This is a genomic window from Mucilaginibacter sp. (genome assembly GCF_035492695.1).
Lineage (GTDB): Bacteria > Bacteroidota > Bacteroidia > Sphingobacteriales > Sphingobacteriaceae > Mucilaginibacter.
The window spans coordinates 57,672-115,342 of the sequence record NZ_DATJJC010000033.1 but is presented as its reverse complement, the minus strand read 5'-3'; the positions used below and the strand labels follow the sequence as shown (position 1 = coordinate 115,342).

Sequence of the window (57,671 nt, the reverse complement as noted above, 5' to 3'; positions counted from 1 at the left end):
TTAAAATTAACCACTTCGCCGCCAGCCTGCCTTACAATAACAACTCCGGCTGCTATATCCCAGGCATTCAGGTTATACTCGTAGAAAGCTTCAAAACGACCGCAGGCAGTATAAACCAGGTCGACGGCAGCTGATCCCAACCGGCGTAAGCCATGGCAGCTTTTCATCAGTTCGGTAAATAATTCCATATAAGCTTGTTGCTTTTCGAAATCGTAATAAGGGAAGCCGGTTGCTATTAAACTACCGCCAACAGCAGGAATGTTGCTTACCCTGATCTGTTGCCCGTTCAAATATGCCGGCGAACCTTTGCAGGCGTAAAAACATTCGTCCAGGTTTATTTCATACACTACACCTATCACCAATTCATCATATTCCTGTAGCGCTATGCTGACAGAAAAAGTTGGCACTCCATGTATAAAATTGGTTGTTCCATCCAACGGATCGATGATCCAATTATAACGGTCCCCTGTTTTGGTGGTGGTTTTTTCTTCAGTAATAAAGCCGCTTTCCGGCAATAGCTGCTCCAGCCCGGCAACAATGATCTTCTCGGCCCCTTTATCCACGTAGGATACCAGGTCATTCAATCCTTTATATTCGATCTTATCCGGGCTGAAATTTTTCCTTTCCTGCCTGATAAAATCTCCTGCCTGTTTAGCAATATCGACTACCCGTTTGGTTAAATTTTCAAGATGCATGGTGCCTCAATGATAAACTGAACGAAAATGCCTTATGTATAAAATAGCTCGCAAAAAACAAACTTAATGCGGCTAAGGGTCTTGCAATAGGAGGATACATACCAACTATCTCCACCAGCAGTTTAACAACACCCCAATTGGCAAAAAAACCAACCACAGCAACCAAAACAAAACGAAAAAACTGTTTGGATGGTTTCGAAGTCGACTCGTTAAATACCATATAACGCGTTATAAGGAAGTTGACAACAACACCCAAAAAAAATGATATTGCGAGTGAAACAGTGAAATTGCGAAACGTAAAAGAAAATATTTTATACGTAGGCTGTGTAAGTAAATTATGGAACAACAAGTAAAAGGCGGAAATATCAACCAGAAACCCTAAACCTGCTGAAAAAACAAACCGAAGTACCTGGTTACGGGCCAGTTTTTTAGCAAGTTTACTATTTACCATGGGCAACAGGTTTCAGTTTATAAGCTCGCGACGATGTATATATCAGTGCGGCACCGCCGATTACGAGAATGACAGATATCAGTTCGGCCTGGGTAAACTCGATGCCGGCAACATGATATTTGGTATTTACCCTTATCAATTCAATAAAAAACCGCTCTATTCCCGCCAGTATCATATATATACCGAACATAACGCCAGGCGCTTTTATCTTATCCCTTATCTGCCATAAAAACAGGAATAAGAGAAGGCACACCACCGTTTCGTAAAAAGGCGTAGGAAATACCGGTATAGCCAGTTCGTGGCAAAATTTACCGCCGCACATGGGTATTTGTATGCCTTCGTCATTTACGTTGTGTGGGTATTTAAACGCCCACATCCAATCGGGCGCCCAGCTAAGCCAATGTGGCTTTGGGGCTATATTATTTATACCCCAATCACCATCGCCTGCCATCTGGCAGCCAATGCGGCCTACAGCATAAGCCAGCATCATGCCGGGTGCACCAATGTCAAGCATCGTCCGTGGCTTAATACCATGCTTATTTGCGATGTATAATACTGTTGCGCCACCGCATATAAGGCCGCCGTAAAACGTAAGGCCCTTCAGGCCTATCAGCATGCCAACGGGGTCGTTCAGGAAATCACCCCAGTTTTCAAGCGCGTTAAATACTTTGGCGCCGGCAAACCCCGTAATTGCCGCCCACAGCAATATGTTCCCCATCAACTCGTACGGATGAACCGTGACCACCTTTTCTTCGGGCTTGGGCAATTGCTGTTTCTTCTTTTCGGCGTACGCCCAATAGGCAAATAAGGCAGCGCCTATGATACCGCCCGCCCAACTGCCGCGCAGCGAAAGGATAAAGCCTTCGGTATCAGCCAGCAATTGGTGATAATTCATCACCATATCTACCAGCTTAAATCCCAATATAAAGCCGAACAACCCATTCAGCACCAGCTCTTCTGTCGAAGCGGGTTTGCCGACCACAATGTTTTTTTGAAAAGGGTGAATATATCCCAGCTTCTCTTTACGTTTAAATTCGTTGCTGAACGCCCAATACGCGGCAAGAAATGCAAAAGCTACAAAAAAACCGAAGGTTTGTATGGGTAGAGGAATATTCCAGCCGGTTAAATATTGTATGAGCGAACTTAAGGTAGGAAACATTTAGTGGTATTTTGAGACGAATATAAAATTAATGAACCAGTATTTCTGCGGCTTCGGTTATTTCCACGTCACCATCGGGTGAAATATTTGTTAAGTGTACCCTCTTCAACTCATTCACCAATACAGGGTCATACTTAGTTTTAACTTTCACATAATTTCGGGTAAAGCCATGCATATAACCGTCCTTTATGTCTGCTTCAAACAACACCTCGTCGGTTTTGTTCAATTGCCTTTCATAAAATGCACGGCGCTTTTTATCAGATAAAATGTGCAGCATCTTACTTCGCTCGGCGCGGGTCGAACCCGGAACGACGCCGATCATTTCGGCAGCCAATGTATTTTCTCTTTCTGAGTAAGTGAATACGTGCAGGTATGAAATATCAAGCCCGTTCAGGAAATTATAGGTATCGATAAAATCCTCCCGCGTTTCGCCCGGAAAACCTACGATCACATCCACACCGATACAGCAATCTGGCATAACCTCTTTGATTTTAGCGACACGTTCTGTATACAATTCGCGCTTATAACGGCGGCGCATCAATCCCAGTATTTTATTGTTCCCCGACTGCAGGGGGATATGAAAATGCGGCACAAAGTGCTTTGACCGTGATACGAATTCAATAATCTCGTCCGACAGTAAATTAGGCTCGATAGATGAAATACGTATCCTGTCGATACCCTCAACTTCATCCAAAGCTTTTACCAGGTCGAAGAACTTATCTTCGCGCTTGCCTTCCCTAATACCAAAATCGCCCAGGTTAACGCCGGTAAGTACGATTTCCTTTACACCAGACTCAACAATCCGCCTTGCCTGCTCCAGCACATGCTCAATGGTATCGCTACGACTAGCGCCACGGGCCAATGGTATGGTGCAAAAAGAACAGGAATAATCGCAGCCGTCCTGTACTTTTAAAAATGTCCGGGTACGGTCGCCAAAAGAATATGATGAAACGAACTGATTTGCTTCGCTCACGGGCTGGTTATAAACCAGAGTTTTTGGATTTTTGGTCAGGTCCTGTATATAATCGACGATCTGGAATTTCTCTGCAGCGCCCAGGACCATATCCACCCCGGGTATTTCGGCTATTTCCTTTGGTTTTAATTGTGCATAGCAGCCTACAATGGTGACATAGGCATTGGGCGATATTTTGAGCGCTTCCTTTACTACCTTTTTACACTTTTTATCCGCATTTTCGGTAACCGAACAGGTATTGATAACGAAAACATCCGGGGTATCGGTAAAATCAACCGTATCGAAACCGGCCTTATTAAAAAGCCGGCCAATGGTTGACGTTTCCGAATAGTTGAGCTTGCACCCCAGCGTATAAAATGCGACCTTCTTATTCATTTTGGCGCAAAGGTACGAATTATTGTTTTATTGCCCGATGGTTGATGGCAGTGGCAGTAAAGAGATATCAATCAATTATTCCTCGTTCCATCGATAGCTTTCATTGTCCAGCCCTATCAGATCTATGACCCGGTTTACCACCGTCATGGCGACATCTTCGATGGTTTGGGGCTTACTATAATATGATGGCACCGCCGGGCAAATAATTCCGCCGGCTTCGGTAACGGTTTGCATATTGCGGATATGGATCAGGTTAAATGGCATATCCCTTGCTACAAGGATCAATCTGCGTCGCTCCTTCAAAATAACATCTGCCGCACGGGTCACTAAATCGTCGGAGACACCACTGGCTATCCGCCCTAATGTGCCCATGGAGCATGGTATGATCACCATGGTATCAAACCGGGCCGAACCAGATGCGAAGGGTGCCATGAAATCCGTTTTTGCATAAAATTTGAAAGGTATCTTTTGGTAGTCATCATTATCCAGTTCGAACTGCCAAACCTGCTTCGCATTGTCTGACATCACGATGGCCACCTGGTCTGTCTGCGAACTCAATTGTTGTAGTTTCTCCAGTAACAGCTTTGCGTAAATGGCGCCGCTGGCGCCGGTAATAGCAACTACTATTCTCTTTTTCATCGTGGTGAGCAAAGGTAGGCATTAAAGTTAAGGGCACAAAAAAGGGCCGAATACAAGTACTCGACCCTACATCTACCTATGAAAAACATGCCCTATGAGAGGGCACTACAAATGTAACAACTGTTTTTTAATTTTTAAACAAATTTTTAATATTTTTTTAATCCCTGTGAAGCAGGTTTTTTTCAATCAAAGTCTGGATGATCCCGTCCACTAAACCCACACTCGGGACATAGATATTTTTGATGTTCGCCCACTTCATCACCGAAAGGAATATCTCGCTTGCCGGAATGATCACATCGGCACGGTCCTGGTTGATTCCCAGCACGTTAATCCGATCCTTCAACGAAAAAGAATTCAAATAACTGTAAAGCGACTTAAGTTTCAGGAAGGTTAAAGGGGCGCCGTTCTTCTCTTCCGACAGCCTGTAGAGTTTATTAATATTCCCCCCCGTCCCTATGCCGCTTACTGTTTTGAACATCCGGGTGTGTTCGCGCACAAACTCGCGCATTTCCTGCCAGGTCTCTTCCTTGTCCTGGTTATCCAGGATACGGATGGTACCGACGTTAAATGAGCGCGACGCCAGCAATTTTCCATCCGAAAAAAGGGAAAGTTCGGTACTGCCGCCGCCCACATCAATGTACAGATAGTTCTTGCTTTTATCAATGTTCTCCTCCGAATGGTTGGAGTAAATTATCTTTGCTTCTTTTTGCCCGTTGATGATCTCCAGATCTATCTCAGCTTCGGTCTTGATGGTGTGCACGATCTCCTGTCCGTTCCTGGCCTCGCGCATGGCCGAGGTGGCGTACGCCGTATAGTCGGTCACCTTGTAAACATCCATCAGGTTGCGGAACGCCCGCATCGTTTTTACCAGGTCGGTGGCTTTCCGGTCGGATATATATTGGTCCAGGAAGGCGTCATCGCCTAAACGGAGCGGCACACGTATCAAGGTATTTTTTTTGAACGAAACAGACTCGTTGTTCTCAATAATATCAGCTATAAGCAACCTTATCGCGTTCGAGCCTATGTCAATAGCGGCGTATTTCAATTTTTGTTAGTTTTTATGTTTCAGGTAATTGTAAATGTCTATCTGCGCCCTGCAAGGCATATCACTTTTGGTTTTGTGATATTTGTTATTGTTCTGGCTGTTGATCTCGCGGGCCTTCGTATTATCCTCTAACTGGATATCGATAATATCCCGTATCTCTTTTTTTATTTCTTCATCGTATATCGGGAAGCCAACCTCTACCCTGTTATCAATGTTCCGGGTCATAAAATCGGCCGAGGTAAGGTACATCAGCTCTTTGCCGCCATTGCAATAAATGTGTATGCGCGCGTGTTCCAAATATTTATCGACAATACTGATCACTTCAATATTCTCGCTCCAACCTTTAACTCCGGGCACAAGGCAACACATACCCCGCACAATCATTTTTATTTTTACGCCTGCGTTACTTGCCTGGTATAATTTATTTATAACCTGCTCATCCGCCAGGCTATTCATTTTGAATATCATATAAGCCTCTTTGCCGGCTTTGGCGTTCTTTATCTCGTTATCTATCAGCTTGTATATAGCCGGCCTTGAGTCTATCGGCGAAACGATCAAATGCTTTAGGCCTTTTGCCAGGCTGTTTTGCTTTAGCGCCTTAAACACTTCAACGAGGTCGTCAGTCAGTTTCTTGTTAGCTGTGAATAATGTGTGATCGGCGTAAATTTTCGCTGTTTTTTCATTAAAGTTACCGGTCGAAAAGCAAGCGTAATGCACCTGTTTGCCTTTTTCAACACGGGTAACCAAACATATCTTTGAATGTACCTTATAATTGGGCACACCATATAATACCGATACCCCCTCTTCTTCCAACCGGCTGCTGTAAGTAATATTGTTCTGTTCGTCAAAACGGGCGCGCAGCTCCACCAGGCAGGTAACTTTTTTACCGTTCTTGGCCGCGTTTATCAGCGCGTGTATGACATGCGAATGATCGGCCATGCGGTATAACGTTATGTTAATCTCCTTTACTTTCGGGTCGATGGCCGCTTCGCGCAGGAAGTGTATCACATAGTCGTACGATTGGTATGGCGTACTTACCAGGTAATCTTTTTTAGCTATCAATTCCATCAAGCTCTTCCCGAACGATAACCCTTCCACCGGCAGCGGCGGATACCAGGCATATTCCAATTCGGGCCTGCCCACATTGGGAAATGAGATAAAGTTTTTAAAATTGAGATAGCGGTTGCCTGGTATCAGGTTTTCGGCGTGCAGGCCAATGTTTTTCACGATGTAATTAACCATTTCCAAAGGCATTTCGCTATCATACAGCAGGCGCATCGGTTTGCCTTTTTTGCGCTTTTGCAGGCTTTTGGATAAGGCGTCGATGAATTTTTCGCTCACCTCTTTGTCCAGGTCCAATTCTGCATCACGGGTTAGCTGTATGGAGTACGCCTCGATGTTATCATGGTCGAAAATGAAGAAAATATCTTCCAGCGAATACCGGATAATATCATCCAGCAGGATAATAAATTTAAGGTTGTTGGTCTCTGGAAGCACAAGGAACCTCGATAAGCTATCCCGGATCTCGATAAGTGCATACCGCGACTTTTGCTTCTTGGTCAGCTTAACAAAAAAGTAAACACCCCTGTCGCGAAGCTCAGGGAACGGCTGCCCCTCGTCCAGCATAATGGGTACCAGCGTTGCCAACAAACGTTCGCGAAAGTAGCTTTTCACAAAAGCGCCGCGGGTTACGTTCAACTGTTTGTCATTCAGGATAAATATTTTTTCCTCGGCAAGCTGTTTGATAATAATGTTCTCGTACAGGTTGTAAAATTTCCGCTCCTGTTTTACAACGATGTTCTTGATCTGGTTGAGCACCTTTTTGGGATTATAGCCCAGCAGCTCCTTGGCCTTCTCGTTCAGGTTGGCAAGGCGGCTCATCGTTGCTACCCGCACCCGGTAAAACTCATCAAGGTTGGACGAAAAGATGGCCAGGAACCTTATGCGGTCGATCAGTGGTACCGTCGGGTCGGACGCTTCCTGCAAAACCCTGTCATTAAAATATAACCAGCTTATTTCCCTGTTGATTAAAGGTATCTTTTTAACATCCATAAATTAGGGCCAAAGCCATTAACTACAAAACTGCCTATTTATTTGTTAAGATAATATTAAGCAAACATTAAATAGTAACTATTATGCGTAATAAATTCATCTGACAGCCGCAGCGATTAATTTGTATGTTTACATCATAAAACCTCTGAAATATGCCAACATTTGATATCGTAAGCAAAATTGACGGCCAAACGCTCGACAACGCCATCAACACAGCAAAAAAGGAAATACTGAACCGGTACGATTTCCACGACTCCAAAAGCACCATCGAACTGGACAAAAAAACCAACCAGCTCACCATCGTTACCGAGAATGATATGCGCCTGAAAGCCATTAAGGATTCTATCATCAGCCGCATGATAAAGCAGGGGCTTGATCCGTCATCGCTCGATGACGGCAAGGAGCAGTACGCATCCGGTAACATGATACGCAAGGAAATTAAGATCAGGGAGGGCATCGACAAGCCAACCGCATCAAAGATCGTTAAGAAAATAAAGGACAGCGGCCTTAAGGTGCAGGCCTCCATTATGGACGACCAGCTGCGTGTACAGGGCAAAAAGATCGACGACCTGCAGGCGGTTATCGCCCTTTGCCGTAAAGAGGATTTCGGCCAGCCGCTGCAATATATTAACATGAGAAACTAAATACACTAAGTGTTCACGCCACCGCCGCCTGCGGAGCAAAACAAATTGCAACTATCTAATTATCAACGCATTAAACACAAGCAACCGTCAAAAAGTGCCCTATTTTTGCAATTTTCGTGAACACCATTCTTATATTTTCTTGTTTATCAAGCCATTAGCTATTCGCTAAATCGGTCGTTTTTATGGCACTTTTTACCCGAAAAATCACAAACAGGCAAAAAAAGTCAACTTAAGGCTAAATTGAGACGTTTTTTGTCCACGGGTGTCCCGGCTTTTCAGCGTGCCTTTTGCCCGGCACCCGAAAAACAGGTTGATTTTAAATGTAAGTTTTGAATTTTAGATACACTAAGTATCGGAGACTGGTGATTGGCGACCAGGTTCCCCTATCCAGGTATCGTGAAGATTGACGAGCGCAGCCATGCACGGGTGAATACCCCCCGTTGGAATACCGAAAGTTGCCTGTGTCCCCACAGGCAACTTTCGGATCACTGACAAAACGCAGTCACCAATGTTATAGCGACTATTTCATATATTTATAGTTAAGGATAAATAGTACGTTAGATTTATCCACGAAGAGCCTTTCCGTTGCCGCCGGGTCTCCCGACGGGGACCCGGCGGTAGCACAAAAATAAAATCTCACACCCCAAACACTCCCCTCTCAATTATTCCCTATCTTAGCACCACCACATAAAATCTGAAAAGTGAAAAGACTGTTTATTATTGAAGACGACGCCGATGTACGCGATATGCTGGTTTTCCTGTTCGAAAACAACGGGCACGAAGTTATAAAGGGCGACCAAGCGGTAACAGTTGAAGAACTGGATAGCATAAAGCCGCATGTTATTATCGTTGATTATAAACTGAACGGTGCTTCGGGCAACGATGTTTGTTCACGGCTGAAGGCAAACGAGATCACCAAAACGATACCCGTAATCCTGTATTCATCTACCGAGGATATCCCAGTTAAAGGTACCACCGCCGACGCCGTTGCAGGAAAATCACTCGGGCTGGAAGACCTCTCCTACCTGGTTCACAGGCTGGCATTCCTGAATTAGTACTAAGGCTGCATCAGCTTGAATGGTCGTGCAAAATTTTCCAGCCTTGTTTGGTCAACACCATTACCAGCGAATACCGCCCCGAACGCTCGGGCAGGCTATTGCCCGCAAGGGTAAATTTCCCGGTAAGCAGGGCGTACTTTTTCCCCAGCATGGTTACTTTAAACTCACTGTAAGACAGTTTCTGTTTGGGCATTTTACCGTTAAAATACTTTGTGGCATACAATTTTCTTATGGCGGCTAACCCAACCGGGCCGGTAGGGTACATCATAGTCGATGAATCGGTGTACATCGTCATAAAACTATTCAGGTCACCCTTGTTCCAGTCGCCGGCCGAATTGTTCATGGCAGTAATAATTGCTGATTTGTCGTCAGTCTGCGCCCGTGCGACATGCGCAGTGAAAAATACAATAATGGCCAGCACGGGCATGGTTTTGATGAAAGGGATATTTCGTTTCATGTTTTAGTCGATTTCTAATTCAATATTAGAAATTAAAAGCGGCATTTCGATGTGTGATTATCCTCTTTATGAAAAGACATTTACCTCTCGTCGAGCCCTCAAACGAAAAAAAGACGTCATGGCGAGGAACGAAGCCATCTCTACACTTGCAAATCATGAAGCAAAGTCTTTTTTGCGGAGCCTAAGCACAAGGCTATTCATTTGTCAGCCCATCGTATAAGTCCACCCATTCCGGATTTATGGAGTTGATCAGCTTTATCTTGTTTTTTCTGTTACCGGCCTGAGCTGCTTTTTCAGCTGCAATGGCTTCCTCAATGTGTGGATAAAAATAATAATAGACCAATTTATCGCAATTGTACCTTGCCGTAAAACTTTTAGGGTATACTTTGTTTTTATGCTTCCAAACCCTGGCTACTATATCAGAAGTGACCTCGGTATATAAAACAGTACGCATTTTATTAGTCATGATGTAAACACAACCACCTCGTTTCATAAATTATTCCGAAATAGCTTCTAAAAATAATAAAGCTCCATTGACTGGCAAAGTGCAGAGATGGCTTCGTTCCTCGCCATGACGACCTGGTTTTTTACCATTTAATTTAAAGCCGCTGGAACCCTTAGGGAACAACTATTTCAGGTTCTTCATAAAAAATTCCGAAGCCAGGCCGGCCACCTGCTGATGTATGGCATGCCGATCCACCGATGGGTCATCTGTAAAATAAACGGGCGCCTGCTTTTTAACTGGTTCGGCAGCTTCGCCCAGGAAAACGTAGTGGCCTGCTTTGCCCTTAACCAGCGTATACTGTGATGCCGGCATCAGTTTATGATATTGGGCCGCGTTTGTTTTATAGGGCGCAATGCTGTCACTTTCGGCCCCCACAATATAAACGGGACCTGTTACATTTTTAAATTGCGAGGCGCTTAAAAAGCCCTGTCCTATAGCCGGGCATATAGCGAAGAATGCTCTGATCCGTTTGTCTTTTAGCGATTTTGGGCTTTTTTCGTATGATTTCCTGACATCGTCCATCTTGATCGTACTAAACAGGTTGGGAAACTCAGGCAGTTCAACTTCTTTAGTTTGTTCCAGGGCATTGAAATCCAGCTGCCCGCCAGCCAGCGCGATAACAGTATAGCCGCCGATGGAAAACCCTGCGGCCCCTATTTTGTCCTTATCAACATGAGGGCCGAACGTCTTATCGTTGAGCAAGCCGGTCAATACAAAGCTAATATCCCGCGCTCTTTCCCAGGGTGTCACAAAGTCTATCGCGATCTTATTGTCATAGGTATTGCCCCAATGATCCACCGCCGCTACCATAAAGCCATGATGTACCAGGTTATCAGCCAGCCACTCGAGCGTGAGCCTTCCACCGCCGGTCCCATGCGAGATCAATATCAGCGGATATTTCTTATCGCCTATAGTGCCATTTTTAACCGTTGCTTCGTTCAAAAAAGGCTCAAAATCTTTACCGGGTTTAACAGCGTCAGCCGTAGGGTACCACACCTCTGTTACCAATGGTCTTTCTCGTGTCGTGTCGTTAAAGCGGATCGTCCTTTCGCCAATGTTCTGTGCCGAAGCAAAAACCGGCAACAGGAAGCTGATTATTATAAAAATTGATCGTTTCATAAATGCAAAGCACGCAATAAGGCATCGTCTCAAAATTGACAAATGTCAATAAATCAAATTTTCGATTTTAACCTGCTCAGGGTTTCCTGCGAGATGCCTAAATAATCGGCAATGATCTTTGACGGCAGCCGTTGTATCAAACCCGGCTCGCTTTCCATCAGTTGGGTATAGCGCTCTTTCGCACTCATCGTTATCAGGCTTTCTATACGTTTGATAGAGGCAATGTAATCCCTTTCCAAATTTACCCGGTATATCTTTTCCCAGGCCGGTAATACATCAGGCAGCGCCCTGAAATCCTGGTAACTTAAAAGCAGTATTTCCGATGTTTCAATAGCCTGGATGTAAGCCAGCGATGGTTCCTGCAAAATAAAGCTCGGGAATGCGGTACCAAACCGGCCTTCGGGTATAAGGAAACGGGTTGATTCCCTGCCCTCCCTATCCATTAAATAAACGCGCAGGCACCCTTTGTTTACAAAATAAATGCAGCGCGAAACGCTCCCTGCCTCCAGCAATATCTCGCCCCGCTTAGTACGCCGCCATTTAAACCGGCTGCAAAAAACATCGAATTCGTCATCGCTTAGTTCGGTATTTTTTTCCAGGTAGCTTTTCAGTTGCTCGTACATGCCTTTGATCTGTAACAAGCCTTTAAGGTAATTATTCTTCAACCGAATAAAGAATCACGGGCGTTATCAGGCATCGGGGAAGGTGACCCTGAATGTTGTGCCCTTACCTAGTTCGCTCTCTACATCTATTGTTCCGCCTATACTTTCCACCTGCATTTTTACCATGAACAGCCCCATGCCCTTGCCTTCCACGCTGGTATCAAAGCGTTTATATAAACCAAAAAGGTCCTTCATGTTACGGGCATCTATCCCCTTGCCGTTATCTTTAAAGAATATCTCCATGTTATCCGCATTTTTTCGCGTAAAGATGCTTATGACCGGGTCGGTATCGGGGCGGCTGTACTTTATAGCATTCAATATCAGGTTATAAAATATGCTGTGCATATAGCTTTTTACCTTTACTATCTTATTTACGGCAGCAAAATCACACTTGATCACAACATGCTGTTTGGTTATAAAATTATGCAGGCTCATCTTAATATCGTCGACGAGGACGCTAAAATAGATATCCTCGCGGCGCTCCCTTACATCGTGCCGCACCTGTAAAATATGGTTCAGGTCCATGATCATTCCGTCCAGCACGTCGATAGACGTTGCCAATGAAGTTTTGATCTCCTGGCTCTCGTTAATATTAAAATCAAAGCTGTTCAGCATATTTGAAAGCCCTTTAATATTGGCTACTGGCGCCCGCAGGTTATGTGAAACGATATAGGTAAATTGTTCAAGATCTTTATTACGTTGTACAAGGTCGGCAGTAATACGGTCGCGTTCCAGTTCCGATATTTTTCGGCCGGTAATATCTTTAAAAGCCACCATAAAGCCAGTGTGCTCGTTCAGCGCATTACCGATGCCCACCCATCTTACCTCGTACCATTTCACCCCTCCATCCCTAAGATCATAACTGGTTTCGTAGCTCACCATTTCATTATTTGATATTTTTTGAATGGCCTCTTTAAGGTTCGGTATCTTGTTTTTGGGAAAATAGCTGAAGGCGTTGGCTCCTGTCTTAAGTTTTTTGTTAAATTGCTCAAGGCACAACTCATTAGCTTTGGTGTTGAATGAAACTACCTTTTGTTCGGCATTGCACAATACGTAGGCGATATCCGTGTTCTCGAATATGGTTTGCAAGTTTGCTTTAGACTGCAGCATCAACTCCTCGGCCTCCTTCCTGTCGGTAATATCAATATGTAACACCACTGCACCTTTCTTGGTTTTATCTGTTAAAGGTGCAACCAGCAACTGGAACCACACCTTTTTGTGGTCCGAATAATAGGAGTACTCCATTGAAAATTCATCCCGCTCCCCCTCAATTATTTCTTTTATTCCCCTGGCTATTTGCTTTTCCGACACCGGATCGACGCCGGTAGCTTTTTCGGAGATGGCTAAGTAACTAAAGCCGATGCCATGCCGGGGCACACCCAGGTTGTTTGCAAGCGTAAACCTTATCCACGCGTCGTTTACCGCTACTATCTTTCCTGCTTCGTTCAGCAACACCATATTCGGCGGCATCGCATTTAAAATATCCGATTGCCGGTCGCTGGCGGCTTTCAGTTCTGCTATATTTTCCTGTATCTCTATCTGTGCAAGCGTACGGCGGGTTACATCCTGGCTAAAACCGATAATGTGGGCTGGTTCATTCCTATCATTCAGTTCAAACTCAAATTGCATATGAAGGAAACGTACGCTGCCATCTTTATTTATTACACTGACATCCGCCTCTGCGGGTTCGGTGTTGAAGCCCATATCTTTAAACAAGTCTTTTATCTTGCCCGTATCTTCGGGGTGTATGTTTCTCAGGAAATTCTCCATAGACGGGTCCACCTCGCCGTTTTCATAACCAAGCAAACGGTAGGTACCTGCAGACCATGTGGTGAACGTGTTGTTCATATCCATTCGCCAGGTACCAAACTCGGCCAACGATTCGGCCTTTGTAAACAAGGCCTCACTGGCAAAAATCCTGTCCAGGTAAATTTGCCGTTCATTGTCCGACTGGTATTTACCTATGGCATTCAAAATTGCATTGGGTAAGCGCTGTAAACGGTCTTTCAGCACATAATCAGAGGCTCCCTCTTTCATTACGTTAACTGCAAACTCTTCGGATACTGTCGCAGTTATCAGGATAAATGGTATGTTCTTCTCCCGCTGCTTCAATAGCTTCAGTGCCTCAAGCGAATTAAATGCCGGAAGGGAATGATCGGAAAGTATAACGTCAGGGTCGAATTTTTCAAGAGCTTCAAGATATTCAGCCTTCGTATCTACCACAAGTTTTTCAAAAGCGATACCGGACCGCCGGAGCGTCCTGTCAATCAGTTCTGCATCACTTTCAATATCTTCAATATGCAATATTCTTAAACTTTGGGTCATAGTATAAATTTATTGCACAGTATTAATCGGGAGACTGATTAGTGATCAGCCAGTAAAAACCGAGTTCGGACACTGCTTTGGCAAAGCCTTCAAAATCAACCGGCTTTACCACGTAACTGTTTACACCAAGGTTATAGCTGGTAATAATATCCTGCTCTTCTTTGGATGATGTCATGATCACTACAGGAATAGTCCTGGTATTTTCGTCGGCCTTTATCTGCCGCAATACCTCAATCCCGTCAACTTTAGGCATCTTAATATCCAGCAGTATCACTTTGGGCTTATCGTGCACACTGCGTTCCGAAAATACCCCTCTCGAAAAAACAAAGTCCAGCGCCTCGGCGCCATCCTTTACGTGTGTGAGCCTGTTGGCCAGGTTCGCTTTGCGCAATGCGCGTATGGTCATTTCCGCATCGTGCGGGTTGTCTTCCACTAATAAAATCTCAACTCGGTTGTCATTCATATAATTGTTATTTAGGTAAACTGAAATAAAATGTTGCCCCATTGTTTTCCTCCGCTTCGGCCCATATTTCTCCACCATGTTTGTCGATCACCCTTTTTACCAGCGCTAGCCCAACACCTGTACCTTCAAATTCTTCCTGCGAATGCAATCGCTGAAAAACACCGAATAACTTGCCCGCATAAGCCATGTCGAAACCAACGCCATTGTCTTTTACAAAGTAAACTACCCTGTCACCCTCCTCGCGCGCTCCGATTTCAATCACAGGATTGTCCCGCTTGGATGAATATTTTATAGCATTGCCAACCAGGTTCATTAACACTTGTTTTATCAGGGTCCTGTCGGCATTTGAGGCTGGTAACGGCCCTATGCCGATGCTGTATTTCTCCCTTGTGCCGTTGTCCAGCAGTTCATCAGCAACCGACTGGGCAAGCGATCTCATATCCACATTACTGAGCGCCAGTTCTTTTTTTCCCAGCCTCGAAAAAGCAAGCAGTTCATCTATCAACTGCCCCATTGTTTTGGCGTTGTTGATGATGTTATTCACTATCCGTAATCCTTCAGCATCCAGTTTGTCCTCGTAGTCCTCCTTAAGCATGATCGAGTAGCCATTGACAGCGCGCAGCGGCGTGCGAAGATCATGAGATACCGAATACGAAAATGCTTCCAGCTCTTTATTTACGTTTTGTAATTGCACGGTGCGTTCTGTCACTTTGTTCTCCAGGTCCTGGTGCATTTTGTACACCTTTGTCGTCATCACGTTAAAAGCATTGGCTAATTCGCCCAACTCATCTTTACGGTATATATCCACTGATGATGAATAATCACCCTGCGCTATAGATGTCGCAGCCCGGGTGAGCTTATTAAGCGGCTTCGTTATATTACGGCTCATTACCCATGCTGCTATAATGCCAATTATGCTGAGAACACCACCTCCAATCAATACCGGATTAATATAACTGTTCATTCCCTCCAGTAGCGTTTTCTCTGGAAATTGTACCGCTACCAGCCAATTAGTGTAGGGGACCATTTTTAATTTTGCCACCATTTTATTAGTGCCTGCGTCGGTATATTGAACTAACTGACCCGACAATTTACCTTTAAAAGGCAAACCCGGTACGGGTTTGATCACGTCGGTCCAAAAGCTATTATCTACGTTACCTATATAAATGCCAGCACCGCCCATAAGCTGTGATAACTGAGCAACCGCTTTCGGACTCGACTCGAGGCGCTTCCAGGAGATAATATAACCAAGTACACGCTTCTCATCGTTCACCGCTGCTACTATGGGATAGTACATGGTGCGATTTTCCAGGTATATCTTACCTACTTTTGCCGAATCGGGAGCGAGGTGCATAAACGACACCACATCTCTTACATTTATGCTGACGTTGACGCTTGATTTACCCGATCTTAATACCCGGCGGCCGGCCGAATCGACCAGCTCCATCGAAACCCAGGTACTATCACGATATTGTTTATCTAATTCAGTAAGTGCCCCTTCACGAAATTCTCCCCTGCCTGTTTTTAAAAATTGCACAACCGGCTCCTTTGTCGCTGAGGCATGGGCAACTTTTATAAGAAACTGGGCCGACTGGCCAAGCATACTGCTTAGCTGTACCGATAACGAGTTTAGCCGATCTTTACCAACTATATACGATACTTTTCGCAGGCTATAATAGTTTGTTAGCCCATAAAGCGTTATGGCCGACAGCAAAAAAAAACATATCAGCAAGGGCAAACGCTGTTGTATTGATAACCTGCCTGAAAAAATCCGGTTCTTCTGCATATCTATAGTTTGAACTTATTGTCTTTAACGCGTGAAAACATGAACGGTCCTGGTCGTTATCAGCTTTGGTCAATAACAAAGCCTGATTTAATGCCGGGTTAATACGCTGTGCACAAGGTTGAAAATTAATTAACAGATAAAATCACCCTACCAAAGTCGGTTAATTATTAATCTTAAGTTTCGCAATTAGGCTTATAAACAAATATAATAGATAATTTTAGTTAATAAGCACCGTGTTTTAACCCAATTTGTGTAAAAATGATAGGATAATAGCACAATATTCTCTTTCGCAGCATTATCTATCGTTTCTGATAATATCATCGTGCTGTCAATATTGACCAGTATTACAGTTATTTATGTAATATGATTGCCCGTTTACTATCTATTATTGCAGGGATTGGATTTGTTTGAATAAAAAAACAGGAGGAATTTTTTATTTATTTAAAATGTTTTCACCGGCCAATCGTCTCTACCTTTAAAGGAGAAAATAAATTGATCACCGTAGTAATGCCCGAAGAGAAACAAAATCATATCATACAGGCTATCAGATCGTATGGTAAGGGCTTGCTGGGCTTTATCCGGAAACGCGTTAAAAGCGACGCCGATGCTGAAGACATCCTGCAGGATGTATGGTACCAGTTGAGCGCTGTGGTAAATGCCGAACCGATAGAGCAAACTGGTGCCTGGCTTTACCGCGTGGCAACCAATAAGATCATCGACAAGAACAGGAAGAAGACCGAAGAACTGCTTGACCTGTCCCCCGGCGAAGATGGCGACGACGATGATGCCCCGGATTTCAGGGCCATCCTGCTGACGGAAGGCACCACGCCCGAAACAGAATATATCCGCAACCTTTTTTGGGAGCAGCTATTTGTAGCATTGGACGAATTGCCCGAGGAGCAGCGGCAGGTTTTTATCTGGCAGGAACTTGACGATATCCCCTTTAATGAAATAGCCCGGCGCACGGGCGAGAATGTGCAGACGCTTGTCTCGAGAAAACGATATGCCGTACTTCACCTGCGCAAAAGGCTGAAACAGTTGTATTTAGAAATTACAGAATAATAAGTAAAAAAGACATGAGAGATACAGATTTTGGAGACCGGGCTGTAAGATACAGGTTCGGTTTCAGAAAGAAAATGATTTTTATACCCTTCCTGGTGGCGGGCGGGCTGGCACTGATCAGTTACGTAGTGATGCAGCTTTGGAATGGTTTGCTGCCGGATATCCTGCACGTAACCACCATTACCTTCTGGCAGGCCATGGGGATATTTGTCCTTGCCAAAATACTTTTTGGCTTTGGCAAAGGTGGTGGCCGCGGCGGCGCACCCTGGATGCGCCATAAGATGGAAAGATGGAAGGAGATGACCCCCGAAGAGCGCGACCGCCTGCGCGAACAAATGCGCGCACGCTGCGGTAAATGGGGACGGAACCGCGGCGGTTTTGATTGGGACCGGCCAGCTGAAAGCACAGCTAAACCAGCCCAGGAGCCCTTAAAACCTACTGAATAATAAAATAAACTGCCGGTTCTGTCCAATTTGGGCAGGGCCGGCAGTTATTAGTTTATAAGATATATGGCAATGGAAATATTGATCTTTAAAACAAACGTTACGAGCAAGAGAAAAGTGAGTAAGGTAAGGGCCTTGCTAACTTCGGTAGCTGCTATCAAACAATGGAACTTTGACCTGGAGGATTGCGATAAAGTACTGCGTATTGAAGCTAACGGCCTAAACACCGGCTATGTCGAATCACTATTAAATACAGCCGGGTTTCATTGCCAGGAGATGGATTATTAAAGTCAGGGGTAGCGCTTCATACTCATCAGGATGACGGTGGCGCACACTAATACTATGGCAATAATAAATACGATCATAACATCCTATGATTTAACAGATTATCGGAAAAATTATTGTGAAGGGATATTTAAGACTTACGAAGTTTTAAAAACTCCGTAAGTCTGTATGCAGGAGGTCCTGTCAGTTAAAAGCGTTCTTCAGCTGGATATATTTGTTCAGGTCCTTTGAATTGAACCCTTTCGCTTTCATTTCTTTTATATACTCGGGGGTTATACCCGTCGCCTTCATCGATGTAGCATCGTTAAGCGATATGTTGGTGAAGCCGATATCTTTAAAACCTTTAATAAAGGCAGGCGTAACGCCCAGGGCCTTAAGCGATGTTGCATCATTCAGGGATACGTTGGTAAAACCGATATCCTTAAAGCTTTTGATATAAGCCGGTGTGATACCTAACGATCTGAGCGACGACAATTCGTTGATCGGTATCTGTTTGTAACCAACGGCCTCAAAACTCTTAATAAATTCGGCATTAACATTCAATGCTTTCAATGATGATAGTTCATTGATCGAAATGTTTTTGTACCCCATATCTTCAAAGCCTTTTACAAAGTCCGGTTTGATACCCAGCGCCTTCAGCGAGGTCAGGTCATTAGGCGATATATCTTTATACCCTATATCGTTAAAGCCTTTGATAAAATCAGCATTTACCCCCAGCGATTTGAAAGACATCAATTCATTGGCTGATATATTTTTGTAGCCCATATCGTTAACGCCTTTGATGTAATCGGGTGTAATGCCAAGCGATTTTAGCGACACCAATTCGTTCGCCGATATATTTTTATAACCCAGCGCAGCAAGGCTTTTGGCATAGTCAGATGTAACACCCACCGCTTTCATACTGGTCAGTTCGTTCATCGGCACATTGGTGTAACCCGCGTCTTTAATATCCCGCACATAAGACGAATCTATATTCATTGCCTTAAAAGAAGTAATATCTTCTGCCCGCGGCATTTCATTTTCATTGCCATTCCTTGCAAATTTCGCGTTGGCTTTTTTCAGACTTGCTATGTACTTACCGTCTATGCCTAAAGCCTTAAAGCTAGTCAGCTGGTTAAAATCAACATCCTTATAGCCGGCTTCGCGTATCTCATGTACATATTCTTTAGTAATACCCAACGCTTTGGCCGATACCAGTTCATTCGGGGTCATGTGTGCATACCCTTCCTGCTTCCAGAATTTAATAAAGGGCTCATCCACTTTAAGCGCGCCCATTGATATCAGGTCATTTTTTGAAAGATGACTATAGCCGTTAGTTTTTAGCATGGCCACATAATCCTTTTTTATGTTAATGATAAAGAATGCAAACTCATCATTCTCTTCAATTCCTGTAATCCCCTCGCCTCTCAGGTAATCGGTAAAACCTTTGTCGGCAGTAAATTTGTAATGCCCAAAACCATCGTTTCCTTCAAACTTACCGTTGAATAAAACAGTGCCGGCATCGCGTTTAAGGGTAAAATCGCCTTTGGTATCTTTTGGCAGCGACGAAAATTCGCTCAGCAGGAAACTGTCACTGTTCGACCAGTTATGATCGTCATCGTCATTCCTGAATTCCATCCTAACCTTTTCCCCTTTGATCGTAGCAAACCAGGTACCCTCTCTCATATCTGTCGCCCCCCAGTTTTGGTGGAAAGACTGGCTGCGCGAAGCTGTGGTTTTGTTTTTTGTTTTTGCCTTATTTTGGCTGAATGCGGTTTGGTTCAACGCACAGGCCAGTCCTGCCATCAGCGGCAGCAGGATGAAATATTTCCACATCGTATGGATGTTGGATCTTTTAGCGTTCATCATAACAATTCGTTTCTTTAATAGTGATTGGTTGTAATTGGTAGTAACGCTCAGCGCCAAATGCGGCACCGATACTTTTAATAAACTCATCTGGTAACTTTCCTTTTCAACCGGGTTATGGCCAAGCACGGCTTCATCGGTCAAAAATTCCAGGTTATTTTCCAGTTCGCCACGGTAAAGCCAGGCAAACGGGTTAAACCACTGGAACACCAGCACCAGCTCGGCCAATAAAATATCCGCGCTATGGCCCTGTTGTATGTGCACCTTCTCGTGCAGTAATATCTGGTTATAGGTATCCCAGTCGTACTTTTCGGGATTGATGAAAATATTATTGCCGAACGAGCATGGCGCCTTGTCGCCCGTGATCTCGATAATACGGAATTTGCCATCCAGTATCACAGGATTTGAATAAGCACGATAAAGTAATACGATCACCTGCAGCAGCAAGTTCAAACCAAAAGCGCCTACCCCTGCCCAATAGATATAAAACAGCCATTTAATAACAATAGGCCATATTGGCTTTGCCTGTTCCACAATGGTTGGCTGTACCTTGGCAGGTGTTGCAGCCGCCGGTGCCGGCTCTGCCTTTACGGGCCGGGCGTTTACAACCGGTTGTTTTTTTGCTTGCTGCCGGGCTTGCTTTTGCGCCGCCAAAACCTGCTTCTGAACTTCGGCTTTTATTAGTGCAGCCATTTCGGGCGTTTGCTGTACCCCGGTTTTGATGGCGCTGTTTTCGGGCTCGCTCCGCAACGTCCATGCTTCAGGTATAGTGATGAGCGGCAAGGCGAACGACAGGCCCAGGCATATAAGCAGTATCACCCGGTTAAGCCGGTAAAAGGTTTCGCGTTGTAAAAATATCTTGTAGAACAGCAGACTTATTGAGATAAGCAGCGCTACGTGCAGGATATAAGGTATCATTTCTTTGACGATTTAATGATGTCTAATATTTCGTTCAGTTCCGATTCTGATATTTTTTGTTCTTTGGCAAAAAAAGCCAGCATACTTGGGTACGAGTTATTGAAGTATTGGCTTACGATATCCTTCATCGCATGCTTCTGGTAATCGTCCTTGCTGATAACAGGGTAGTAGCGAAAAATATTCCCGAAAGCTTCATGCGCCAGGAAACCTTTTTCTTCTAATATCTTCACCATCGTTGCAACAGAATTGTAATGTGGTTTGGGATCGGGCAGTTCGGGGATAATCTCTTTTATAAACGCTTTTTCCAGGTTCCAGAAAACCTGCATAATTTGTTCTTCTCTTTTAGCCAGCTTTTGCATTTCTAATCAAATTTTAATCTAAGCTAATACTAATAGATTAGTATTACAACTAACCGATTAGTATTTTTTATAATTATCTGATTATCAGTAATAAAAATTTCTCTAAGGTTATTGCTCCTCCGGAAGGTATTACTACACTGCCCAAAATCAGGGGTCAATTTCCGGCCTTTCGGAACATTACAGGTAAGACGCACGTAACATATTGAATGTGACTGCAGTCATAAGCTAACATTGGTTGTAATTACTTAATTTAATCTTAAGGAAAACTTTACATTCAATTTATCTTGTTATTTTTGCAACCTGATTAATTTTTACAGACTAAGTGGCCCGGACAATTGCGATAACATTAAGAAATAACTGGAAACAGACCTGGAGTTCCTCGCTTCAGCGTACACAGATCATTATCGGTTCAATACTGATGATTATCATATCCTGCATGCTTCCCACCTTTTTCAACCTTATTCAGAAACGGACCGGCCCGGTTTTAAACGACTGGCTTTTAGCGGCTGTTCCGTCACATAACGTTTCGTGGGCGATATTTACCGTGATTTGGGGAATGGGCTTTTACTCGCTTTGGAGAGCGGTAGAAAAGCCGACGATCTACATAACCTATCTCTGGACTTTTATATTCATCACCATGCTGCGGGTGCTTGCCATCAGCCTGATACCACTCGACCCGCCAAAGGGGCTTATTGTGCTAACCGACCCGCTTACCGGCGTTTTCTATGGGCAAAGCACTATCACTAAAGACTTGTTCTTTTCAGGCCATACTTCCATCCTTTTCCTACTGGTACTTTGCCTTGAAAGGAAGTGGGATAAAATACTGGCCGGCGTTGCCACTTTTGCAGTAGCCTGCCTGCTGGTAGTACAGCATGTGCACTACACCATTGATATTATTGCCGCACCGATCATCATTTACCCTGTTCACAGGTTCATCAGATATTTGCTGGGGTAAGCAACTCTCATTCATTTCTTAGCGTTACCGCATAAAAAAGGCCCCCGCCTGGCGGCGGGAGCCCGTCCCGATAGCGTCATACTACCAGGAACAACCTAAACCTTATCACAAACTTATTAACGGACTAATTGGTTAATTTAGTTTTATGATATTGCGTTATGACTTTGGCATGATAAAAACACCGGTATGCAGGTTGAAGAGATAGAGCGCCTGATAAAAATAAGCAGGGAGCGACCGCTACTGCCGGAGACCTATATCCCCTGGCAACAGGAACCAGGGCCGGAAGATATCTTTTTGCCTGAGATCCTCACTTCCCTGCACGGACTGGATATTTACGATACCCTTACCCCCGCGCAAAAACTGGAGCTGGGCCGGCACGAACTGATGCAGGTAATAGCCTCTTATGCCTGGGGCGAATGCTTGTTTTGCCTGTTCATGACGCGGCACCTGCTTACCCTGCCCCTTGCCGATGTTCAGCATCGCTTTCTTTTAAGGGAACTGATAGAGGAATTCCGCCACCAGGAAATGTTCGGGCAGGCTATTACCAAACTGGGCGGCCAACCCATCAGGCAATCCGGCCTGCATAAGTTCTTTGGCGAACTCAGCAACAAATACCTGCCCGCAGATTACCTGTTCATGGGCAGCGTATCGGTTGAATTGGTGACTGATGTTTATGGAAATTACGCCCGTAAATCGCCTGATGTTTACCTGGTTTTACGCAAAATGTTCGACCTGCATAATATCGAGGAAGCGCGGCATATCCTTTTTACCAAAGCACTGCTAAAGGAATACGCAGCGAAAGCAGGGTATATCAAACGCACGCTGTACAGCTATGTCATCCTGTTCAATATCCTGTTTGTGCGTACCATGTACGTAAAAAAAGAAATATTCGAACGCATTGGCCTCCAAAACCCGGACAAGGTGTACAAGATCGCCTCAAAAAACTTCAAAAATAAATTCGCTGAAACCTGCCTTAATGATATTATTGAATTTGTGGATAGCTGGCATGGCTTTAACCGCGCCACACGGTGGGCCTGGCGTTGGGTGCTAAATGCCAAAGTGTAAAACAGTTCAACAATCCAACAATAAAAACAATCCAACAATCTAGTCCGACGCTTCCTCGCCCTTCTCGCCCAGTTTCACGATATCGCCTTCCTTAAATAATATGGCCTGTAAAGTTTCGCGCCATTTGGGTTTTTGACGCAGCAGGAACTCCAGGTCCATACCAAAATGCTTAAACTCCTCGTGCTGGGCGTTTTGCATAATCGCTTTAGCCTGCTTGTCTTTTTCTACGGATATGCGTTGTTCATACCAGTTAATTGCCTCTGCTTCTTCGGTAAGCGAAACGATCATCCTGGCAAAAGTACGGGTCTTATCAGATAATTCCTCTGGGGGTTCGTGATATTGGTCAAATGACATAATTCTTTCTTTTTGCGTATAAAAAGAATTATTCCCGCGAATTGTTTTAGTCAGAATGAACAAGTTGAAGAAGGCTTGATATCCTCCTTATCGGTAGCCAGGGATGCTTTGTCTTTTTTATAAGTAATTATCCAGATGCCGTCAAAATCCGTACCGGGCCAGGCGGGTGGATTTTTGATGCCCAGGGCCTTCGCAATTTTTGGTATGTTATCATGTTCCCACACTACAATAACGACGCCGTTAAGCTTTCTTATTTCATTGGCGAGGTCCTTATGGTCATCCACCGGATAGCTACTATTGACGGCCAGGTTATATTTTACAGCATAAGGCGTTATCAGTTGGAACATTCGCACCGGTTTGGTTTGACTGCCCGATTTGATACTTGGCACAAATATAGCCGATGCCGTGCCAAACTTGTCGTAAAGTACCTTGGGCAACGCCAGTGAACGGTTAAAACCCGCGCAATCCAGGTTATCGCCATCAGCAGGTTTTTCGCCGTGCCTGATAATAACTACTTTCAGGTCCTGGCTTTTCTTCTGGCACGCGCCTATGGTAGTAAAGCAACAGGCAGCTAAAATAAGCAACGAGAACCTCAGGCAGCTTTTCATTTCAGGCGATCTTAATTCACTTCAATTTTCTCCAGGTTAATATATTCCTGCACACTCTCCTGTTGTCCCGGCTTGCCATTTTTAAAGGCAGCCCTTGGTTTCAGGCCGAGTATCTCGAACATTGCCATATCGGTATCGAAAGAAGGATTTGGCGTAGTCAGCAATTTATCTCCTGCGAATATCGAATTAGCGCCCGCCATAAAGCAGAAGGCCTGCTCTACCGTAGTCATCTCGGTACGGCCTGCTGATAAACGCACCACCGTCTTCGGCATAATAATGCGGGTAGTCGCTATCATGCGCACCATATCCCATACGGCAACTTTTGCCTGGTCGGCCAAAGGCGTGCCTTTGATAGGCACCAGCGCATTGATCGGCACTGATTCAGGATGTTTAGGCAGGTTCGAAAGCGTTTTCAGCATCGATATCCGATCCTCCACCGTTTCGCCCAGGCCGATAATTCCACCGCTGCAAACGGTTATTTTAGCTTTGCGCACGTGCTCCAGCGTTTTCAGGCGCTCGTCATAAGTACGGGTGGTGATAATACGTTTATAGTCTTCTTCTGATGTATCCAGGTTATGATTGTAGGCATACAGCCCGGCATCTGCCAAACGCTGCGCCTGCGATTCCGTCAGCATACCCAGCGTACAGCAAACCTCCATATCCAGTTCGTTCACGGCTTTCACCATATCTATCACCTTGTCAAAATCGCGGTTATCACGCACTTCGCGCCAGGCAGCACCCATGCAAAGCCTGGATGCACCACCCGCTTTCGCCTTTTCGGCGGCAGCTATCACCTCATCTTTCGGCATAATCGCATGCACATCCACCCCGGTATTGTAACGTGCCGCCTGCGGGCAATAAGCACAATCTTCGGGGCATCCGCCTGTTTTGATGGAGATAAGCGAACTTATCTGTACTTCAGAATAGTCCTTATTTTCGCGGTGGATAGTAGCTGCTTCATAGATCAGGTCCAACAGCGGCTGATGATATATTGCTGATATTTCTTCTTTTGTCCAGTTGTTTCTAAGCTCTGTCATAGGTTTCGTTTTCGACGGTCAAATTTATAATAAAGCTTTATAATAGCTTAATGATGCGGTAATAAAAACTGCGTGGCCAGCCATAACGGCAATAAAAAGCCCGCACAATCAGTAAAAGTGGTGATTATAATGGACGATGCCACGGCCGGGTCGATACCTACCCGCTTCAAAACCAGGGGTATAGTGGCCCCGGTTAACCCGGCTATGATCAGGTTGCCTGTCATCGCCAGGAAAAGCACCAGGCCCAGTTTCAGGTTGGCGTCGTAGATCATGGCTATAAAAAAAACGATCAGGCCATTAGCTGCACCGTTTATCAGTCCAACTAAAAATTCCTTAAGTACAGTATTGTAGGCTTGCCGGTCGGTCAGGTCGCTGAGCGAGATACGCCTTACCGTTACAGCAAGCGCCTGTGTGGCGGCATTTCCACCCATGCCTGCGATAATGGTCATGTAAGCCGAGATGATGGCGATGCGTTCTATTGTCGTATCAAAATGCCTGATAATAGAAGCAGCAAGATAGGCAGTACCCAAATTAATGATAAGCCAGGGTAAACGGCTTTTTACGGCGTCTTTCCAGTTACCGCTCAGCTCTTCGTCCTCAGATACACCGGATATTTTCAATATATCCTCGGTGTTTTCCTCCTCCATTACGTCGATGATGTCGTCAACCGTTATCCGGCCAAGCAATTTCATATGGTCATCCACAACAGGTATCGCTGTCAAGTTGTACTGCGAAATCAATTTAGCCACTTCCTCCTGGTCAAGGTCAGCCTTAACATATACAAAATCTTTGATAACCAGGGGCTCTATCCAGGCATGGGCATGGGCCTTAATAATGGATTTAATGGATAATATACCCTTCAGCACGTCAAATTCGTCAACAGCATAAATGGTATTGAATTCTTCCATTTCCTCCGACTGCCGGATGATCTCGTCCAGGGCATCTTTCTTATCGAGGTAAATATTCACCTTGATCACCTGCGAGTTCATCAATCCCCCGGCAGTATCCTCGGCGTAGCCTAAAAGCGCGCGTATGTTCGAAGCGTCCTCCTCGTCCAGGTCCTCCAGTATCTCCTTTTGCTCATGCTCCTCCAGTTGCGAGATAATATCCGTAGCGTCGTCGTAGTCGAGTTCTTCGATGATCTCCGAACGTTTTTCAGGGTGCAGGCTGATAAGCAGTTCGCCCGGGTCCTGCTCCTCGTTCATCTCGGATATTACTTCCGAAGCCTCTTCGGTTGGCAGTACATTGATGATCTTTTCCCGTGCTTCAAGCGGGAGCTGCTCGAAGAGTATGGCGATCTCCGACGCGTGATACTCGGCCAGAACCTTCTCTAACTCAGCATCATCGCCGCCAAGCGCGGTTTTAATGCGCTCAAGGTCCTCCTTATTGATCTCGAAAGATTCCATACCCGACTAAAATACATAAATATGCCGCAATAGCTGTGAAAAAATGAACAAAATCGACGAAGGCAGGAGGCTCCGATGGAGCCGGATATGATTCTATTTTACTATAAACCGTATGCTCCTACGGAGCTTAATCATATAGTATAATATTGGACGGTAGAGTATAAAATATTTTATGATTCTGGTTAGTCTAAAATCTGTTATCATACAAATAAGGCTCCAGCGGAGCCGCCTGTTTATAGAAAACCAAATACAAAGCTGATCAGCTCCATCGGAGCTTCCTGAAAAATGGAACGGGATCAAACCGTATGATCAAACCTCAATTTAACTGAAGAAAGCTTTTGCAGTCGCCCCAATACCTGGTTCACCTGCATTTTTCGTATCGATATCTTTATCTCGCAATTGTTATCAAATTGCTGGTGCAAAATTTCGAGGTTATCTTCTTTGATCAGCTTCATCACGTCGTTCATCTGCTGGTATTCGAACGACAATGTGTAAACATCGTTGATCGTTTTTTCCACCACTTTGCATTCGTTCAAAGCCAGTTCAGCAGCCGTGCGGTAGGCATTGATCAGGCCCGGCACGCCCAGCAAAGTACCGCCAAAATACCGCACCACAACAACAGCAATATTGGTTAGGTTTCGCGATAGCAAAGTATTTAACACCGGCCGGCCCGCGGTGCCGGATGGCTCACCGTCATCGTTCAACCGGAAAACCGACCTGTCAGTACTCCAGCGCATGGCCCAGCAATGGTGGTTGGCTTTGGAGTGTTCATGTTTCAGGTTCGCTACTATCGCCTTTATGTCCTGATCGGATTTTAGCGGATAAGCATATCCCAAAAACTTACTGCCCCTGTCGCGAAAAATACCTTCGCCAGGCTTTTCTATAGTGAAATAAGTATCGTCGAAAAGCATTAGAATACGGATGCGATGAAACTTGCCAGCGAATCGTGAAAAGAATTAACTACGATAGCCAAAATACCCAGCACAATGCCCACCATATTCACAGCGCTTAGTTTCTCCCTGAATACAGCAAGGCCCACGGCAGCTCCCAAAACAATGACGCCAATATCCATCGACGAGAATACATACGACGGCCGATCAGCCAATGCCTGGTGCGCTTTGATGAAAAACAGGATATTACCAAAATTAGCTATGCCCAATATCCAGCCTATAAGGATATGGGGCCACGAAAAACGCATTTTTTTATTGGCGATCAGGTAGATCATGCCGATAACTGACACTGCAAACGCGAGAATAAAAATATAAAAGAGTGATGTGGTAAATGGTACTTCTTTGGTTTTAGCAACCTGTTTCAGTAACACATCGATAATACCCATACCAAGGAATATAACGACAAGATATATCCATGAGTAAGACGACCGCCGCCGCACCGCGCGCCTTTGTTTCCAGGGTACCAGGCATATCAGCGCGGCAAAACCGATGGAAATACCTATTATCTTTACGGTATCCGCTTTTTCGCTGAAAATGATAAACGATGCAATAACCGGTATAAACAACGACAGCCGCTGCGCGACATCGGTACGGACGATGCCCGTGAGTTTTATAGATGAAGCAATGACCAGGAACAGAACCGGGAGGAGTATACCCAGCCCGGCATAAATTGCAACAGGCGCTTGCTGAAAGGGCACGCTATGCGGTTTAAAAAAAAGCCAGGTAAGCAGTATTGCCGCAGAATAATTCCAGGTAATAGCCTGGTACACATCTATCTGGTAACGTTTGGCAAGCTTAAGCAATACCGAAACTGTAACACTGAAGCAAATACTCAGTAATATATAAAACATTAGTGCTTAGGTTTATTGTATATGATCTGCAACCTGTCGTTCCCTATTAATGACTCGCCGGCTATGGCACCCGTTACACAGGGTGCGTTTATTCCCTTCCCCAAAATGGCTTCGCCGGTAAAAATCCTCGCCTCATCCCACAAGCCTGCTTCTATAAAGCTGTTAAGGGTATGGGCGCCTCCTTCTATAATCACCGATTGTATATCCTGCAAATACAGTTGGAACAAAATATATTGAGGCACAAAGCGCTCGAAATCTTCAAGCGCAATATACTTAATTTTGCCGTCGATGTCGGTCTTCACCTCGTTGAACACCAATGTTTCCACGCTTTGGTCATAGATATTCGATGATGCTGCCAACTCCAGCCGTCTGTCTATCACTACCCTTTTGGGCGATTTGCCCGGCCAGTAACGGGTGTTCAGCTGCGGGTTATCTATTGCCACTGTATATTTACCCACCAGTATCGCATCTTCTTCGCTGCGCCATTTATGTACCAGCCTGCGCGACTCGTCCCCTGTTATCCATAGTTGCTGGTTGTCTGCCGGCGCAAAAAAACCGTCTGCAGTTTGCGCCCATTTAAGTATAACATACGGGCGTTTTTGCTGTACCCTGGTAAAAAAACGCCTGTTCAGCCATTTACATTCGGTTTCCAGCACACCGGTAGTTACTTCAATACCCGCCTGCTGTAATTTTTCAATGCCTTTTCCATCCACCTGCTTAAAGGGGTCGCGGCAACCGACAACTACCCTGGGAATACCGTGTTTGATGATCAGGTCGGCACAAGGCGGTGTTTTGCCATAGTGTGCGCAAGGTTCCAGCGACACGTAAATAGTGCTGTCCCGCAGCAATTCTTCCGCATCATCATATTTTGACAATACCGAATTGATCGCATTTACTTCAGCATGGGCCTCCCCGTACCGCTGGTGATAGCCTTCGCCAATGATGCGTCGCCCATGTACAATAACCGCCCCTACCATTGGGTTCGGGCTTACGCTGCCCATGCCCAAAGCGGCAAGTTCCAGGCAGCGCTGCATATATGGTTCGCGGGAAGGCATGGTGCAAAGATAGTATTTGTGATTGCACAGATTACCAGGAATGATTACACTGATTTGCTTTCTCTTATGTACAATTATTCTGCTAATTCATTAATTCTGTAAATTCTGATTCAGACTACGTTAATTTGTCCCCATGAAAACCGTTAAAGATGTTTCATCAATATTCCGGAAAGAACTGGTGGGGGTTTACGATACGCGGGAGATCGATTCGCTGTGTATGATCGTTATCGCGGAGATCGCGGGAACGTCATCCGCAAAGATCAAAGCCTTTCCCGAACTTGAACTGCCACAGGAACACCTGGACGCGATCGGCGCTATCCTTTTGCGTCTTAAAACCGGCGAGCCACTCCAATATATCCTCGGTCATGCTGAATTTTACGGATCGACTTTTAAAGTAAATCCATCAGTCCTTATCCCCAGGCCGGAAACGGAAGAATTAGTGGAATGGGTACTTTCGTTAGTTGGCAATAAGCACTTGACAGGAGGCAGTATTTTAGATATCGGCACCGGTTCCGGCTGTATCGCCATCAGCGTGAAAAAGAACTTGCCCGGGTTTTCTATTTCTGCTATAGACATCTCCCAAGATGCCTTAAGGACAGCCACCGAAAATGCCGAATTAAATAATACAAAAGTCAACTTCATTTTAGGCGACATTTTAAATCCGCAATTCGAAATTGAACATTCGAAATTCGAAATCATCATAAGCAATCCGCCTTATGTTACGATGGACGACAAAAAACAAATGCATAGCAACGTAACGGATTTCGAGCCGCATACTGCCCTGTTCGTTCCGGAAAATGATCCGTTGGAGTTTTATAATGCCATAGCTGATTTTGCTTCAAAAAACCTGGCACCAGGTGGCTTGCTATTCTTCGAGATCAACGAAAATTATGGTGAACAAACAGTTGAACTATTAAATAATAAATCATTCAAAAACATTGAGTTAAGAAAAGACATGAGCGAACGGGACAGGATGATAAAAGCAGTTAAGTAGCCCCTGCCAACTGTCAATTGCCAACTAACTTCGCGGATGGTAAGAACCTATAACCTCCTTCAAATACTCCCTGTCCAAATGGGTATATATCTCCGTTGTCGTAATACTTTCGTGCCCCAGCATTTCCTGCACAGCGCGCAGGTCGGCGCCGCCTTCCACCAAATGCGTGGCGAATGAGTGCCGGAGCGTGTGCGGACTTATCACCTTTTTAATTCCGGCAGTTTCGGCTAATTGTTTGATGAGCATAAACACATAAACGCGGCTCAGGCGTGACCCGCGCCGGTTCAGGAAAACCATATCCTCCTCCCCTTTTTTTATGGGGATATGTACGCGCAGTTGTTCTATCCAAATTTTCAAAGCGGTTATGGCCTCACTGCCTATCGGCACCAATCTTTCTTTACTGCCCTTCCCCAACACTTTTATAAATTCAATATCAAGATACAGGTTGGATAATTTCAATTCTGTCAGCTCTGATACCCGCAGGCCACAACTGTACAGCACTTCGATTATGGCTTTATTGCGCGGCCCTTCAGGTTTGGACAGGTCGATCACGCTCAGCAGTTTTTCAATATCCTGGTAACTTAAAGTAACAGGGAGTTTTCGTTGCTTTTTGGGTGATTCCAGCAGTTCGGCAGGATCATTTTTAATGATATCTTCTATCAACAGGTATTTATAAAATGATTTAACCCCGGACAATACCCTTGCCTGCGATGATGGCAGCATACCCAGTTCATTTACCCAGGTAATAAATTGCCGCAGGTTGGAAAGCGTTATAGTTTCAGGTTTTAAATTCTCCGTTTCCGCATACTGCTGCAGCTTTTCGATATCCCGGCTATAAGCCTCTACCGAGTTTTCTGAGAGCCCTTTCTCCAGCTTCAGGTAAGCCCGAAATCCTTTTATCGACGGTCTCCAATCCAATTGATTTTGCTTTTAATGTTTTATGGTTAAGTTTGAGGTAATGAATATACAAATTATCAACGGCCCCAATTTGAACCTGCTCGGCGTTCGTGAAAAATCCATTTACGGCGATAGCAGCTTCGACAGCTATCTTGACGGCCTGCGCAAACGCTATGCAAACATCACCATAAATTATTACCAAAGTAATGTAGAGGGCGAAATTATTAATAAGCTGCACGAGGTTGGTTTTACCGTTGATGGTATCGTAATGAACGCTGGGGCGTATACGCATACATCGGTGGCTATTGCTGACGCTATAGCCGCTATCAAGGCGCCCGTTATCGAGGTGCATATATCCAACGTTTACAAACGCGAAGAATTCAGGCATAAATCATTATTGGCGGCCAGTTGCAAAGGGGTCATAGCCGGCTTCGGGCTCGATTCGTACCGTTTGGCTATTGAGAATTTGGTGAACGGATAATTTTATTTTGTAACTTGCTTTAGACTATTGGTCTGTATATCCCTCAAAAAAAATTGTATGTGCCGGGCATTAAAAATTAGCGCATTACTCCTGCTTACTTTCTTCTTTTTCGGCAACAGCTTTGCCCAAACCCACGAAAAAACAAAAAAGCCGCTTACAGCGAGAGAAAGTGAAAGAAAAGCGATTCGCTCGCGCGATTCCGTTTTACAGGCTTTAAGCAGAAGCGACACCTCTATTAACAGCCTTTTGCAGCATCTTGAACAATACCACACCACGTTTAACCAGATGCGGAATAACCTGGCCGAAGGATTGGATACGGGTGACGTTAGCCAGAACCTGCCTTCAATTGCGCGAAGGCTGGTTAGGATACGGACACTGATCAATACAAAAAAATCGAGCACGTTACGCTACCTGTTCGTAATGCGCGATAATCTTGACCATATCCAGGAGCAATTAGACGGTTGGCAGTCGGATATGGACGATATAAACACCAAATTGGTACAAAACCAGCACGATATCATCCGGTTCTCAAAGGATACTTCGCTCAATAACGTTCCCGATGATAACGAATTGCGCAGCGCTTATTTTGAACAAGGCATAGCCGTAAGGACGGTTTGGCACCAGGTAGATTCAATCAATCGCGGCAACCTTTATAAATTGAACCTGCTACAGAATAAGATAGCGACAGCATATACCAATACGCTGGATGAGAACGACCAGATAGATGCCAAGATCAGGAAATTTGCCATACGTTCTATGTCGGGCGAATTCAATTGGATAGGCGCAAAAGATGATGTAAAATATAGCCGCATCGATTCTGCGTTGCGCGGTACAATAAGGCTCAATACTATACAGGCCAATTATTTCTTCAAGAATGAAACCGGTACCCATGCTATTGCTTTGGGCTTCCTGGCGCTTGTTTTTCTGTGGATATTGTATAATCGCTATAAAACAGTTAAGCATCTCGAACACCAGGAACTTATTTCGGACCACGCCCGTATTGTGTACCGCAAGCCCATAGTGTCCGCTTTACTAATATCCACAACTATTGCACCGTATTTTTATGACCATCCGCCGGTTTTTTTCCTCGAATGCTGCTTCATAATTACTATTATACTGGTGCTTATCCTGGTCAGGAATAACTTTCCCCTGTCGCTGTTTAATTTCCTGTTTAAGTTATTCTGGATAACTATCTTTTATTGCCTGAGCAACTTACTGGTACAGATCACGGGCGAAGACCGGTACTTTATCCTTCTTCTGAGTATTATTTCGATCATTTTTGCGGTCTTGTTCTACAACAGGATAAAAAAGGAGCCGCAGGAACATCTTAAATATACCAAGCTGATCCTTAGGATATTTATATTGATGCACCTAGCCTCGATCGTCCTGAACGTAACAGGGCGGTTTAGCCTGGCGAAAATTGTGGGCGTTACTGCGGTGTTCAACCTATGGCTTACGGTAGCCCTTTACTTTGTTATCCGGATCATCATTCAAACCATGTTTTTACAGCTTCATACCCGTAAAGCCGAAAGCAGCTTTATCAGCATGATCGATTACAATACACTGCAAAAGAAATTCAGAAATGTATTAACAACATTGGCCTCTCTCCTATGGATATTCTTCCTGCTGCAGAACCTGAACATCGATGATTGGGTGCACGATTATTTAACGGATACCCTGAGCGAGTCGCGCAATATCGGCGGAGCATCTTTCACTTTTGGCGGCTTTGTAATTTTCTTTCTGGTGATTTGGCTTTCGTCGTTGCTGTCGCGTGTCATCAGTTATTTTTACGACCTTTCCTCGCAGCATACCAATGACATTTCTGTACTTAAGAAAAAGAACCGGGCGTCCACTTTGCTTATCCGTATCGGCGTGTTTACAGTTGGTTTTTTGCTGGCGGTTGGGGCCTCGGGCTTTCCTCTCGATAAACTCACCATCATTTTCAGCGCCTTCGGCGTAGGTATTGGCTTTGGTTTGCAAAATGTAACCAACAACCTGGTATCGGGCATGATACTGGCCTTTGAAAAACCCATACAGATAGGCGATGTGATAGAAGTAGGCGGCCGGCAGGGAACCATGAAAGAGATAGGCATCCGTTCGAGCAGGCTCGAAACCGGCGACGGTGCCGAGGTTATTATTCCCAACGGCGACCTCATCTCCCAAAACGTTGTTAACTGGACACTCAGTAACACAAGCCGCCAAGTCGAGCTGGTGGTACGCGCCGCTTACGGGTCGGATATAGAAAAGGTGACCTCACTTTTGCAGGAAACAATGGCTAAACGCGATGATATCATGGATAACCCAGGCCCGTCGGTATTCCTGTTAAATGTTTCGGAAGATGCCATCGATTTCCGGGTGCTTTTCTGGGCGGCGGATATCAGTCATTATTCCCAATTGCGTAGCCGCGTACTGGCCGATATTTATGCAGGGTTCGCAAAAGAAGGTATTGCAATACCTAAAAAGAAAAAAGAGTAGTTTTAATAGAACTTTTGGGGATCGAGCGAGGAAAACACATGCTTCTTTTTCATAAAGAAATCCCAAACAATGCTTCCCCTGTACATACCTTTAAGGGTGTGCAGATTGCTTCTTTTATTTCTTTTGGGACCCCCACCCTTAAATAGCTGAACAACGAAGTTTTGATGCGCCCGGCTAACCGCCCAGGCATCCTTACGTTTACCTTCGTTCAAAAAACGTACTATAGCCAGCAGATCCATCCAAAAACGGATGAAAATGATGACCATCCCGCGCCAAAAGGAAAGATTGTTCCTCAACAATAACAGGTTGTTTCTGAAATTCAGGAAGGTCTTAAAAGGGTTCTCGGTGTTCAATGTCCCGCCGCCGACGTGGTAAACTTCTGATTCGGCACAATAAACAACTTTATAACCCATATTTTTCAGCCGCCAGCAAAGGTCTATCTCCTCCATGTGCGCAAAAAAGCGATCGTCAAACCCTCCGGCTTCCACCCAGTATTTCTTTTTCACAAACATAGCAGCCCCTGAGGCCCAGAATATCTCGCCCGATTGCTCATATTGGCCCTTATCCTGCTCTATCTCGTAAAACATACGCCCGCGGCAAAAAGGGTAACCATATTCATCAATAAAACCACCCGCAGCTCCGGCGTGTTCAAAATGGTCCTTTTCAGCAAATGCTTTTATCTTTGGTGCGGCAGCAGCAATCAGCGCGTCGCTTTCCATCAGGCTTATGACGGGTGCTATCCAGCCGGGATGCACTTCGACATCCGAATTGAGCAGGATAAAGTAGTCCGCCTCTACCTGTTCCAGCACCCGGTTGTAACCACCTGTAAATCCATAATTCTGGTCATTCTGAATGATTCGGATAGTGGGGTAATGCTGTCTTAAAAAATCTATAGATCCGTCTGTAGAACCGTTATCGCCAACTACAATATCCAGGTTTGGCCAGATAGAGGTAAGTACCGAGGGCAAAAAATCGCGCAGATATTTTACCCCGTTCCAGTTTAAGATAACAATGGCGACTTTAGGTGTATTTGTCATTAATGAATATTGGACAATCCGGGCCTGGGATTTATCGTGCAATAATATGCTTTTAATCGGAAATAACGCGGGCCTCCGTCAATCAAAGAAAACAGGCTTTGCAACATCTTCCGGTTTGATCTTCCATCGGCGGTGCGACCATAGCCAGTACTCCGGCTTCTCCCTGATGAGCGATTCAAGATAATTCACCTGTATTTTAGTGATCTCGTACGGCCTTGTTTCTTTCGGATTTTCAACCAAAGGCACCAGGGTATAAGTATAATGCCCGCGTTTTACAAGGTCTATCCGGTAAAAAACGATCACACAATCCCTTATGCTGCTCAGTTTTTCAACGCCAATAAAAACAGCCGTTGGCTGATGCAAAAAGGTGGTAAAATATAAGGCTTCGCTGCGCGACGGGGTTTGATCGGCAGCTAATACCGTAAAGGTAAGCTCATTTTTATGTTCGATCATTTTACGCAGCGTTTGCTTCATCGAGATCATGATGGTACCGAAACGCGAACGCGTGCGGTTAATAAAATCAGTAAATATCTCGCTCGATTGCGGTTTGTAAACCACCATCTTTATTTTATCTGTCAGGAAACCGAAATTCAAACAGGCCAGCTCCCAGTTGCCGTAATGGCCCGCAGCGGCCAAAATGCTTTTGCCCTGGCTAAAGTAGTGCTCCATTATTTCAGGATTGGTACATACCATGCGCCGGCGAACCTGTTTTTCGGACATACTGGTCGATTTGATGGTCTCAAGTGTGAGATCGGCCATGTATTTGAAATATTTTTTTTCGATAGAGGCCCGCTCCTCCGCTGATTTTTCGGGGAACGAATTACGCAAGTTATCCTGCACAACTTTGCGGCGGTAACCCACCACATAATACAGAATTATAAAAACCAGGTCGGATATAAGATACAAAAACCAGAAAGGCAATAACGAAAGCAGGTAGAAAAAGAAGACACCTATATACGAAAGGCCTTTTTTTATCATTATTTTATCCGAATTTTGAGCACAAACATAGAATATATGATTGAAAAAGGCGCGGTGTTACCGCTATTTTATATGCCGCCTGTTGAATATTTCAGTGAACTGACCATTTACAATCCTGATTTCATTCTCGAAAAATACGAGCACTTCCCGAAACAAACCTACCGCAACCGCGCCAATATCTATTCGCCCGATGGTATGCTGACGCTGGTAGTGCCTGTAGTAAAGGGCTCAAAGGCGCATACGGCGGTAAAAGATGTCCGCATCAGTTATGACTTCCGCTGGCAGCGGCTGCATTGGATGAGTCTGCAAAATTGTTACCGGCGCTCCGCTTATTTTGAATATTATGAGGATGAGTTTGCCATATTTTACGAAGTAAGGGAAACGTTCCTGTTTGATATGAACGAAAAACTGCTGCGTCTGCTGCTAAACCTTCTGAAAATAAAAACTGAGATAAAATTCACAGTCGATTATGAACCGGAGTATCTTAATCTCAAAGATTTCCGGCAGGGCTTTAGTTCAAAAAAAGAAACAGAATACCCGCAAAAGCCCTATTACCAGCTATTTGAAGACCGGCACGGATTTATAAAAAACCTCAGTATCGTCGACCTGTTGTTTAACCAGGGGCCGCAATCTGTTAATTACCTTTAGAAAAAATGAGCAAACCGTTAAAAAGGATACGATATAAAAAACGCGACCGCAGAATAGACGTAGGCGCCAGCCCAGGGTCTATCAATATTTCCGAGGATGCAATAAAGCCGCTCATTATGGTTTACAGCTATAATGAAAAGGAGCTTATAAAATCAGAAGGCAAAACGGTCGAGATCATCCTGAAACAGTTTAAAAAATGTACCGATCATACCCATTGGATACAGGTAAAAGGTTTGGGCGATAAAAAATTGATGGAGGAGATAGGCTCAAACCTGAATATCAATCCCCTGGTGCTGGAAGATATTGTGAATACGCATCAGAGGCCGAAGTTTGACGAATATGATGATTATGTGTTCAGCACGAGTCGTATCATCCATTTTAATAAGGAGAACGAACTTGTAAACTGCCAGTTTTCTTCACTTATCAAACATAATATCATCATCAGTTTTGAAGAGACGCACGAGGAGTACTTTGAAGCGGTAAAAACAAGGCTTGAAGTTGGTAAAGGCGCTATTCGCACTGCCGGGCCCGGTTATATGTGTTATGCGCTTACCGATACCATCCTGGATAATTACTTTCTTTTGCTTGCGAAGATCGGTGATATGCTGGACGATACCGAAGACCATCTATACAGCAGCCCGGACAAAAGCGTAATGTATAATGCGCAGGCACTGAAACGCATACTGATTACGGTTAGGCGTGCCAGCTGGCCCGAACGCGACAAAATAAACGAGATGCTGCGTACCGAAAATACGCTGATATCACCTGAAGTAAAAATATACCTGCGCGACGCGTACGACCATTGTATACAGATAATGGACCTGGTGGAGAGTTATAAGGAAATAACGTCCAGCATTATCGACCTGTACTTATCCATGGTGAGCAACCGGATGAACGAGATTATGAAGGTGCTAACCATCATATCGGTCATCTTTATCCCGCTAACCTTTATAGCCGGTATATACGGCATGAACTTCGCACGGGTCGACCCGGTCACGAACAAGGTAATGCCGGATAACCTCCCCGAACTATATTCGCCTCATGGCTACTATTATGCCCTGCTCGGCATGTTTATCATAGCCATGATACAGATCTTCGTATTCTGGAAAAAAGGATGGTTTAATAAGTTGTAGTTGATTGAGTTAAATAGGTTGGATTAAGTTGATAAGTTACGCATCCGTGTATATTAACCTGGTCAACCACTTAACGTAATCCAACCAAATCAACTATTTCTGAAACTCCGGCTTCAGTTCAGCCTTCATGGCTTGTTCGAATTTTTCAACCTTAGGCACAGAAACCGATTGGATGTACCCGCTTTCCGGGTGCAGCCGGTAGTATCCCTGGTGATATTTCTCCGCAGGATAAAAGGCCTTAAATGGCACAACCTGTGTTACTATCGGGTCGCCATAATGTTTGGTTGCGTCTATTTTTTTGATCTCGTTCAGTAAAATGGCCTTTTCCTCGGGGGTACGGTAAAACGCTATAGAGCGGTAATCGGTTCCCCTATCCGGACCCTGGTAATTAAGTTCCGTCGGGTTGTGGGCAAAAAAGAAAGCGTGGGCCAGGGTAGTAAAACTGATCACCTTAGGATCATAATATATCTGAACCACCTCGGCATGGCCCGTCTCCTGTGTGCCTACCTCCTCGTAACTGGGGCGTACTTTTGCCCCACCCGCGTAGCCCGACACTACTTTATCAACACCTTTTAATTCGGACATGGCCTCGCTCATGCTCCAGAAACATCCGCCGCCAAAAGTGGCTACCTGTTCGCCGGGTTTCGGCTGGGGTAAGGATGCGTAATCGCTTGAGGTCTGCCCGTTAACGCAGCCTGCAAATAAAAATACCGAGGCTGCAAATAAAATAATTCGTTTCATATCCTATTGAGTTTTATAAACTGATATACGTCGGCAGCCATCGTACAGATGGTCATCGGCAGGTAATCGTTTTCGTGTTAGTCGGACCGTAACGTGATACCTTACAACCCATTTAAAATTGGCAGCTATTTTAAGGTTTGTTTTACCATAGCCAGTATTTTAGCCAGGCCGTTTATTTTTATTTCGTAAGTGGTGGATAGCAGCATACCCAGCTTCCCTGCCGGAAAGCCCTTATTTTTCAGCCATTCCAGGTAATAAACCGGCAAGTCGCATATTAGTGTCCCTTTATATTTCCCAAATGGCATTGCCGTTTTTACTACATCTATCAGTACCTGGCGGTCAGGGGTTATGTTTTCCAAGCTGTAAAATTATTAATTATGACCGGTATCATATCTAAATAATTACAAAACAGATAATTTCGCATAGTGTTATAAAATAAATCTAAAGCCATGGAAGAGCAATTTGAAGCATTTTTGACGGGATCGGACAATTCAGTCGACGGTATAGTGACGCCTATACACTATGCGCAATACGGGAGGGCGTACGAATTTAAATCTATCGATGGAACGTTGCACCTGGTTATCAGCAGGGACAAAAAGGGTAAATGGGTAAGGGTTGACGGCACCGAACCTTACTTTTCGGGATGGGTTGAAGAACTTGCCGAACAAGTGGCCAAAGCCAAACAATTATAAGTTTATGGAAAAACGCGAATTAGGGGAGTCGGGCATTAAGGTTTATCCTTTTTGCTTTGGCGGAAATGTTTTTGGCTGGACCGCTGATGAGAAAACATCATTTGAACTGCTTGACGAACTGGTTGATACCGGCTTCGATTTTATCGATACCGCTGATGTTTATTCAAGTTGGGTCGCCGGGAATAAAGGGGGCGAGTCGGAAACCATAATTGGCAACTGGCTGAAGAGATCGGGCAAACGGGATAAAGTAGTTATAGCTACCAAAGTAGGAAAGCCCATGGGGCAGGATAAAAAGGGCCTGTCGAAAGCCTATATTACAAAAGCGGTTGAGGACTCGCTTAAACGGCTGCAAACTGATTGTATCGATCTGTATCAATCGCACGACGATGATAAAGAAACTCCGTTGGCCGAAACCCTTGACGCATTTACGGGCCTCATCAGGCAAGGCAAAGTGCGGGCCATAGGTGCATCTAACTACAGCGGCGCCCGGCTTGCCGAAGCATTGCAGACGAGCAAAACCAATGGATTTGCCCGGTACGAAACCTTGCAGCCCGAATATAACCTGTACAGCCGCGAGGGATATGAAAAAGACCTTGAGCCTGTTTGCCTTAAAAATAACATCGGCGTAATTACCTACTATTCATTGGCAAGCGGCTTTCTTACCGGCAAATACCGCTCGCAAGCCGATCTGAGTAAAAGTCAGCGTGGTGGCGGCATAAAAAAATTCATGAACGAACGCGGGATGCGTATTCTTGATGCTTTAGATAATGTTGCCGCGGAATATAACTCCGCTCCTGCTGCCATCGCGTTAGCCTGGCTTATCAAAAGGCCCGGGGTTGTTGCCCCAATAGCCAGCGCCACCAGTATCGGGCAATTAAATCAAATAACCGCCGCCGCTGCTATCCGCCTGAGTCATGACGCCGTTGATCTGTTGGATACTGCCAGCTCCTGTTAACAACAAAAGCCGCCTGCTTGCGCACGGCGGCCTTTTCATTTATATATATTGGGGAAATTAATTAGAATCTTCCCGGCCTGTGGCCGTCGCGGTCGTGCCTGTCGTTACCATTATTACCGTGGTTATAGTTTTGCGCAAAATGCTCGTCGCGCCTGCTGTCGCGTCCATGATTATCAAAACGGTCATGATTATCAAAACGGTCATGGTTATCAAAGTGGTTACGGTTATCAAATCTCCGGCCGTTGAACCTGTTTGCATTTGCACCATTATTGTAATGATATGCGTCGCCATAACCACGGGCATATACACGTTCGTTCCACCTGCCGTTAAAGGCCACGCCATTGTAGTGGTTCCTGTAATATTCGGCATGCAGGTATGGGCGTGGTGCACGTACTTCGTACCTGCGGGCATATCTCCAGTCAAAGTCGCGGTAAGCGCCTGGCAAATACGCTGCGGTTATCCAGCGGCCACCATCGTTATAGTAATAACATTCATCGTTTACGCTATAGTAGGCATCTACGTCGGGCAGGTAATAATAATCCTCATCGCCGTCGTAATTTACCGGCTCGCTGTATACAACCGGCTCGCGGTGTGCAACTACTACCCTATCCTGAACATATACCGGCCTTGGGCTAAAATTAATACCTACACGTAACCTAACCTGTGCACTTGCTGCGTTATAAAATAAACCGCTTAATGCTATTGCTGATAATATTGCTAACTTTTTCATAATATTAAAATTTATATAGTTAGGACTATACCCGGCTGAAAAGGTTTAATATTTCGTTATAATACTTCTGCAGCACAGCTATAAGTAAAATATAATTTTTAATAGTATATATTTACCAGAATTTAATTTTCATGAAGATGAATTATAAATGAAAAAATCTTCCCCGTAAAACCTGTATCGCCGATCCCTTTGTTAAAAAAAATAAAACCTCTGGCGCCCTGCGATGGTCTTAATAAACAGGCATTATGTTATTGTATTGATACAAAGCCCATTTCCTAAATTGATAAATAATCAGCTAAATTTGATATCAAATAAGCATACTATTATGAAGAGAAAAACACTGGGAACCATCCTGCTGCCCGTACTGGCTGTTGCCGGGCTGGTATCCATCGTCGCTCTTAAGAACGACATCAAAAAACATAACAATTTTAACACGCCGGAGGCTGACAATGCCGGGCTGACGGTTCCCGCCGGATTCAGTGCGGCAATTATCGCCGATAACCTTGGCGGTGTACGGCATATCGCTGTTACGCCTCAGAACGAGATCTATGCAAAGCTGCGGGGGCTCGAAAAAGGCAAAGGAATTTTGCTGCTTCATCAAAATGGCAACAAGGCCGAAGTGAAGATGGCTTTCGGTAATTTTGCCGGCACCGGCATCGCTGTCAAAAGCGGGTACCTGTATGCGTCGTCGGACGAGGAGGTGTTCCGCTTTAAGCTGAACGCCAAAAACGAGGTAATAGACCCCAGTAAACCTGAAAAGATAGTGACCGGCCTTTTAAGTCGCGGTGAACATGAAGCCAAGGCCATCACCCTGGATAATGCCGGGCACCTGTATGTTAACATCGGCGCTTACTCCAACGCCTGCCAGGTAAAGGACCGTACAAAAGGTTCGCCGGGTCAAAAAGGCTGCCCTATTTTGGATTCGGCCGGTGGTATATGGCAGTTCAGCGCAAGTAAGCTTAACCAGCATTATGGCGACGGCGTGCGCTATGCTACCGGCTTAAGAAATGTGGTGGGGCTTGATTGGAACACGCAGGACAACCAATTATTTGTAATGCAGCACGGCCGCGACCAGCTGAACGATATGTTCCCGCAATATTACACCGCTAAACAAAATGCCGTATTACCCGCCGAATGCATGTACGCCATTAAAAAGGGCGACAACGCGGGCTGGCCTTATATGTACTACGACTGGCAAACACACAAAAAAATGCTGATGCCGGAATATGGCGGCGATGGCAAAAAGACAGGTGGCGAAAATGCCATTAACCCAGCGGCGGCCTACCCGGGCCACCTGGCCCCTAACGGCCTGCTGTTTTATACCGGCAACCAATTCCCGGCGAAATATAAGAATGGCGCCTTTATCGCCTTCCACGGGTCGTGGAACCGGGCACCGGAACCACAGGAAGGTTATTACGTAGTTTTCCAGCCGTTTGCTAATGGCAAACCGTCGGGCAAATGGGAAGTATTTGCTGACGGTTTTGCCGGCTCGGCTGCCGATAAAGCCAAAGGCAGTGCCGTACACCGTCCGTGCGGCCTGGCACAGGGCCCGGATGGGTCACTGTATGTTAGTGATGATAGCAAGGGTACTATTTATAAGATCACTTATAAGAAGTAAGTGACGCAGACTTCCGAAGCTCCTGAAAATTTTAAAGCAAAGGCCCCGAAAATCCGGGGCCTTCTTAGTTGGATAGCTCGTAGTTGAATTTCGCCGAGCGGCTTTTCTTCGCCTTTACCCGCCCTATACATTCTTCAGCGGTATCTCTTTCATTTTTGCTCAGCGCATGCAAATAAGCTTCGTGATAGCTTTCGATAGCACTATCCCAATTCATTTGCTTTTCAGCATACAAACCCGACAGGTAATGGATATAGGCCACATCCACTCCGGCCACTCCCAACGCCTTCTCGCTTACCAATTGTACCAGCTTTCCCATTTTCAGAAAAACAAGCAGGTGCAGGTAATCCGCATAAACATCGGGGAACGATGGTTCCAGTTCGGCACAGGTTTTAAAATGATAACCTGCCGCCTGGTAATCCTTTACCTCGTAATAATGCAATTTACCCAATTGGTAATGTGCACGGGCGTAAAATGGGTCGGCAGCTACAATTTCGTTCAGTAACCGTAACGCTTTTTTATTGTAGCCATACCCCAGCTTATCAACGGCCTGCAAATATTTCTCTTCTATAGTCAAATAAATGTCCATAACAATAATTCAAATACCCATTAAAGGGTTCAGTAAAACAACAACTTAATTTTTGGATGGTGCAGCCTGTCGCTACACCGGGAAGCAGAAGGATTTTGATAATGCACGGCCCTTCCGCTGCAAGCCCGCGGGCTGCATCAGGTTATTTTGGCGGAAGTGTTTAAGACGTAGCATTTTAATATCTTTTTTGCAAAGATATTAAATCTGTTTGATTCTTTAAAACAAGGTTTTAGATAGTATCCGCGGGCCTATCTTCATCCCAATCCCGTTCAGCGTCCTCCTTGCTTTCGATAACATAGTTGTCCATCAGTTCATCTTCGGTTACCAGGATATTAAAATCGTCAAACCTGGCGCCATCCTGGTACGGATATACGGTGTAGCCTCTTTTATCGGGATCGTAGCTGCCCACTTCGAAAAGTTCCTCCTGCTCTTTACCCTTTATAACAGCGCCTTCAACCAGCTGGTAGGCGTCGAGTATAGGTTGAAAATTGTTTTTCATACGCTAATAACAATTCAGATCTATCAAGTTTTAAAAACTTAGTGAATTTTTGAATTTTGGTTAAAAATTCACCCAAACCAGTCAAACAGGTCGCTTTGCTTTAAATCAGACTTTTTCTTATCTTTCAGATCGTGCAATATTTTGCCCTCGCCCATCTGGATTATACGGTTACCATAATTGAAAGCATCTTTAAGGTTGTGAGTTACCAGGATGGCTGTCAGCTTAAAATCAACAACTAGCTTATCAGCTGTCCTCATCACGATATCGGCAGATCTTGGATCAAGCGCGGCGGTGGGCTCATCCAATAATAATACTTTACAGGTATCCATCACGCTCATTAGCAGCGTAAGTGCCTGGCGCTGCCCGCCGGATAGCGTGCCCATTAACTGATCTGTCTTATTTTCCAATCCCATACCCAGGGTGCCGATCTTATCTTTTACCTGTTTTTTGAATTGATCGTTAATGCCAATTGACAACCCCTTAGCTTTGGTACGAATAGCCGCCAGCCGGAAATTATCCAGGATACTCAGATCAGGTGCTGTGCCGCTCAAAGGATTTTGAAAAACGCGCGCTATCCATTGGCTGCGGCGGTAATCGGCCAACTTGGTTACATCATTCCCTTCGATAAGAATTGTGCCCGAACTCGGCAACACGCTGCCGGCTATCAGGTTGAGCATTGTTGTTTTTCCGGAACCATTGGCGCCGACGATCACCAGGAATTCCTGTTCTGCTATTTCCAGGTCGACGCCGTTTATGGCATTGACCTGGTTGGCCTTGCCCCTGTTATAAACTTTATGAACTCCCTTTATCTCGATCATGCCGAACTTTTAAATGATAAACGCGGCAGACTGACGATGAGCAGTACAAATGCGGCAGTAACCAGTTTGAGCAATATCGGGTCGACACCGATACTGAGTGTAATGGCCAAAACACACTGGAAGATAACCGCCCCTAACAAAACCAGCAGCAAACTGAACCATACAGATGTGATGCCGAGGCAATTGATAAATGACTCGGCAATAATGACCGAACCGAGGCCTACGATAACGATGCCAATACCCATGTTAATATCCGCAAAACCCTGGAATTGGGTCATCAGGAAGCCGCTTAACGCTGTTAGCGCATTGGCAAGCGCCAACCCGGTGATCTTCATCCGGTCGGTATTTACACCCAACGCGCGCACCATCGATTCGCTGTTGCCGGTGGCTCTCATGGCGATGCCAAAATCGGTTTTTAACAGGTAACCTATCAATAAGGTAATAAGGGCAACAACTGCCGCCAGCGTCCAAAAAACATTGTGATTAAAGTCTGCCGAAATATTGATAAATGAAAATATCGATGCGGTATTGATCAGCGGAATATTAGACCGCCCCATCAGGGTCAGGTTCACCGAATATAAGGCCGTCATCACCAAAATACCTGCCAGCAAAGCATTTATCTTCAATTTGGTATGGATTAACCCGGTTAATGCACCGGCAACAGCCCCAGCTGCAACTACCACCGGCAATACCACAAAAACCGGTTGGTGCAACACGAGCAATTTAGCTGTTATGGCGCCGCCTAAAGTGTAACTGCCATCGGTAGTGATATCCGGGATATTAAATATCTTCATGGAGATATAAATACCCAGCGCTATGGCCGAAAGGCAGAGCCCCTGTAACAACGCGGTCAGGTAAAAGTCCATTATTTTACAGCTTCAAAATTTAGGGGCACGGTGATATTATATTTTTTTGCCGCTTCCGGGTTATAAACGCGCTTGCGTACTTTTACCATTTCCCATTTCAACCCATCGGTTTTATGGGTCTTCAAAAATTGGGCCGCCTGTTCACCGGCCTGGTAACCCCATTGGTAAATATCGGCGCCAAAGGCGGCCACTGCACCCCGCTTAACCAAACCCGCCTCACTGGTAAAAATAGGAACGTTTGCCTGGTTGCAGCTTTTCAATATCGTTTCGAACGAAGCAAATACCGTATTATCCGGGTTGGCAAAAAAAGCATCAATGTTTTTGCTGAGCAGTGATTTGGTCACCAATTGCGCGTCGGCCGAGGAGTTAAGCGGGAGCGCAATCAGGGTAACATTTGCCTTATTCGCCAGCGATTTGATGCGGTTCATGGCATCTGCCGACTGCGGCTCCGACTGATTATAGATCATACCGATAACCAGCTTACCGCCTTTCGGCTTTAAAAGTTTGGGAATGATATTGAAAGAAGTATCGATATAATACAGTTCTTCCACCGCGCCAAACAGGTTTCCGGGCGCCTCGCCCGTTGAACTAATCACGTTCATCCTTTCAGGAGTTGGCGATACCATGGCGAAAATGGGGATGGTTTTTGTTTTTTGCAGCGCCGAAACCGTCGACAACGTAGTACAGGTACCCATCAGGTCTACTTTCTCTGATACAAATTGATTTACTATCTGGGTTAATGTTGGAATATCGCCCTGGGCGTTTCTGTATTCTATTTTCACCGTGTGCTGGTCCTCGCTGAAACCGCTCTTTTTCAAAGCATCTGTAAATCCGTCACGCGCTTGCGCTATGGTGGCATCCTCAAACGCGTCCACAAATCCGACAACGGGCACATCGCTCTTTTTCGAATTACAGGATAAAAAAAGGCTGAGTATAAAAACTAAGGGCAGGTATTTTAAGAGCTTCATCAGGCTAAATTAAATAAAGAGGCGGAAACGTGAAAGGATAAAGGTAAAAGGCGCTATCACACGATGAAAATCACTGCAATGTTTACAGCGGGCTGATAAACCAGAAAAGGCCGCCCTGGGGCAGCCTCGTCATCTTTTGATAAGGAGTTGTTACATTCCGCCGGCCATCACGTATTGCAGCATCATGCTTATCTTCCCGTCTTTATTAAATCCCCAAACCTCCTGTACACTTTGCTTTACGTTTTTGCCATTCATCACAAATTCTTCGGTGCCCCATATACACACCACATTTTCATTATGGTCGGTGCTTTTCAGGCTCACCCAGGCATCCACGGTTACTTTTAGTTTACTAATGCCTTTACGATGTTCCTTAACAGCTTTCAGGTTTTCCGCCTTCCCTTTCAACGTCTTGCCGTCAGCCATGGTCATAGATACCGTGTCTGCAAACCATGCCAGGTGTTTGTCAAGCGTATTGTTTTCATAGTCTTTCCACAAGGCTAATACCTTGTTGGCATGCGCCTGGTCGGCGATGACAAATTTAGAAGAGTAAGAGGCCTTGTAAGGTGCCGTTTGCGCTTGGCATAATCCGGCACAGAAAACACCCAGCAGGGCGATCAGGATTAACTTTTTCATTTTGAGTAATTTTGGGTTTACAACAGTTTTGTTACATTAAATATATGTTATAAATAGCTAATAATCAAAATATTAAATTATATATTTTTTCAATGCAGGTCAAATCTTGCCTGATTACTTTTAAATGATGTTTTAAAAATGCCGGTTCATTTATATTTTATTTACTTTAGCCCGAAATGATATCTATTAATTCAAAACTGCCCCAGGCAGGAACTACTATTTTTACCGTGATGTCGGCGCTGGCTAATGAGGTTGGGGCGATCAATCTTTCCCAGGGATTCCCTGATTATGAGACCTCGCCCAAACTGATCGAACTGGTGAACCGGGCCATGCAAAGCGGCTCTAATCAATATGCGCCCATGGCGGGCTATATGCCATTGCGCGAAGAAATAAGCCGCAAAACCGAGAAGTTATACAGCGCCTATTATAACCCTGATACCGAGATCACCATTACCGCAGGCGGCACCCAGGCCATATACACAGCCATCGCTACTGTTATTAATCCCAACGACGAGGTCATCATCTTCGAGCCTGCTTTCGATTGTTATGCCCCTGCTATTAAAGTTGCCGGCGGTATTGTGAAAGCTTTGGAACTGGAGCCACCCGATTACCGCATTCGTTGGGATATGGTAAAACGGCTGGTGAACAGCCGGACCAAAATGATCATCCTGAATTCGCCGCACAATCCTACCGCCACCATTCTTCATAAGGAAGATATAGACGCGCTGACGGCTATCGTAAAAAACCGCGATATTTTTATTTTGAGCGATGAAGTGTATGAACACCTGATCTATGACGGTGAAGTTCACCACAGTATGGCCAGGTATCCCGAGCTTAGGGAGCGAAGTTTCGTGGTAGCGTCTTTCGGCAAGCCATTTCATGCAACCGGCTGGAAAATAGGTTATTGCATGGCCCCTGCCGCATTGACGAGCGAATTCCGCAAGATACACCAGTTCCTGGTTTTTGCTGTTAACGCACCCATGCAGGCTGGCATTGCCGAATATTTAAAAAATGAAAGTCATTACCTGGAACTGCCCGGCTTTTTCCAGCAAAAACGGGATCATTTCCGCAAGGGGCTTGAAAGCACCCGTTTTGAGCTATTGCCTTGTGCCGGATCATACTTCCAATCGGTTAAATATGAACGTATTACCGATGAAAAAGACGCCGACTTTGCTTTGCGTTTAACAAGGGATTTTGGCGTGGCCGTTATACCGGTTTCAGCGTTTTACGGCAGAGGTACCGACCATCATGTTTTGAGATTTTGTTTTGCCAAAAGGCAAGAAACTTTAGATAATGCCGTTGAAAGATTGATAAAAGTGTAACTTTGAGTATTGTTTTTTTAACCATAAGTAAACCCTAATAGCGTATGGAAAACCTTAAGGTCAGCCTCTTCCAGGGATATTTGTTTTGGGAAAATATCGATAAAAATCTGCAAAATATTGGTTTGAGGCTGAACGGCGGAATACGCGAAAAGACGGATCTGATCATTCTTCCTGAGATGTTCAGTACAGGGTTTACCATGAACGCGGCGCCGCTTGCCGAGCCGATGAACGGCAAAACAATGCATTGGATGCACAAAATTGCCAAGCAATTTGACTGCGTGGTTACCGGCAGCATTATTATTACCGAAGGGGGTAAATGCTATAACAGGCTGATATGGATGAATGCGGATGGTACCTATAATTATTATGACAAACGACACCTGTTTACTTTAGCCAAAGAACATCAAACTTACACGGCCGGTAAAAAGAAACTGATAGTGGAATTAAAAGGCTGGAGAATTTGCCCCGTTATCTGTTACGATCTCCGCTTCCCGGTTTGGCTGCGCAATGTGAATGCCGCTTATGACCTGCTAATTGTTGTAGCTAACTGGCCCGAACGGAGGGCACTGCACTGGCGCACCCTGATACCTGCCCGGGCAGTAGAGAACCAGGCTTATGTGATTGGCCTGAACCGCGTAGGACACGACGGTAACGAGATATATCATTCAGGAGACTCGACCTGTATAAGCCCAAATGGTAACGTAGTTTACTACAAACGCGACGAAGAGGATGTGTACACATTTACCATTATGGCCGATGAAGTTGAAAAAACGCGGCGCTCTCTTCCCTTCCTGAAAGATGCTGACACTTTTCATATCGACGATTAAGCCGAAATTTCAGGGCAACTGCATTTTTATTTATTTTTAGCGTTTATCTGCTTTAATTTGCAGCGGCTAAAAAATTCAACTATCCACCTTCGCTAATGAGAATTTCAAATCGTATCCCATTCCTCCTGCTTTTAATACTGTGTTCCTATTCTGTCGCTTCGGGCCAGAAGAAGAAAATTAACGACTATGCCAAATTAGTAGATCCGTTTATCGGTACCGGCGGACACGGGCATACCTATCCCGGAGCTGTCGTTCCATTCGGCATGGTACAGTTGAGCCCCGATACAAGGCTTACGGGCTGGGATGGTTGTTCAGGTTATTATTTTACGGATACGGTTGTTTACGGCTTTTCGCATACCCATTTGAGTGGTACCGGAATAGCCGACTACTGCGACATCCTGTTTATGCCTACAACCGGCGAGCCAAAATTTAAAAACACCGATTACATGTCGGGCTTTAACAAGAAGAATGAAAGTGCCTCACCCGGTTATTACAAAACCAAATTAGACAAATATAATATAGGCGTCGAACTGACGGCAACCAAACGTGTTGGCGTGCACCGCTACGATTATCCCCGCACTTCGCAGGCAAATATCATTATCGACCTGCAGCACCGGGATGAGGTGCTCGATTCCTGGATCGAGGTGGTGAACGATCATGAGATCAGGGGCTTTCGCCGCTCCAAATCATGGGCTAAAGACCAGTACGTTTATTTCTATGCCAAATTTTCCAAACCTTTTAAAACTTACGGAATAGCCCTTAATGATCAACTGCAGCAGGGAGAGAAAAAAGTTCAGGGTAAAAACGTGAAGATGTATATCCAGTTTGATAACCCCGGTGAGGTGGTATCAAAAGTGGGTATCTCGTCGGTAAGTGCCGAAGGGGCCTTAAATAACCTGGATACCGAAGTGCCTGATTTCGATTTCAAAAAAGTGGAAAAACAAGCAAGGGCCGACTGGAACAACGAACTAAACAAGATACAAGTTGAGGGTGGCGCGCCGCCAGTGTCGTCACAGCCGCGCAGCACACAAGGTCCTCCCGGGTACGACCGCCCTCAGCAAAAAAATCAAGCAAAAGCAGTTGACCAAAGCAAGGTCAAACAAACAATATTTTACACTGCGTTATACCACTGCATGTCGGCGCCAAATATTTACAGTGACGTTGACGGGCAGTACCGCGGCCTCGACCAAAAAATACATAAGGCTGATGGCTTTGATTATTACACCGTCTTTTCGTTATGGGATACCTTCCGGGCGGAAGATCCTTTATTTACCATCATCGACAGGAAACGAACGCTCGATTTCATTAAAAGCTTCCTGGCAATGTACGAGCAGGGTGGCTTGCTGCCAATATGGCCGCTGGGGTCGGATGAAACTTATTGTATGGTTGGCAACCACTCCATCCCGGTTATTGTTGATGCCTACGCCAAGGGTATCCGGGGTTTTGATGCCGAAGAGGCCTTTACCGCCATGAAAGCGGCCGTGAACCGTAACCAGTTCGGGTTGGACAGCTACCGTAAGCACGGCGCCGTGTTAGCCGACGATGAGCACGAATCCGTATCAAAAACGCTGGATTATGCTTACGATGATTGGTGTATAGCTCAGATGGCCAAAATGCTGAATAAGCCACAAGATTATGCCGAATTCATCAAACGTGCCCAATACTGGAAGAATATTATAAACGATCAGAATGGTTTCGCCCAGGCCAGGGTAAACGGTGGCTGGTTTGTCCCGTTTGAACCTACTGAGATCAATAATAATTATACTGAAGGCAACGGATGGCAATATTCGTTCCTTGTGCCGCAGGATGTTGAAGGTTTAATAAAACGCATGGGGGGCCGCGATAAGTTTGAGGAGAAACTGGATGAACTATTTACCACGAACGCTAAATTAAGCGGCAAAGACCAACCCGACGTATCGGGCCTGATCGGGCAGTACGCGCACGGCAACGAACCGAGTCACCACATAGCCTACCTGTTCAATTTCACTAATTCACCCTTTAAAACACAGTCTTATATCAACAGGATATTGAAGGATGAGTATAGCGCCCAGCCCGATGGTTTATCCGGCAACGAAGATTGCGGGCAAATGTCGGCGTGGTATGTGATGAGTTCATTAGGATTGTACACCATTCAGCCGGGTCAAACGCAATACCAGGTAGGCCTGCCGCAGTTTGATAAAATAACGATCTGGCTCGAAAATGGCAAAAAGTTCACCATAACCAATTCGGGCACGGGGGTAAGTTTCCAAAACATCTACCTGCAGGGAATGACGTTCAACAATAGCCCATATAATAAACTTTATGTTGAAGATAAGGACATACAAAGTGGTGGCACCTGGGATGTGTACACCGGCCGCCTTGCCAATAAACTATTCATGCAAGACCTGGTAAAACCGGTTTCGGCAATTACTGACAGCCTCATCGTATCAAATCCTTACTTTTCAAATTCATCGCCGAGCTTTAAGAAACCTTTTGACCTGGAGATCAAATCGGCTGATGCAGATGCCAAAATTTACTATACACTGGATGGGTCGGTGCCCACCGCTAATTCAACGCTTTACAGCAAACCGATCAACATATCAGCCAACACCACGGTGAAAGCCATTGCAATTAAAAATGGGAAGCCGAGCTTTGTAGATGAAGGCACGTTCGTGAAAATACGGGACGATATCAAATTAAAACTGCTTACCAAATATTTGCCCAACTATCCGGCCGAAGGCGATGAAAGTCTTATCAACGGCTTGCATGGTACCGCAAACTGGCGTACAGGCCACTGGCAGGGGTACCAGGGCAGCGATTTGGAAGCTGTGATAGACATGGGACAGGTGAAGCCTATCAAGTCAGTAAGCCTTGGCACTTTGCAGGATAGCGGATCGTGGATCGTATTTCCGAAACAGGTGGAATATTATACTTCGGATGACGGTGTCAATTACAAACTGGCAGCTACCGTAAATACTAAGGTTGATATTAAGGACCTCAAAGCTCAAACCCAAAACTTTACTGCCGACCTGGATCTGAGTGCCCGGTATGTTAAAGTAATAGCCAGGCAATATGGCCCCCTACCCGACTGGCACGAGAGCAAGGGCCAGCCTTCATATATTTTTGCGGATGAAATAACCATCGAATAAGGCTTGTATAAGTAAGATAATTAGTTATATTTAGTCATTTAATTAAACAACCTAAATAACTAATTATCAGATGGAACCAAATAACAACATTTCGACACCGGATGATGGAAAAACCGTGGGCATCATCAGTTACTTAACCATTGTGGGATGGCTTATTGCCTACTTTGCCATGCATAATGAAAAAAAGACAGAACAGGGAAGTTACCAGCTAAGGCAAACCCTGCTTTTCTACATTGTTTCAATAGGGTTTTTTGTGATCTGGCGGGTAGTTATTGTCGCACTACTCTTTTCGTCACTAGCCATGCTGGCGCTTGCCGGAACAATTATCTGGATCGTTGATATCGGGTTTTTCGTTCTTTGGCTTTTAGGATTCATAGGCGCAGTTAACGGGCAAAAGAAACCCATACCGTTAATCGGCGATATGGCGCAAACCATGTTCCCCGGAATTTGATCCTATACAGTTATAATACCGGTATATTTAGCAAAGGCAATACTGATCTGTTTGAATAGAGGTAAAATTACGGTACCTCTATTCTTTTTCCAGCGTTTGCTTTATCGACTGCAGTTTTTTCAACTCCTCGCCGGGCAGAACGGGATATTTCAATTTCAGGTTTGTCAATATATCCAGTATCGTGGTTGATATGGCTATCCGGGTAAACCATTTTTTATCGGCAGGAATGACGTACCATGGATTTTCCGGCGTGGCGGTTTCTTTGATAGCCATTTCATAAGCATCCATGTATTGATCCCAATATTTACGTTCCTCTACATCTGCCGTCGAAAATTTCCAATTCTTAGCCGGATCGTCGATCCGCTCAAGAAATCGTTTCTTTTGCTCCGCTTTCGAAACATGTAAGAAGAACTTGACGATTATTGTCCCGTTACGATGCAGGTGTTTTTCAAAATCTCGTATACTCTCATACCTGTTTTTCCAAAAATCCTTGCCCATCTTTTCTAAACTATTGCTGCCTGGCAGGTTTTCTTTCGCAAGCAATTCGGGGTGTACCTTGGTAACCAGTACATTTTCGTAATGCGACCGGTTAAATATCCCTATTCTGCCGCGTTCGGGTAAGGCAACATAATGCCGCCACAAAAAGTCATGATCATACTCGGTTATGCTCGGTTGTTTAAAGCTGTAAACCTGGCAACCCTGTGGGTTAAGGCCCGACATGGTGTGTTTAATAGCGCTGTCCTTACCCGCAGCATCCATGGCCTGGAAAATGATCAGTAAAGCATAACGGTTTGAAGCATACAGTTCCGTCTCCGCTTCAGCGGTCTGCTTTATCAGGGTGCTGAGTATCGTTTCGGCATCACCCTTTTTATAATCCGGCGCATACGCGGTGTCAAAGTCCTGAATCGAGAATTTTTTATCACCTGTGATCCTGAACCTGTCAGTAAGATTTCTCATAAAAAATGCTTTAGGCTAAGTTAACTTAAAATTTAACGCTTAATGTTCCGTTACTTATATTTGCCGTCCGTGCTATGATTTAGCGGCTTAAATTCACATCTTTACCAAATGTTCCGGGAAATAAAAAACAGGTTTCTTCGCTATACTGTTATCTTAATCTACTCCATCATCATATTTTTCTGCGCTATCGAGCTAAATTTTCTTTGGCTGTTCGGTTATTCGCCAACCATGGATGATATCAAAAATCCAACCATGTCGGTTGTGTCCGAGGTCTATTATTCCGACGGAAAGCTCATAGGCAGATATTATAAGGAAAACCGCTCCCCTGTTGAGTTCAATAAAATATCCCCCGACCTGATCCATGCTCTTGTCGCTACAGAAGATGTACGCTTTTATAATCACAGCGGTGTCGACTTCTACGGATTTTTAACCAGTATGCTTTCCACAGCCAAAGGCGACAGGCGTGGCGGAAGTACCATTACACAGCAGTTGGCCAAAAACCTGTTCGAGACACGTAAAAAGAAATCGCAGGGCATTATAAAACACGTACCTTTTATCAGAACACTTGTTTTTAAATGCAAAGAGTGGCTCACAGCGTTGGAGATAGAGCACGTTTATAACAAGCAGCAAATACTCACGCTTTATTTTAATACGGTCCCTTTTGGTAATAATTCATTCGGTATCAAGGCGGCGTCATTAAAATATTTCGATAAAAGCCCCGATTCCATTTCCCAGAGCCAGTCGGCCATGCTCATCGGTATGCTGAAGGCCACTTCTACCTATAATCCTATCCGCAATCCTGAAAGAAGCACTGAGCGGCGCAATACGGTGCTTGCGCAAATGCAGAAATATGGATATATCGCTAAAACCCAATATGATGAAGACATTGCCCAGCCGTTAAACCTCGACCTTAGCTATGTGGAGGATGAGTCGGCCGGCGATTCCTACCTTCGAGAAGCTGTCGAAAAATGGCTGGACAAATGGTGCAAGGAAAAGGGCTACAACCTGTACGAGGACGGCCTGAAAATATACACTACCATTGATTCGCGCCTGCAGCAATATGCCGAAGAAGCGGTTGCGGAAAAAATGAAAATGCTGCAAAAGCGGTTCTATAATCTTTGGGGAAACAAGACGCCCTGGCGCGATCTGAGCGGCAATATTATTACCGATTTTATATTAAAAAATGAGCAGCGCCTGCCGATATACAGGCTGCTTGATAAAAAATATCACGGGGATACCACGCAGATAAAGCAGTATTTTGAGAAGAAGAAAAAGATGCGGATATTTTCGTGGAACGGCGACAGGGACACGGTGTTTTCCACCGTCGACTCTATAAAATACTATGCTAAGATACTTAATACCGGTATGATGACCATCGAGCCATCGTCGGGGAAAATAAAGGTTTGGGTTGGCGGCATCGATCACCGCTTTTTCAATTACGACCACGTAAATCAGTCCAAACGCCAGGCGGGCTCCACATTCAAACCGTTTGCCTATGTAACCGCGCTTGATAACGGCTTTACGCCATGCGATAAATTTACCGACCGGCCGGTGTCCATCAAGTTTGTTGATAACGGCAAGCCTGATGTATGGGAACCGCAAAATGCCGATTTCCATTTCAGTTATATGGATATGTCGCTGCGATGGGCGATGGGGAAATCGGTTAATTCAATAACAGCCCAGGTTACTGAAAAAGTTGGCTGGGATAAAGTGGTGGACTATGCCCATAAATGCGGCATCGAAAGCCCTTTAAAATCGGTACCGTCTGTTTCATTAGGAACAAATGATGTTTCGGTATATGAAATGGTAAGAGCTTACAGCACTTTCCTGAATAAAGGTGAGCGCATCGATCCTATCCTGGTAAGTAAAGTTGTCGACCAGGACGGAGATGTAGTTGCGGAATTCACCTCAAAAAAAGAACGGGTATTGAGCGAAGAAACTGCGTGGCTGATGCTTTATATGTTCAGGGGAGGTATGGATGAACCCGGTGGTACTTCGCAGGCTTTATGGGAGTATCCCGGCCTGTGGAAAAAGAACAATAACCAGATCGGCGGCAAAACAGGTACCTCGTCCAAATATGTCGACGGCTGGTATATGGGTATTACCAAAGACCTTGTAACCGGGGTTTGGGTAGGCTGCGACGATCGCAGCGTTCATTTTACAAGTTCCGAGACAGGTGAAGGCTCGCACACGGCACTGCCTATCTTTGGCAGGTTTATGGAAAAAGTTTATGCCGACCCAAAATCTGGTTATACTCCTGGTCCGTTTCCAAAACCCTGGGTTAAGATCACCAAACAGTATGATTGCCCGTCGCCTCATATAGAAACAGATACCTTAACAGTTGACAGCCTGGATATGCCGCTGGATACTTTACAAACTCCGCAGGTAAAAGAGGAAGCCCCGGAAAACAAACAGCCACCTGAACAACAAAACAGGTAATCGGAGAGGTCTTTTAATTGTTAAATTTGGGTTGTTGATAATAATTTTCAGGTTTGAACTGTTATATTACGACGGTAAAACTGAAATTCAAATTTAGTCCGTACGCCTTTTTCTGATCATGAATAAACTTTACGCAAACTTACTGTTGAACAAGCGATATTTTATCATTTTATGCTGCCTCATCGGCTCCCTGCTTTTTAGTGTTAACGCGAATGCTCAGTATTTCGGCCAGAATAAGGTGCGTTACAAAAACCTCAAGTTCAAAGTTTACCATACCCCGCACTTCGATATTTATTACTATTTAAAGAACGACAGCCTGATCAAACGGTTTGCGCAGGAAAGTGAATTGTGGTACACCATACATCAGCAGGTATTTCGGGACACTTTCAGAAAAGCCAACCCGATCATTCTTTATGCCGATCATCCCGATTTTCAGCAGACAACTGCAATTGATGGCGATATTGGCGTGGGTACCGGCGGTGTTACCGAAGGTTTAAAAAATCGCGTGGTTATGCCGATCATGGAAACCAACCAAACAACACGGCACGTTATCGGGCACGAATTGGTGCACGCCTTCCAATACCATGCTTTGCTCGGCCACGACTCATCGAATTATGAAAACCTGGCAAATTTGCCCCTGTGGATGATAGAAGGTATGGCCGAATATCTTTCGCTTGGCAAGAAGGACGCCTTTACGGCCATGTGGATGAGGGATGCCTACCTCAATAAAAATATACCCACTATCCGCGACCTGACCGAAACCAATAAATATTTTCCTTACCGCTATGGCGAGGCGTTCTGGTCGTTTATCGGCTCGACTTACGGTGATACGGTCATCGTTCCGTTCTTTAAGAACACGGCCCGTTTTGGGCTTGAATATGGGATACGGCGGACGTTCGGCTATGACGATAAAACGCTTTCGAACCTCTGGAAAAATTCCATCGAAACCACTTACAAGCCATTTTTAAAAGATACAACGCAGAAACCTGTCGGTAAACTCATCATCGACAATAAAAATTCGGGCGAACTTAATGTGGCCCCCGCTATAAGCCCGGACAGTAAGTATTTGGCATTTTTATCGGAAAAGGACCTGTTTACCATCGACCTTTATTTAGCTGACGCGCAAACAGGCCGCGTTATCCGGAGGCTCACAAGCAAGGTATCCAACACCCGCATCGACGAGTTTAATTTCATCGA

The 57,671-nt window shown here is 45.0% G+C and carries 57 protein-coding genes (2 of these 57 cut by a window edge); 21 read left to right on the top strand and 36 right to left on the bottom strand.

Features of this window, described 5'->3' with window-relative positions; all coding sequences use genetic code 11:
* The 7 genes from VL525_RS20660 to ppk1 all read right to left on the bottom strand — a co-directional run.
* Nucleotides 1-695, bottom strand: partial view of an inositol monophosphatase family protein gene (locus VL525_RS20660; protein ID WP_325389247.1) — the 5' portion only. 94 nt of this gene lie to the left of the window's left edge; only the first 695 of its 789 coding nucleotides appear in the window; it begins with the start codon at nucleotides 693-695; the stop codon falls past the left edge of the window.
* Nucleotides 685-1,146, bottom strand: a complete 462-nt coding sequence (locus tag VL525_RS22860; RefSeq protein WP_414684809.1) for a GtrA family protein — start codon at nucleotides 1,144-1,146, stop codon at nucleotides 685-687. The genes VL525_RS20660 and VL525_RS22860 overlap by 11 nt, the downstream gene beginning before the upstream one ends.
* Complete coding sequence (locus VL525_RS20655) at nucleotides 1,136-2,305, bottom strand: prolipoprotein diacylglyceryl transferase (RefSeq protein ID WP_325389245.1); 1,170 nt, start codon at nucleotides 2,303-2,305, stop codon at nucleotides 1,136-1,138. The genes VL525_RS22860 and VL525_RS20655 overlap by 11 nt, the downstream gene beginning before the upstream one ends.
* Before the next feature lie 28 nt (nucleotides 2,306-2,333).
* Nucleotides 2,334-3,653: a tRNA (N(6)-L-threonylcarbamoyladenosine(37)-C(2))-methylthiotransferase MtaB gene (gene mtaB / locus VL525_RS20650; RefSeq protein ID WP_325389243.1), complete on the bottom strand. Its 1,320-nt coding sequence runs from the start codon at nucleotides 3,651-3,653 to the stop codon at nucleotides 2,334-2,336.
* A gap of 75 nt (nucleotides 3,654-3,728) precedes the next feature.
* A complete protein-coding gene (locus VL525_RS20645) occupies nucleotides 3,729-4,292 on the bottom strand; it encodes a UbiX family flavin prenyltransferase (protein ID WP_325389241.1) in 564 nt (187 codons plus the stop codon).
* Nucleotides 4,293-4,449: 157 nt separating this feature from the next.
* Complete coding sequence (locus VL525_RS20640) at nucleotides 4,450-5,337, bottom strand: exopolyphosphatase (protein ID WP_325389239.1); 888 nt, start codon at nucleotides 5,335-5,337, stop codon at nucleotides 4,450-4,452.
* 6 nt (nucleotides 5,338-5,343) lie between these two features.
* A complete protein-coding gene (gene ppk1 / locus VL525_RS20635; RefSeq protein ID WP_325389237.1) occupies nucleotides 5,344-7,389 on the bottom strand; it encodes a polyphosphate kinase 1 in 2,046 nt (681 codons plus the stop codon).
* 152 nt (nucleotides 7,390-7,541) lie between these two features.
* Between ppk1 and VL525_RS20630 the strand changes: the two genes are divergently transcribed.
* Complete coding sequence (locus VL525_RS20630; RefSeq protein ID WP_325389235.1) at nucleotides 7,542-8,033, top strand: YajQ family cyclic di-GMP-binding protein; 492 nt, start codon at nucleotides 7,542-7,544, stop codon at nucleotides 8,031-8,033.
* A 701-nt stretch (nucleotides 8,034-8,734) separates the two neighbouring features.
* Complete coding sequence (locus tag VL525_RS20625; protein ID WP_325389233.1) at nucleotides 8,735-9,088, top strand: response regulator; 354 nt, start codon at nucleotides 8,735-8,737, stop codon at nucleotides 9,086-9,088.
* Between the two features lie 13 nt (nucleotides 9,089-9,101).
* On the opposite strand, the gene VL525_RS20620 is transcribed toward VL525_RS20625, so the two are convergent.
* The 7 genes from VL525_RS20620 to VL525_RS20590 form a co-directional block, all read right to left on the bottom strand.
* Nucleotides 9,102-9,548, bottom strand: a complete 447-nt coding sequence (locus VL525_RS20620; RefSeq protein ID WP_325389231.1) for a YybH family protein — start codon at nucleotides 9,546-9,548, stop codon at nucleotides 9,102-9,104.
* Nucleotides 9,549-9,741: 193 nt separating this feature from the next.
* Nucleotides 9,742-10,041, bottom strand: coding sequence for a GIY-YIG nuclease family protein (locus VL525_RS20615; RefSeq protein WP_325389229.1), 300 nt, complete (start codon nucleotides 10,039-10,041; stop codon nucleotides 9,742-9,744).
* Nucleotides 10,042-10,176: 135 nt separating this feature from the next.
* Nucleotides 10,177-11,172 carry a hypothetical protein gene (locus tag VL525_RS20610; protein ID WP_325389227.1) on the bottom strand — a complete coding sequence of 332 codons (996 nt, stop codon included), beginning with the start codon at nucleotides 11,170-11,172 and terminating at the stop codon, nucleotides 10,177-10,179.
* A gap of 53 nt (nucleotides 11,173-11,225) precedes the next feature.
* The gene (locus tag VL525_RS20605; protein WP_325389225.1) at nucleotides 11,226-11,837 is read right to left on the bottom strand and encodes a Crp/Fnr family transcriptional regulator; all 612 of its coding nucleotides are present in this window, start codon (nucleotides 11,835-11,837) and stop codon (nucleotides 11,226-11,228) included.
* Nucleotides 11,838-11,861: 24 nt separating this feature from the next.
* Entirely contained in the window at nucleotides 11,862-14,159 is a 2,298-nt protein-coding gene (locus tag VL525_RS20600; protein ID WP_325389223.1) for a PAS domain S-box protein, read from the bottom strand.
* 22 nt (nucleotides 14,160-14,181) lie between these two features.
* On the bottom strand, nucleotides 14,182-14,622 hold the full coding sequence (locus VL525_RS20595; RefSeq protein ID WP_325389221.1) for a response regulator: 441 nt from the start codon (nucleotides 14,620-14,622) through the stop codon (nucleotides 14,182-14,184).
* A gap of 7 nt (nucleotides 14,623-14,629) precedes the next feature.
* Nucleotides 14,630-16,408 (bottom strand): ATP-binding protein, encoded by a 1,779-nt coding sequence (locus tag VL525_RS20590; protein ID WP_325389219.1) that lies wholly within the window; start codon nucleotides 16,406-16,408, stop codon nucleotides 14,630-14,632.
* 507 nt (nucleotides 16,409-16,915) lie between these two features.
* Here VL525_RS20590 and VL525_RS20585 point away from each other — a divergent pair.
* The 3 genes from VL525_RS20585 (at nucleotide 16,916) to VL525_RS20575 (ending at nucleotide 18,201) form a co-directional block, all read left to right on the top strand.
* Entirely contained in the window at nucleotides 16,916-17,470 is a 555-nt protein-coding gene (locus VL525_RS20585) for a sigma-70 family RNA polymerase sigma factor (protein WP_325389216.1), read from the top strand.
* A 14-nt stretch (nucleotides 17,471-17,484) separates the two neighbouring features.
* Complete coding sequence (locus VL525_RS20580) at nucleotides 17,485-17,916, top strand: hypothetical protein (protein WP_325389214.1); 432 nt, start codon at nucleotides 17,485-17,487, stop codon at nucleotides 17,914-17,916.
* 69 nt (nucleotides 17,917-17,985) lie between these two features.
* On the top strand, nucleotides 17,986-18,201 hold the full coding sequence (locus VL525_RS20575; RefSeq protein WP_325389212.1) for a hypothetical protein: 216 nt from the start codon (nucleotides 17,986-17,988) through the stop codon (nucleotides 18,199-18,201).
* Between the two features lie 180 nt (nucleotides 18,202-18,381).
* Here VL525_RS20575 and VL525_RS20570 read toward each other — a convergent pair whose 3' ends face one another.
* Both VL525_RS20570 and VL525_RS20565 read right to left on the bottom strand, forming a co-directional pair.
* Complete coding sequence (locus tag VL525_RS20570) at nucleotides 18,382-20,961, bottom strand: M56 family metallopeptidase (RefSeq protein ID WP_325389210.1); 2,580 nt, start codon at nucleotides 20,959-20,961, stop codon at nucleotides 18,382-18,384.
* Nucleotides 20,958-21,320, bottom strand: coding sequence for a BlaI/MecI/CopY family transcriptional regulator (locus tag VL525_RS20565; protein ID WP_325389208.1), 363 nt, complete (start codon nucleotides 21,318-21,320; stop codon nucleotides 20,958-20,960). Before VL525_RS20565 ends, VL525_RS20570 begins: the two co-directional genes overlap by 4 nt.
* 322 nt (nucleotides 21,321-21,642) lie before the next feature.
* On the opposite strand from VL525_RS20565, the gene VL525_RS20560 reads away from it, so the two are divergent.
* Together VL525_RS20560 and VL525_RS20555 are read left to right on the top strand one after the other, a co-directional pair.
* Nucleotides 21,643-22,275 (top strand): phosphatase PAP2-related protein, encoded by a 633-nt coding sequence (locus VL525_RS20560; RefSeq protein WP_325389206.1) that lies wholly within the window; start codon nucleotides 21,643-21,645, stop codon nucleotides 22,273-22,275.
* 186 nt (nucleotides 22,276-22,461) lie between these two features.
* Entirely contained in the window at nucleotides 22,462-23,340 is an 879-nt protein-coding gene (locus VL525_RS20555) for a diiron oxygenase (RefSeq protein WP_325389204.1), read from the top strand.
* 39 nt (nucleotides 23,341-23,379) lie between these two features.
* Here the strand turns inward: VL525_RS20555 and VL525_RS20550 are convergent, their stop codons facing one another.
* From VL525_RS20550 to ribD, 7 genes are all read right to left on the bottom strand, one after another.
* Complete coding sequence (locus VL525_RS20550) at nucleotides 23,380-23,694, bottom strand: hypothetical protein (protein ID WP_325389202.1); 315 nt, start codon at nucleotides 23,692-23,694, stop codon at nucleotides 23,380-23,382.
* 50 nt (nucleotides 23,695-23,744) lie between these two features.
* Nucleotides 23,745-24,302 (bottom strand): histidine phosphatase family protein, encoded by a 558-nt coding sequence (locus tag VL525_RS20545; protein WP_325389200.1) that lies wholly within the window; start codon nucleotides 24,300-24,302, stop codon nucleotides 23,745-23,747.
* A gap of 11 nt (nucleotides 24,303-24,313) precedes the next feature.
* Entirely contained in the window at nucleotides 24,314-25,339 is a 1,026-nt protein-coding gene (gene bioB, locus VL525_RS20540; protein WP_325389199.1) for a biotin synthase BioB, read from the bottom strand.
* A gap of 47 nt (nucleotides 25,340-25,386) precedes the next feature.
* Nucleotides 25,387-26,745 carry a magnesium transporter gene (gene mgtE / locus VL525_RS20535; protein WP_325389197.1) on the bottom strand — a complete coding sequence of 453 codons (1,359 nt, stop codon included), beginning with the start codon at nucleotides 26,743-26,745 and terminating at the stop codon, nucleotides 25,387-25,389.
* Nucleotides 26,746-27,041: 296 nt separating this feature from the next.
* Entirely contained in the window at nucleotides 27,042-27,656 is a 615-nt protein-coding gene (locus tag VL525_RS20530; protein WP_325389196.1) for a YigZ family protein, read from the bottom strand.
* Nucleotides 27,656-28,546 carry an EamA/RhaT family transporter gene (locus VL525_RS20525; RefSeq protein ID WP_325389195.1) on the bottom strand — a complete coding sequence of 297 codons (891 nt, stop codon included), beginning with the start codon at nucleotides 28,544-28,546 and terminating at the stop codon, nucleotides 27,656-27,658. Before VL525_RS20525 ends, VL525_RS20530 begins: the two co-directional genes overlap by 1 nt.
* Nucleotides 28,546-29,601: a bifunctional diaminohydroxyphosphoribosylaminopyrimidine deaminase/5-amino-6-(5-phosphoribosylamino)uracil reductase RibD gene (ribD, locus tag VL525_RS20520; protein ID WP_325389193.1), complete on the bottom strand. Its 1,056-nt coding sequence runs from the start codon at nucleotides 29,599-29,601 to the stop codon at nucleotides 28,546-28,548. Before ribD ends, VL525_RS20525 begins: the two co-directional genes overlap by 1 nt.
* A gap of 133 nt (nucleotides 29,602-29,734) precedes the next feature.
* On the opposite strand from ribD, the gene prmC reads away from it, so the two are divergent.
* Nucleotides 29,735-30,595, top strand: coding sequence for a peptide chain release factor N(5)-glutamine methyltransferase (gene prmC / locus VL525_RS20515; protein ID WP_325389191.1), 861 nt, complete (start codon nucleotides 29,735-29,737; stop codon nucleotides 30,593-30,595).
* A 24-nt stretch (nucleotides 30,596-30,619) separates the two neighbouring features.
* On the opposite strand, the gene xerD is transcribed toward prmC, so the two are convergent.
* Nucleotides 30,620-31,513, bottom strand: a complete 894-nt coding sequence (gene xerD / locus VL525_RS20510) for a site-specific tyrosine recombinase XerD (RefSeq protein ID WP_325389189.1) — start codon at nucleotides 31,511-31,513, stop codon at nucleotides 30,620-30,622.
* A 40-nt stretch (nucleotides 31,514-31,553) separates the two neighbouring features.
* On the opposite strand from xerD, the gene aroQ reads away from it, so the two are divergent.
* Together aroQ and VL525_RS20500 are read left to right on the top strand one after the other, a co-directional pair.
* Nucleotides 31,554-31,973, top strand: a complete 420-nt coding sequence (gene aroQ, locus VL525_RS20505) for a type II 3-dehydroquinate dehydratase (RefSeq protein ID WP_325389187.1) — start codon at nucleotides 31,554-31,556, stop codon at nucleotides 31,971-31,973.
* Between the two features lie 57 nt (nucleotides 31,974-32,030).
* Nucleotides 32,031-34,448 carry a mechanosensitive ion channel domain-containing protein gene (locus tag VL525_RS20500; protein WP_325389185.1) on the top strand — a complete coding sequence of 806 codons (2,418 nt, stop codon included), beginning with the start codon at nucleotides 32,031-32,033 and terminating at the stop codon, nucleotides 34,446-34,448.
* 2 nt (nucleotides 34,449-34,450) lie between these two features.
* Here the strand turns inward: VL525_RS20500 and VL525_RS20495 are convergent, their stop codons facing one another.
* A complete protein-coding gene (locus tag VL525_RS20495) occupies nucleotides 34,451-35,485 on the bottom strand; it encodes a glycosyltransferase family 2 protein (protein ID WP_325389183.1) in 1,035 nt (344 codons plus the stop codon).
* 78 nt (nucleotides 35,486-35,563) lie between these two features.
* Nucleotides 35,564-36,463, bottom strand: coding sequence for a lysophospholipid acyltransferase family protein (locus VL525_RS20490; protein WP_325389180.1), 900 nt, complete (start codon nucleotides 36,461-36,463; stop codon nucleotides 35,564-35,566).
* 36 nt (nucleotides 36,464-36,499) lie between these two features.
* Here VL525_RS20490 and VL525_RS20485 point away from each other — a divergent pair, with 36 nt between their 5' ends.
* Both VL525_RS20485 and corA read left to right on the top strand, forming a co-directional pair.
* On the top strand, nucleotides 36,500-37,111 hold the full coding sequence (locus VL525_RS20485) for a WbqC family protein (RefSeq protein ID WP_325389178.1): 612 nt from the start codon (nucleotides 36,500-36,502) through the stop codon (nucleotides 37,109-37,111).
* 5 nt (nucleotides 37,112-37,116) lie between these two features.
* Nucleotides 37,117-38,244 carry a magnesium/cobalt transporter CorA gene (corA, locus tag VL525_RS20480; protein ID WP_325389176.1) on the top strand — a complete coding sequence of 376 codons (1,128 nt, stop codon included), beginning with the start codon at nucleotides 37,117-37,119 and terminating at the stop codon, nucleotides 38,242-38,244.
* A 93-nt stretch (nucleotides 38,245-38,337) separates the two neighbouring features.
* Here corA and msrA read toward each other — a convergent pair whose 3' ends face one another.
* Both msrA and VL525_RS20470 read right to left on the bottom strand, forming a co-directional pair.
* Entirely contained in the window at nucleotides 38,338-38,985 is a 648-nt protein-coding gene (gene msrA, locus VL525_RS20475; RefSeq protein WP_325389174.1) for a peptide-methionine (S)-S-oxide reductase MsrA, read from the bottom strand.
* Between the two features lie 125 nt (nucleotides 38,986-39,110).
* Entirely contained in the window at nucleotides 39,111-39,344 is a 234-nt protein-coding gene (locus tag VL525_RS20470) for a DUF3820 family protein (protein ID WP_325389172.1), read from the bottom strand.
* Nucleotides 39,345-39,434: 90 nt separating this feature from the next.
* On the opposite strand from VL525_RS20470, the gene VL525_RS20465 reads away from it, so the two are divergent.
* Nucleotides 39,435-39,677 (top strand): hypothetical protein, encoded by a 243-nt coding sequence (locus VL525_RS20465; RefSeq protein WP_325389170.1) that lies wholly within the window; start codon nucleotides 39,435-39,437, stop codon nucleotides 39,675-39,677.
* 4 nt (nucleotides 39,678-39,681) lie between these two features.
* Nucleotides 39,682-40,632, top strand: coding sequence for an aldo/keto reductase (locus tag VL525_RS20460; RefSeq protein ID WP_325389168.1), 951 nt, complete (start codon nucleotides 39,682-39,684; stop codon nucleotides 40,630-40,632).
* A gap of 61 nt (nucleotides 40,633-40,693) precedes the next feature.
* On the opposite strand, the gene VL525_RS20455 is transcribed toward VL525_RS20460, so the two are convergent.
* Nucleotides 40,694-41,362, bottom strand: a complete 669-nt coding sequence (locus VL525_RS20455; RefSeq protein ID WP_325389166.1) for a hypothetical protein — start codon at nucleotides 41,360-41,362, stop codon at nucleotides 40,694-40,696.
* A gap of 325 nt (nucleotides 41,363-41,687) precedes the next feature.
* Here VL525_RS20455 and VL525_RS20450 point away from each other — a divergent pair, with 325 nt between their 5' ends.
* A complete protein-coding gene (locus VL525_RS20450; RefSeq protein WP_325389164.1) occupies nucleotides 41,688-42,980 on the top strand; it encodes a PQQ-dependent sugar dehydrogenase in 1,293 nt (430 codons plus the stop codon).
* A gap of 64 nt (nucleotides 42,981-43,044) precedes the next feature.
* Here VL525_RS20450 and VL525_RS20445 read toward each other — a convergent pair whose 3' ends face one another.
* The 6 genes from VL525_RS20445 to VL525_RS20420 all read right to left on the bottom strand — a co-directional run bounded on the left by VL525_RS20445 (nucleotide 43,045) and on the right by VL525_RS20420 (nucleotide 47,350).
* A complete protein-coding gene (locus tag VL525_RS20445) occupies nucleotides 43,045-43,566 on the bottom strand; it encodes a hypothetical protein (RefSeq protein ID WP_325389162.1) in 522 nt (173 codons plus the stop codon).
* Nucleotides 43,567-43,795: 229 nt separating this feature from the next.
* A complete protein-coding gene (locus VL525_RS20440; protein ID WP_325389160.1) occupies nucleotides 43,796-44,065 on the bottom strand; it encodes a hypothetical protein in 270 nt (89 codons plus the stop codon).
* A gap of 68 nt (nucleotides 44,066-44,133) precedes the next feature.
* Nucleotides 44,134-44,883 carry an ABC transporter ATP-binding protein gene (locus VL525_RS20435; RefSeq protein ID WP_325389159.1) on the bottom strand — a complete coding sequence of 250 codons (750 nt, stop codon included), beginning with the start codon at nucleotides 44,881-44,883 and terminating at the stop codon, nucleotides 44,134-44,136.
* Nucleotides 44,880-45,749, bottom strand: coding sequence for an ABC transporter permease (locus VL525_RS20430; RefSeq protein WP_325389157.1), 870 nt, complete (start codon nucleotides 45,747-45,749; stop codon nucleotides 44,880-44,882). Before VL525_RS20430 ends, VL525_RS20435 begins: the two co-directional genes overlap by 4 nt.
* Nucleotides 45,749-46,717, bottom strand: a complete 969-nt coding sequence (locus VL525_RS20425) for an ABC transporter substrate-binding protein (protein WP_325389155.1) — start codon at nucleotides 46,715-46,717, stop codon at nucleotides 45,749-45,751. The genes VL525_RS20430 and VL525_RS20425 overlap by 1 nt, the downstream gene beginning before the upstream one ends.
* A 150-nt stretch (nucleotides 46,718-46,867) precedes the next feature.
* On the bottom strand, nucleotides 46,868-47,350 hold the full coding sequence (locus tag VL525_RS20420) for a hypothetical protein (RefSeq protein WP_325389153.1): 483 nt from the start codon (nucleotides 47,348-47,350) through the stop codon (nucleotides 46,868-46,870).
* Between the two features lie 176 nt (nucleotides 47,351-47,526).
* Here VL525_RS20420 and VL525_RS20415 point away from each other — a divergent pair, with 176 nt between their 5' ends.
* The 4 genes from VL525_RS20415 to VL525_RS20400 all read left to right on the top strand — a co-directional run bounded on the left by VL525_RS20415 (nucleotide 47,527) and on the right by VL525_RS20400 (nucleotide 53,078).
* On the top strand, nucleotides 47,527-48,672 hold the full coding sequence (locus tag VL525_RS20415; protein ID WP_325389151.1) for a methionine aminotransferase: 1,146 nt from the start codon (nucleotides 47,527-47,529) through the stop codon (nucleotides 48,670-48,672).
* A gap of 44 nt (nucleotides 48,673-48,716) precedes the next feature.
* Nucleotides 48,717-49,499 (top strand): amidohydrolase, encoded by a 783-nt coding sequence (locus tag VL525_RS20410; RefSeq protein WP_325389149.1) that lies wholly within the window; start codon nucleotides 48,717-48,719, stop codon nucleotides 49,497-49,499.
* A gap of 95 nt (nucleotides 49,500-49,594) precedes the next feature.
* The gene (locus VL525_RS20405) at nucleotides 49,595-52,627 is read left to right on the top strand and encodes a GH92 family glycosyl hydrolase (RefSeq protein WP_325389147.1); all 3,033 of its coding nucleotides are present in this window, start codon (nucleotides 49,595-49,597) and stop codon (nucleotides 52,625-52,627) included.
* Nucleotides 52,628-52,697: 70 nt separating this feature from the next.
* A complete protein-coding gene (locus VL525_RS20400; RefSeq protein WP_325389145.1) occupies nucleotides 52,698-53,078 on the top strand; it encodes a hypothetical protein in 381 nt (126 codons plus the stop codon).
* A gap of 78 nt (nucleotides 53,079-53,156) precedes the next feature.
* Here the strand turns inward: VL525_RS20400 and VL525_RS20395 are convergent, their stop codons facing one another.
* Nucleotides 53,157-54,035, bottom strand: coding sequence for a polyphosphate kinase 2 family protein (locus VL525_RS20395; protein ID WP_325389143.1), 879 nt, complete (start codon nucleotides 54,033-54,035; stop codon nucleotides 53,157-53,159).
* 108 nt (nucleotides 54,036-54,143) lie between these two features.
* Between VL525_RS20395 and VL525_RS20390 the strand changes: the two genes are divergently transcribed.
* A complete protein-coding gene (locus VL525_RS20390) occupies nucleotides 54,144-56,474 on the top strand; it encodes a transglycosylase domain-containing protein (RefSeq protein WP_325389141.1) in 2,331 nt (776 codons plus the stop codon).
* A 118-nt stretch (nucleotides 56,475-56,592) separates the two neighbouring features.
* Nucleotides 56,593-57,671, top strand: the 5' portion of a protein-coding gene (locus VL525_RS20385; protein WP_325389139.1) for a tolB protein precursor. It continues 2,128 nt past the right edge of the window; 1,079 of the gene's 3,207 nt are visible here — the first part of the coding sequence; it begins with the start codon at nucleotides 56,593-56,595; its stop codon lies off the right edge, out of view.

What these genes read in the sequence shown, in the direction of transcription:
- VL525_RS22860 (WP_414684809.1), bottom strand. Translation starts at nt 1,146, where the DNA reads ATGGTAAATAGTAAACTTGCTAAAAAACTGGCCCGTAACCAGGTACTT.
- VL525_RS20655 (WP_325389245.1), bottom strand. Translation starts at nt 2,305, where the DNA reads ATGTTTCCTACCTTAAGTTCGCTCATACAATATTTAACCGGCTGGAAT.
- mtaB (WP_325389243.1), bottom strand. Translation starts at nt 3,653, where the DNA reads ATGAATAAGAAGGTCGCATTTTATACGCTGGGGTGCAAGCTCAACTAT.
- VL525_RS20645 (WP_325389241.1), bottom strand. Translation starts at nt 4,292, where the DNA reads ATGAAAAAGAGAATAGTAGTTGCTATTACCGGCGCCAGCGGCGCCATT.
- ppk1 (WP_325389237.1), bottom strand. Translation starts at nt 7,389, where the DNA reads ATGGATGTTAAAAAGATACCTTTAATCAACAGGGAAATAAGCTGGTTA.
- VL525_RS20630 (WP_325389235.1), top strand. Translation starts at nt 7,542, where the DNA reads ATGCCAACATTTGATATCGTAAGCAAAATTGACGGCCAAACGCTCGAC.
- VL525_RS20620 (WP_325389231.1), bottom strand. Translation starts at nt 9,548, where the DNA reads ATGAAACGAAATATCCCTTTCATCAAAACCATGCCCGTGCTGGCCATT.
- VL525_RS20615 (WP_325389229.1), bottom strand. Translation starts at nt 10,041, where the DNA reads ATGAAACGAGGTGGTTGTGTTTACATCATGACTAATAAAATGCGTACT.
- VL525_RS20610 (WP_325389227.1), bottom strand. Translation starts at nt 11,172, where the DNA reads ATGAAACGATCAATTTTTATAATAATCAGCTTCCTGTTGCCGGTTTTT.
- VL525_RS20600 (WP_325389223.1), bottom strand. Translation starts at nt 14,159, where the DNA reads ATGACCCAAAGTTTAAGAATATTGCATATTGAAGATATTGAAAGTGAT.
- VL525_RS20595 (WP_325389221.1), bottom strand. Translation starts at nt 14,622, where the DNA reads ATGAATGACAACCGAGTTGAGATTTTATTAGTGGAAGACAACCCGCAC.
- VL525_RS20590 (WP_325389219.1), bottom strand. Translation starts at nt 16,408, where the DNA reads ATGCAGAAGAACCGGATTTTTTCAGGCAGGTTATCAATACAACAGCGT.
- VL525_RS20585 (WP_325389216.1), top strand. Translation starts at nt 16,916, where the DNA reads ATGCCCGAAGAGAAACAAAATCATATCATACAGGCTATCAGATCGTAT.
- VL525_RS20580 (WP_325389214.1), top strand. Translation starts at nt 17,485, where the DNA reads ATGAGAGATACAGATTTTGGAGACCGGGCTGTAAGATACAGGTTCGGT.
- VL525_RS20575 (WP_325389212.1), top strand. Translation starts at nt 17,986, where the DNA reads ATGGAAATATTGATCTTTAAAACAAACGTTACGAGCAAGAGAAAAGTG.
- VL525_RS20570 (WP_325389210.1), bottom strand. Translation starts at nt 20,961, where the DNA reads ATGATACCTTATATCCTGCACGTAGCGCTGCTTATCTCAATAAGTCTG.
- VL525_RS20565 (WP_325389208.1), bottom strand. Translation starts at nt 21,320, where the DNA reads ATGCAAAAGCTGGCTAAAAGAGAAGAACAAATTATGCAGGTTTTCTGG.
- VL525_RS20555 (WP_325389204.1), top strand. Translation starts at nt 22,462, where the DNA reads ATGCAGGTTGAAGAGATAGAGCGCCTGATAAAAATAAGCAGGGAGCGA.
- VL525_RS20550 (WP_325389202.1), bottom strand. Translation starts at nt 23,694, where the DNA reads ATGTCATTTGACCAATATCACGAACCCCCAGAGGAATTATCTGATAAG.
- VL525_RS20545 (WP_325389200.1), bottom strand. Translation starts at nt 24,302, where the DNA reads ATGAAAAGCTGCCTGAGGTTCTCGTTGCTTATTTTAGCTGCCTGTTGC.
- bioB (WP_325389199.1), bottom strand. Translation starts at nt 25,339, where the DNA reads ATGACAGAGCTTAGAAACAACTGGACAAAAGAAGAAATATCAGCAATA.
- mgtE (WP_325389197.1), bottom strand. Translation starts at nt 26,745, where the DNA reads ATGGAATCTTTCGAGATCAATAAGGAGGACCTTGAGCGCATTAAAACC.
- VL525_RS20530 (WP_325389196.1), bottom strand. Translation starts at nt 27,656, where the DNA reads ATGCTTTTCGACGATACTTATTTCACTATAGAAAAGCCTGGCGAAGGT.
- VL525_RS20525 (WP_325389195.1), bottom strand. Translation starts at nt 28,546, where the DNA reads ATGTTTTATATATTACTGAGTATTTGCTTCAGTGTTACAGTTTCGGTA.
- ribD (WP_325389193.1), bottom strand. Translation starts at nt 29,601, where the DNA reads ATGCCTTCCCGCGAACCATATATGCAGCGCTGCCTGGAACTTGCCGCT.
- prmC (WP_325389191.1), top strand. Translation starts at nt 29,735, where the DNA reads ATGAAAACCGTTAAAGATGTTTCATCAATATTCCGGAAAGAACTGGTG.
- aroQ (WP_325389187.1), top strand. Translation starts at nt 31,554, where the DNA reads ATGAATATACAAATTATCAACGGCCCCAATTTGAACCTGCTCGGCGTT.
- VL525_RS20500 (WP_325389185.1), top strand. Translation starts at nt 32,031, where the DNA reads ATGTGCCGGGCATTAAAAATTAGCGCATTACTCCTGCTTACTTTCTTC.
- VL525_RS20495 (WP_325389183.1), bottom strand. Translation starts at nt 35,485, where the DNA reads ATGACAAATACACCTAAAGTCGCCATTGTTATCTTAAACTGGAACGGG.
- VL525_RS20490 (WP_325389180.1), bottom strand. Translation starts at nt 36,463, where the DNA reads ATGATAAAAAAAGGCCTTTCGTATATAGGTGTCTTCTTTTTCTACCTG.
- VL525_RS20485 (WP_325389178.1), top strand. Translation starts at nt 36,500, where the DNA reads ATGATTGAAAAAGGCGCGGTGTTACCGCTATTTTATATGCCGCCTGTT.
- corA (WP_325389176.1), top strand. Translation starts at nt 37,117, where the DNA reads ATGAGCAAACCGTTAAAAAGGATACGATATAAAAAACGCGACCGCAGA.
- msrA (WP_325389174.1), bottom strand. Translation starts at nt 38,985, where the DNA reads ATGAAACGAATTATTTTATTTGCAGCCTCGGTATTTTTATTTGCAGGC.
- VL525_RS20465 (WP_325389170.1), top strand. Translation starts at nt 39,435, where the DNA reads ATGGAAGAGCAATTTGAAGCATTTTTGACGGGATCGGACAATTCAGTC.
- VL525_RS20460 (WP_325389168.1), top strand. Translation starts at nt 39,682, where the DNA reads ATGGAAAAACGCGAATTAGGGGAGTCGGGCATTAAGGTTTATCCTTTT.
- VL525_RS20455 (WP_325389166.1), bottom strand. Translation starts at nt 41,362, where the DNA reads ATGAAAAAGTTAGCAATATTATCAGCAATAGCATTAAGCGGTTTATTT.
- VL525_RS20450 (WP_325389164.1), top strand. Translation starts at nt 41,688, where the DNA reads ATGAAGAGAAAAACACTGGGAACCATCCTGCTGCCCGTACTGGCTGTT.
- VL525_RS20445 (WP_325389162.1), bottom strand. Translation starts at nt 43,566, where the DNA reads ATGGACATTTATTTGACTATAGAAGAGAAATATTTGCAGGCCGTTGAT.
- VL525_RS20440 (WP_325389160.1), bottom strand. Translation starts at nt 44,065, where the DNA reads ATGAAAAACAATTTTCAACCTATACTCGACGCCTACCAGCTGGTTGAA.
- VL525_RS20435 (WP_325389159.1), bottom strand. Translation starts at nt 44,883, where the DNA reads ATGATCGAGATAAAGGGAGTTCATAAAGTTTATAACAGGGGCAAGGCC.
- VL525_RS20430 (WP_325389157.1), bottom strand. Translation starts at nt 45,749, where the DNA reads ATGGACTTTTACCTGACCGCGTTGTTACAGGGGCTCTGCCTTTCGGCC.
- VL525_RS20425 (WP_325389155.1), bottom strand. Translation starts at nt 46,717, where the DNA reads ATGAAGCTCTTAAAATACCTGCCCTTAGTTTTTATACTCAGCCTTTTT.
- VL525_RS20420 (WP_325389153.1), bottom strand. Translation starts at nt 47,350, where the DNA reads ATGAAAAAGTTAATCCTGATCGCCCTGCTGGGTGTTTTCTGTGCCGGA.
- VL525_RS20415 (WP_325389151.1), top strand. Translation starts at nt 47,527, where the DNA reads ATGATATCTATTAATTCAAAACTGCCCCAGGCAGGAACTACTATTTTT.
- VL525_RS20410 (WP_325389149.1), top strand. Translation starts at nt 48,717, where the DNA reads ATGGAAAACCTTAAGGTCAGCCTCTTCCAGGGATATTTGTTTTGGGAA.
- VL525_RS20405 (WP_325389147.1), top strand. Translation starts at nt 49,595, where the DNA reads ATGAGAATTTCAAATCGTATCCCATTCCTCCTGCTTTTAATACTGTGT.
- VL525_RS20400 (WP_325389145.1), top strand. Translation starts at nt 52,698, where the DNA reads ATGGAACCAAATAACAACATTTCGACACCGGATGATGGAAAAACCGTG.
- VL525_RS20395 (WP_325389143.1), bottom strand. Translation starts at nt 54,035, where the DNA reads ATGAGAAATCTTACTGACAGGTTCAGGATCACAGGTGATAAAAAATTC.
- VL525_RS20390 (WP_325389141.1), top strand. Translation starts at nt 54,144, where the DNA reads ATGTTCCGGGAAATAAAAAACAGGTTTCTTCGCTATACTGTTATCTTA.